At 67.3% G+C, this 56692-nt stretch carries 55 protein-coding genes (1 of these 55 cut by a window edge); 28 read left to right on the forward strand and 27 right to left on the reverse strand.

The features are described 5' to 3' along the window. Window positions 1-971, forward strand: a 971-nt coding sequence (locus AC07Y4_RS04630; RefSeq protein WP_495274227.1) for a DUF2827 family protein, incomplete at its 5' end; no start/stop codon positions are given. A 30-nt stretch (window positions 972-1001) separates the two neighbouring features. Further along, window positions 1002-1862: a hypothetical protein gene (locus AC07Y4_RS04635; protein WP_495274228.1), complete on the forward strand. Its 861-nt coding sequence runs from the start codon at window positions 1002-1004 to the stop codon at window positions 1860-1862. Between the two features lie 87 nt (window positions 1863-1949). On the opposite strand, the gene AC07Y4_RS04640 is transcribed toward AC07Y4_RS04635, so the two are convergent. The 5 genes from AC07Y4_RS04640 to AC07Y4_RS04660 form a co-directional block, all read right to left on the reverse strand. Beyond that, window positions 1950-4535, reverse strand: coding sequence for a bifunctional aconitate hydratase 2/2-methylisocitrate dehydratase (locus AC07Y4_RS04640; protein ID WP_495274229.1), 2586 nt, complete (start codon window positions 4533-4535; stop codon window positions 1950-1952). 93 nt (window positions 4536-4628) lie between these two features. After that, window positions 4629-5186: a hypothetical protein gene (locus tag AC07Y4_RS04645; RefSeq protein WP_062479718.1), complete on the reverse strand. Its 558-nt coding sequence runs from the start codon at window positions 5184-5186 to the stop codon at window positions 4629-4631. Between the two features lie 23 nt (window positions 5187-5209). After that, window positions 5210-6226, reverse strand: a complete 1017-nt coding sequence (locus AC07Y4_RS04650) for an HpcH/HpaI aldolase/citrate lyase family protein (RefSeq protein WP_495274230.1) — start codon at window positions 6224-6226, stop codon at window positions 5210-5212. Beyond that, window positions 6223-7011 (reverse strand): trans-aconitate 2-methyltransferase, encoded by a 789-nt coding sequence (gene tam / locus AC07Y4_RS04655; protein WP_354342791.1) that lies wholly within the window; start codon window positions 7009-7011, stop codon window positions 6223-6225. The genes AC07Y4_RS04650 and tam overlap by 4 nt, the downstream gene beginning before the upstream one ends. Window positions 7012-7026: 15 nt before the next feature. Next, a complete protein-coding gene (locus AC07Y4_RS04660) occupies window positions 7027-8013 on the reverse strand; it encodes a malate dehydrogenase (RefSeq protein WP_042578072.1) in 987 nt (328 codons plus the stop codon). Between the two features lie 182 nt (window positions 8014-8195). On the opposite strand from AC07Y4_RS04660, the gene AC07Y4_RS04665 reads away from it, so the two are divergent. From AC07Y4_RS04665 to accD, 18 genes are all read left to right on the forward strand, one after another. Beyond that, window positions 8196-8954, forward strand: a complete 759-nt coding sequence (locus tag AC07Y4_RS04665) for a GntR family transcriptional regulator (protein ID WP_495274231.1) — start codon at window positions 8196-8198, stop codon at window positions 8952-8954. A gap of 234 nt (window positions 8955-9188) precedes the next feature. Further along, window positions 9189-9635, forward strand: coding sequence for a succinate dehydrogenase, cytochrome b556 subunit (gene sdhC, locus AC07Y4_RS04670; protein WP_159273217.1), 447 nt, complete (start codon window positions 9189-9191; stop codon window positions 9633-9635). 13 nt (window positions 9636-9648) lie between these two features. Continuing rightward, the gene (sdhD, locus tag AC07Y4_RS04675) at window positions 9649-10014 is read left to right on the forward strand and encodes a succinate dehydrogenase, hydrophobic membrane anchor protein (RefSeq protein ID WP_062479708.1); all 366 of its coding nucleotides are present in this window, start codon (window positions 9649-9651) and stop codon (window positions 10012-10014) included. A gap of 6 nt (window positions 10015-10020) precedes the next feature. Further along, on the forward strand, window positions 10021-11829 hold the full coding sequence (gene sdhA / locus AC07Y4_RS04680) for a succinate dehydrogenase flavoprotein subunit (RefSeq protein ID WP_056572028.1): 1809 nt from the start codon (window positions 10021-10023) through the stop codon (window positions 11827-11829). 22 nt (window positions 11830-11851) lie between these two features. Then, window positions 11852-12553, forward strand: coding sequence for a succinate dehydrogenase iron-sulfur subunit (locus AC07Y4_RS04685; protein WP_062479706.1), 702 nt, complete (start codon window positions 11852-11854; stop codon window positions 12551-12553). A gap of 20 nt (window positions 12554-12573) precedes the next feature. Further along, window positions 12574-12888, forward strand: coding sequence for an FAD assembly factor SdhE (locus tag AC07Y4_RS04690; RefSeq protein WP_099795593.1), 315 nt, complete (start codon window positions 12574-12576; stop codon window positions 12886-12888). A gap of 24 nt (window positions 12889-12912) precedes the next feature. Then, a complete protein-coding gene (gltA, locus tag AC07Y4_RS04695) occupies window positions 12913-14223 on the forward strand; it encodes a citrate synthase (RefSeq protein ID WP_062479703.1) in 1311 nt (436 codons plus the stop codon). Window positions 14224-14403: 180 nt separating this feature from the next. Then, the gene (locus tag AC07Y4_RS04700; protein WP_495274232.1) at window positions 14404-15357 is read left to right on the forward strand and encodes a LysR substrate-binding domain-containing protein; all 954 of its coding nucleotides are present in this window, start codon (window positions 14404-14406) and stop codon (window positions 15355-15357) included. 46 nt (window positions 15358-15403) lie between these two features. Next, the gene (gene leuC, locus AC07Y4_RS04705; RefSeq protein ID WP_495274233.1) at window positions 15404-16825 is read left to right on the forward strand and encodes a 3-isopropylmalate dehydratase large subunit; all 1422 of its coding nucleotides are present in this window, start codon (window positions 15404-15406) and stop codon (window positions 16823-16825) included. 14 nt (window positions 16826-16839) lie between these two features. Next, the gene (gene leuD, locus AC07Y4_RS04710; protein WP_062479700.1) at window positions 16840-17490 is read left to right on the forward strand and encodes a 3-isopropylmalate dehydratase small subunit; all 651 of its coding nucleotides are present in this window, start codon (window positions 16840-16842) and stop codon (window positions 17488-17490) included. Window positions 17491-17533: 43 nt separating this feature from the next. After that, window positions 17534-18622: a 3-isopropylmalate dehydrogenase gene (leuB, locus tag AC07Y4_RS04715; RefSeq protein ID WP_101493320.1), complete on the forward strand. Its 1089-nt coding sequence runs from the start codon at window positions 17534-17536 to the stop codon at window positions 18620-18622. A gap of 90 nt (window positions 18623-18712) precedes the next feature. Beyond that, window positions 18713-19858 carry an aspartate-semialdehyde dehydrogenase gene (gene asd, locus AC07Y4_RS04720; protein WP_070062265.1) on the forward strand — a complete coding sequence of 382 codons (1146 nt, stop codon included), beginning with the start codon at window positions 18713-18715 and terminating at the stop codon, window positions 19856-19858. Window positions 19859-20025: 167 nt separating this feature from the next. Continuing rightward, the gene (locus tag AC07Y4_RS04725; protein ID WP_495274234.1) at window positions 20026-22821 is read left to right on the forward strand and encodes a FimV/HubP family polar landmark protein; all 2796 of its coding nucleotides are present in this window, start codon (window positions 20026-20028) and stop codon (window positions 22819-22821) included. A 31-nt stretch (window positions 22822-22852) separates the two neighbouring features. Continuing rightward, on the forward strand, window positions 22853-23677 hold the full coding sequence (truA, locus tag AC07Y4_RS04730) for a tRNA pseudouridine(38-40) synthase TruA (RefSeq protein ID WP_495274235.1): 825 nt from the start codon (window positions 22853-22855) through the stop codon (window positions 23675-23677). Then, window positions 23674-24417, forward strand: a complete 744-nt coding sequence (locus tag AC07Y4_RS04735; protein ID WP_495274236.1) for a phosphoribosylanthranilate isomerase — start codon at window positions 23674-23676, stop codon at window positions 24415-24417. Before truA ends, AC07Y4_RS04735 begins: the two co-directional genes overlap by 4 nt. Before the next feature lie 47 nt (window positions 24418-24464). Continuing rightward, the gene (gene trpB, locus AC07Y4_RS04740) at window positions 24465-25751 is read left to right on the forward strand and encodes a tryptophan synthase subunit beta (RefSeq protein ID WP_495274237.1); all 1287 of its coding nucleotides are present in this window, start codon (window positions 24465-24467) and stop codon (window positions 25749-25751) included. Then, entirely contained in the window at window positions 25751-26596 is an 846-nt protein-coding gene (trpA, locus tag AC07Y4_RS04745) for a tryptophan synthase subunit alpha (protein WP_159275647.1), read from the forward strand. Before trpB ends, trpA begins: the two co-directional genes overlap by 1 nt. 24 nt (window positions 26597-26620) lie before the next feature. Next, window positions 26621-27493 (forward strand): acetyl-CoA carboxylase, carboxyltransferase subunit beta, encoded by an 873-nt coding sequence (accD, locus tag AC07Y4_RS04750; RefSeq protein WP_056572057.1) that lies wholly within the window; start codon window positions 26621-26623, stop codon window positions 27491-27493. 78 nt (window positions 27494-27571) lie between these two features. Here the strand turns inward: accD and AC07Y4_RS04755 are convergent, their stop codons facing one another. Next, entirely contained in the window at window positions 27572-28132 is a 561-nt protein-coding gene (locus AC07Y4_RS04755) for a YggT family protein (RefSeq protein ID WP_056572059.1), read from the reverse strand. A gap of 90 nt (window positions 28133-28222) precedes the next feature. Between AC07Y4_RS04755 and AC07Y4_RS04760 the strand changes: the two genes are divergently transcribed. The 5 genes from AC07Y4_RS04760 to AC07Y4_RS04780 all read left to right on the forward strand — a co-directional run bounded on the left by AC07Y4_RS04760 (window position 28223) and on the right by AC07Y4_RS04780 (window position 33734). Next, window positions 28223-29188, forward strand: coding sequence for a glycosyltransferase family 2 protein (locus AC07Y4_RS04760; RefSeq protein WP_495274238.1), 966 nt, complete (start codon window positions 28223-28225; stop codon window positions 29186-29188). Window positions 29189-29217: 29 nt separating this feature from the next. After that, a complete protein-coding gene (locus AC07Y4_RS04765; protein ID WP_495274239.1) occupies window positions 29218-29841 on the forward strand; it encodes an LON peptidase substrate-binding domain-containing protein in 624 nt (207 codons plus the stop codon). Between the two features lie 17 nt (window positions 29842-29858). Next, window positions 29859-31229 (forward strand): hypothetical protein, encoded by a 1371-nt coding sequence (locus tag AC07Y4_RS04770; RefSeq protein ID WP_495274240.1) that lies wholly within the window; start codon window positions 29859-29861, stop codon window positions 31227-31229. Between the two features lie 145 nt (window positions 31230-31374). Continuing rightward, on the forward strand, window positions 31375-32916 hold the full coding sequence (gene lysS / locus AC07Y4_RS04775; protein ID WP_495274241.1) for a lysine--tRNA ligase: 1542 nt from the start codon (window positions 31375-31377) through the stop codon (window positions 32914-32916). A gap of 23 nt (window positions 32917-32939) precedes the next feature. After that, complete coding sequence (locus tag AC07Y4_RS04780) at window positions 32940-33734, forward strand: class I SAM-dependent methyltransferase (RefSeq protein ID WP_495274242.1); 795 nt, start codon at window positions 32940-32942, stop codon at window positions 33732-33734. A gap of 21 nt (window positions 33735-33755) precedes the next feature. Here the strand turns inward: AC07Y4_RS04780 and AC07Y4_RS04785 are convergent, their stop codons facing one another. After that, window positions 33756-35090, reverse strand: coding sequence for a galactosyl transferase GMA12/MNN10 family protein (locus AC07Y4_RS04785; protein ID WP_495274243.1), 1335 nt, complete (start codon window positions 35088-35090; stop codon window positions 33756-33758). A 94-nt stretch (window positions 35091-35184) separates the two neighbouring features. Between AC07Y4_RS04785 and AC07Y4_RS04790 the strand changes: the two genes are divergently transcribed. The 3 genes from AC07Y4_RS04790 to AC07Y4_RS04800 are packed head-to-tail and all read left to right on the forward strand — an operon-like array spanning window position 35185 to window position 38942. Continuing rightward, a complete protein-coding gene (locus AC07Y4_RS04790; RefSeq protein WP_495274244.1) occupies window positions 35185-36450 on the forward strand; it encodes an Hsp70 family protein in 1266 nt (421 codons plus the stop codon). 7 nt (window positions 36451-36457) lie between these two features. Beyond that, the gene (locus AC07Y4_RS04795) at window positions 36458-37018 is read left to right on the forward strand and encodes a YgjP-like metallopeptidase domain-containing protein (RefSeq protein WP_495274245.1); all 561 of its coding nucleotides are present in this window, start codon (window positions 36458-36460) and stop codon (window positions 37016-37018) included. Between the two features lie 19 nt (window positions 37019-37037). Then, window positions 37038-38942, forward strand: a complete 1905-nt coding sequence (locus AC07Y4_RS04800) for a glycosyltransferase family A protein (RefSeq protein ID WP_495274246.1) — start codon at window positions 37038-37040, stop codon at window positions 38940-38942. On the opposite strand, the gene nagZ is transcribed toward AC07Y4_RS04800, so the two are convergent. The 20 genes from nagZ to AC07Y4_RS04900 all read right to left on the reverse strand — a co-directional run. After that, entirely contained in the window at window positions 38912-40009 is a 1098-nt protein-coding gene (gene nagZ / locus AC07Y4_RS04805; protein ID WP_495274247.1) for a beta-N-acetylhexosaminidase, read from the reverse strand. The genes AC07Y4_RS04800 and nagZ overlap by 31 nt on opposite strands. 43 nt (window positions 40010-40052) lie before the next feature. Beyond that, window positions 40053-40445, reverse strand: a complete 393-nt coding sequence (gene acpS, locus AC07Y4_RS04810) for a holo-ACP synthase (protein ID WP_056572075.1) — start codon at window positions 40443-40445, stop codon at window positions 40053-40055. Continuing rightward, window positions 40442-41215, reverse strand: a complete 774-nt coding sequence (locus tag AC07Y4_RS04815; protein WP_495274248.1) for a pyridoxine 5'-phosphate synthase — start codon at window positions 41213-41215, stop codon at window positions 40442-40444. Before AC07Y4_RS04815 ends, acpS begins: the two co-directional genes overlap by 4 nt. Before the next feature lie 26 nt (window positions 41216-41241). Further along, window positions 41242-42117, reverse strand: coding sequence for a DUF7164 domain-containing protein (locus AC07Y4_RS04820; protein ID WP_495274249.1), 876 nt, complete (start codon window positions 42115-42117; stop codon window positions 41242-41244). Window positions 42118-42161: 44 nt separating this feature from the next. Further along, window positions 42162-42935 carry a DNA repair protein RecO gene (recO, locus tag AC07Y4_RS04825; protein WP_062475523.1) on the reverse strand — a complete coding sequence of 258 codons (774 nt, stop codon included), beginning with the start codon at window positions 42933-42935 and terminating at the stop codon, window positions 42162-42164. 1 nt (window position 42936) lies between these two features. After that, a complete protein-coding gene (era, locus tag AC07Y4_RS04830) occupies window positions 42937-43902 on the reverse strand; it encodes a GTPase Era (protein WP_139702430.1) in 966 nt (321 codons plus the stop codon). A gap of 7 nt (window positions 43903-43909) precedes the next feature. Next, window positions 43910-44596, reverse strand: a complete 687-nt coding sequence (gene rnc, locus AC07Y4_RS04835) for a ribonuclease III (RefSeq protein WP_056572447.1) — start codon at window positions 44594-44596, stop codon at window positions 43910-43912. A gap of 20 nt (window positions 44597-44616) precedes the next feature. Then, a complete protein-coding gene (locus tag AC07Y4_RS04840; RefSeq protein ID WP_062475531.1) occupies window positions 44617-44988 on the reverse strand; it encodes a DUF4845 domain-containing protein in 372 nt (123 codons plus the stop codon). A 41-nt stretch (window positions 44989-45029) separates the two neighbouring features. After that, window positions 45030-45995: a signal peptidase I gene (lepB, locus tag AC07Y4_RS04845; protein ID WP_062475534.1), complete on the reverse strand. Its 966-nt coding sequence runs from the start codon at window positions 45993-45995 to the stop codon at window positions 45030-45032. An 11-nt stretch (window positions 45996-46006) separates the two neighbouring features. Next, entirely contained in the window at window positions 46007-47818 is a 1812-nt protein-coding gene (gene lepA / locus AC07Y4_RS04850) for a translation elongation factor 4 (RefSeq protein WP_139702429.1), read from the reverse strand. A 522-nt stretch (window positions 47819-48340) separates the two neighbouring features. Continuing rightward, a complete protein-coding gene (locus AC07Y4_RS04855; RefSeq protein WP_062475536.1) occupies window positions 48341-49819 on the reverse strand; it encodes a DegQ family serine endoprotease in 1479 nt (492 codons plus the stop codon). 108 nt (window positions 49820-49927) lie between these two features. Then, window positions 49928-50995 (reverse strand): MucB/RseB C-terminal domain-containing protein, encoded by a 1068-nt coding sequence (locus tag AC07Y4_RS04860; protein ID WP_495274250.1) that lies wholly within the window; start codon window positions 50993-50995, stop codon window positions 49928-49930. A gap of 38 nt (window positions 50996-51033) precedes the next feature. Continuing rightward, a complete protein-coding gene (locus AC07Y4_RS04865; RefSeq protein WP_495274251.1) occupies window positions 51034-51708 on the reverse strand; it encodes a sigma-E factor negative regulatory protein in 675 nt (224 codons plus the stop codon). Between the two features lie 17 nt (window positions 51709-51725). Beyond that, window positions 51726-52400, reverse strand: a complete 675-nt coding sequence (gene rpoE, locus AC07Y4_RS04870; RefSeq protein WP_235926394.1) for an RNA polymerase sigma factor RpoE — start codon at window positions 52398-52400, stop codon at window positions 51726-51728. A 9-nt stretch (window positions 52401-52409) separates the two neighbouring features. After that, window positions 52410-52892, reverse strand: a complete 483-nt coding sequence (locus tag AC07Y4_RS04875) for a hypothetical protein (protein WP_492738943.1) — start codon at window positions 52890-52892, stop codon at window positions 52410-52412. A gap of 13 nt (window positions 52893-52905) precedes the next feature. Further along, window positions 52906-54150 carry a beta-ketoacyl-ACP synthase II gene (gene fabF, locus AC07Y4_RS04880; protein WP_062475546.1) on the reverse strand — a complete coding sequence of 415 codons (1245 nt, stop codon included), beginning with the start codon at window positions 54148-54150 and terminating at the stop codon, window positions 52906-52908. Window positions 54151-54246: 96 nt separating this feature from the next. Continuing rightward, on the reverse strand, window positions 54247-54486 hold the full coding sequence (acpP, locus tag AC07Y4_RS04885; RefSeq protein WP_007830471.1) for an acyl carrier protein: 240 nt from the start codon (window positions 54484-54486) through the stop codon (window positions 54247-54249). A gap of 100 nt (window positions 54487-54586) precedes the next feature. Further along, complete coding sequence (gene fabG / locus AC07Y4_RS04890) at window positions 54587-55330, reverse strand: 3-oxoacyl-ACP reductase FabG (protein WP_062475549.1); 744 nt, start codon at window positions 55328-55330, stop codon at window positions 54587-54589. Between the two features lie 32 nt (window positions 55331-55362). Beyond that, the gene (gene fabD, locus AC07Y4_RS04895) at window positions 55363-56316 is read right to left on the reverse strand and encodes an ACP S-malonyltransferase (RefSeq protein WP_495274252.1); all 954 of its coding nucleotides are present in this window, start codon (window positions 56314-56316) and stop codon (window positions 55363-55365) included. Between the two features lie 51 nt (window positions 56317-56367). Next, window positions 56368-56692, reverse strand: partial view of a beta-ketoacyl-ACP synthase III gene (locus tag AC07Y4_RS04900; RefSeq protein ID WP_070062242.1) — the end only. Its footprint extends 653 nt past the window's final position; the window shows 325 of its 978 coding nt (coding positions 654-978); its start codon lies off the right edge, out of view; it ends in the stop codon at window positions 56368-56370.

Below are 56692 nucleotides of genomic sequence, written 5' to 3' on the forward strand. Positions count from 1 at the left end.
CCATCACCCCCGCCCTGCCCTGGGACCAGGCCCGCTGGCCGACCGTGACTTTCGAAGCGGCCAAGGACAGCGTGGATGTGCTGATCGAGCTGGGCGGCCAGATCGACGGCGACCAGACCGACCACCTCAAGCGCCGCGGCGCGCGGCTGGTGTCGTACTGCTGCGGCTTCGAGTACGTGCACGCGATGGAGTCGATGCTGTTCGGCAAGCCGCTGTGGGGCCGCAACCTGTTCATCAACCAGCGCTACGACGACATCTGGATGGTTCCGCAGGTGGCCCACATCAGCCAGCCGTACTTCGAGGTGCTGCGTCGCGCCGAGGCGCGCGCCGTGCCCTTCGTCTGGAGCCCGGTGTTCCTGCAAGAGCGCGCCCGCGCCCTACCCGACGGCGGCGCGTACCAGCCACGCAGCGGGCCGCGGCGGCTCAGCGTGATGGAGCCGAACATCAACGTGGTGAAGTTCTGCGTCTACCCCATCCTGATCGCCGAGCTGGCCTACCGCGCCCGCCCCGACGCGATCGGGCTGCTGCAGGTCACGAACGTGGAGCGCATGGCCAAGGACAGCATGGAGTTCATCACGCTGATGAACCAGCTCGACCTGGTGCGCCAGCACAAGGCGGTCTTCCTGGGCCGGCACGAGACCCCGGTGTTCCTGGCGCAGAACACCGACATCGTGGTCTCCCACCAGTGGGAGAACCCGCTCAACTATTTCTACCTCGAGACCTGCTGGCAGGGCTATCCGCTGGTGCACAACGCCCACCTGTGCGCGGACCTGGGCTACTACTACGCAGAAAACGACGTGGCCGCGGGCAGCGCCCGCGTGCTCGACGCCATCGACGGGCACGACGCGCAGGCCCAGGCCTACCGCGACCGGCAGCGCGCGCTCATCGGGCGCTACCTGCCCGGCGACGCAGTGGCCACGCAAACCTACGACACCCTGCTGCAGGGCCTGATGCAGCGCCCTGCCCGCTAGCCAGACCCGCGCCCCACGGAGCCCCCTCGCATGCTCGATCCGTCCGAACTCCGGAACTTCTACCCCGTGATCGTGACGCCGAGCCACGACGGCAAGTTCTTCCAGAACTACGTGGCGTCGCTGCTGAACTTCACCGTGAGCGCCGAACGCGCCGGCATGAAGGTGCAGGTGCTGATGCACCAGGGCGAGAGCCTGGTCACGCGTGCGCGCAACAACTGCGTGGCCCAGTTCCTGGCCAACACCGAGTGGACTCACCTGTTCTGGATCGACGCGGACATCGGCTTCTCGGCCGAGGCTGCGTTCCGCCTGCTGCTGTCGGGCTACGACATCGCCGCCGGCGTCTACCCGCTCAAGCGCGAAGACTGGCCAGCCGGCGGCGTGGCGGCCGGCACCACGCAGCTGCAGTTCGAGGCCGCGTTCACGCGCTACACGGTCAATGCCAAGGCCGCGGAAGGCGCGTCGCAGATCGAGCTCGAGGTGCAGCCCGACGGCTTCATGAAGATGACCGAGGCGCCCACGGGCTTCATGGCGATCCGGCGCGGCGTGTTCGAGCGGCTCATGACCGCCTACCCCGAGCTGCAGTACGTGCCCGACAGCATCGGCGAAGCCGACCGCGGGCTGCACTACCGCTTCTTCGACGTGATGGTCGACCCGGTCACGCGGCGCTACCTGTCGGAAGACTACGGCTTCTGCCGGCTGTGGTCGGGGCTGGGCGAGTCGATCTACATTGACGCCAATTCGAACCTGACCCACCAGGGCGCCAAGCTGTACCGCGGCGATTTCGCCCATTCGCTGCAGGCCTCGCTGCCCTACGCGGTGGGCGGCCCCGCCGGCATGGCGATGGTGCTGAAGGGCCAGGAGCACCTGAAGCCGAATCCGCCGCCGGGCTGACACCGGCAGCGAACGCCCACGAAAAAGCCCCGCCGAAGCGGGGCTTTTTCATGAGGCTGGCGAATCGCTCGCCGGCTGCAACGACCCTCAGGCCGTGACCGTATCCGCCACGCCCTTGTAGTCTTCGATCTTGTCGAAGTTCAGGTACTGGTAGATCTGTGCGCTGGACGCATCGATCACGCCCGTGGCGGCCATGTACTCCTCGCGGGTCGGGATGCGGCCCAGGCGCGAGCAGATGGCAGCCAGTTCGGCCGAGCCCAGGTACACGTTGGTGTTCTTGCCCAGGCGGTTCGGGAAGTTGCGGGTGCTGGTCGACATCACCGTCGCGCCTTCGCGCACCTGTGCCTGGTTGCCCATGCACAGCGAGCAGCCCGGCATTTCGGTGCGCGCGCCGGCGTTGCCGAACACACCGTAGTGGCCTTCCTCGGTGAGCTGCTGCGCGTCCATCTTGGTCGGCGGTGCGATCCACAGCTTGACCGGGATGTCGCGCTTGCCTTCGAGCAGCTTCGACGCGGCGCGGAAGTGGCCGATGTTGGTCATGCACGAGCCGATGAACACTTCGTCGATGGTGGCACCGGCCACGTCGCTCAGCGTCTTCACGTCGTCCGGGTCGTTCGGGCAGGCCACGATGGGTTCGTGGATCTCGGCCAGGTCGATCTCGATGACGGCGGCGTACTCGGCGTCGGCATCGCCCTTGAGCAGCTGCGGGTCCTTGAGCCAGGCTTCCTGCGCGGCGATGCGGCGTGCCAGCGTGCGGGCGTCGGCGTAGCCTTCGGCAATCATCCACTTCATCAGCGTGATGTTGCTGTTGATGTACTCCTGGATCGGCTCCTTGTTCAGGTGCACCGTGCAGCCGGCGGCCGAGCGTTCGGCCGAGGCGTCGCTCAGTTCGAAGGCTTGTTCCACCTTCAGGTCGGGCAGGCCTTCGATTTCGAGGATGCGGCCCGAGAAGATGTTCTTCTTGCCTTGCTTGGCCACGGTCAGCAGGCCGCTCTTGATGGCGTACAGCGGAATGGCGTTGACCAGGTCACGCAGCGTGACGCCGGGCTGCATCTTGCCCTTGAAGCGCACGAGCACCGATTCGGGCATGTCCAGCGGCATCACGCCGGTGGCGGCCGCGAAGGCCACGAGGCCGGAGCCCGCGGGGAAGCTGATGCCGATGGGGAAACGGGTGTGGCTGTCGCCGCCCGTGCCCACGGTGTCGGGCGTCAGCAGGCGGTTGAGCCAGCTGTGGATCACGCCGTCGCCCGGACGCAGCGACACGCCGCCGCGGTTGGCCATGAACTCGGGCAGTTCGTGGTGCATCTTGACGTCGACCTTCTTGGGGTACGCCGCCGTGTGGCAGAACGATTGCATGACGAGGTCGGCCGAGAAGCCCAGGCAGGCCAGGTCCTTCAGCTCGTCGCGGGTCATCGGGCCGGTGGTGTCCTGCGAGCCGACCGAGGTCATCTTGGGTTCGCAGTACGTGCCCGGGCGCACGCCCTGGCCTTCGGGCAGGCCGCAGGCGCGGCCGACCATCTTCTGTGCGAGCGAGAAACCCTTCTTGGTGTCGACCGGGCTTTGCGGCAGGCGGAACAGCGTCGAGACGGGCAGGCCCAGCGCCTCGCGCGCCTTGGCCGTGAGGCCACGGCCGATGATCAGCGGAATGCGGCCGCCGGCGCGCACTTCGTCGAACAGCACGTCGCTCTTGACCTGGAATTCGGCGATGACGTGGCCGTCCTTCAGGGCCTTGCCTTCGTAGGGGCGCAGCTCGACCACGTCGCCCATGTTCATCTGCGTCACGTCGAGCTCGATGGGCAGTGCGCCCGAGTCTTCCATCGTGTTGTAGAAGATGGGAGCGATCTTGCCGCCGAGGCAGACGCCGCCGAAACGCTTGTTCGGCACGAAGGGAATGTCTTCGCCGGTGAACCACAGCACCGAGTTGGTGGCGCTCTTGCGCGACGAACCGGTGCCGACCACGTCGCCGGCGTAGGCCACGAGGTGGCCGCGGGCGCGCAGGTCTTCGATGAACTTCACCGGGCCGCGCTTGCCGTCTTCTTCAGGAACGATGCCGGGGCGGGCGTTCTTGTGCATCGCCAGGGCGTGCATCGGAATGTCGGGACGCGTGGTGGCGTCGGGTGCGGGCGACAGGTCGTCGGTGTTGATTTCACCGGCCACCTTGAAGATGCTGACGGTGATGCTCTGCGGCACTTCCGGGCGGCTGGTGAACCACTCGGCATCGGCCCAGCTTTGCAGCACGCCCTTGGCGTGGGCGTTGCCCTTGTCGGCCTTTTCCTTGACGTCGTGGAACTGGTCGAACATCAGCAGGGTCTTCTTCAGGCCTTCGGCTGCCACGGCGCCGACTTCGGCGTCGTCCAGCAGGTCGATCATGGGGCTGATGTTGTAGCCGCCGAGCATGGTGCCGAGCAGTTCAGTGGCGCGAGCGCGCGTGATGAACGCGTTCTTCTCGGTGCCGTGGGCCACGGCCGCGAGGTAGCTCGCCTTGACCTTGGCGGCGTCGTCGACGCCGGCGGGCACACGGTAGGTGAGCAGGTCCAGCAGGAAGGCGCCGTCCTTGGCGTTCGCGCTCTTCAGGAGCTCGATCGCTTCGGCGGTCTGCTTCGCGCTCAGGGGCAGCGGCGGGATACCGAGCGCGGCGCGTTCGGCAACATGATCAACGTAGGCTTGCAACATCTTCTTTTCTCCGGAAACTAGGCTATCGGGCGTGCGCTGCGGTCTCAAGCGGCCAAGCAAGAGCCGCGCCGCACCCCGGGTTCGGTGCTCTTCTTACTTCTTGGCTGCGTCGGCACCTTCGAAAAGGGCCTTCGGCGGGTTCTTCTTCATCTCGTCGGCAAAGGCGACCTGGGCGGCGGTCTGGCATTCGTCGGCAATGCGCAGGCCGGCCTTCTGGTTCATCAGCATCGACTTGTTGCCCAGCTGGAGCCACATGGCGCCGGCACGCGGGTCTTCGAGGCGGATGGCGCCGGTGCGGCTTTCGACCGGGTGCATGCGGTACTTCAGGCCCTTGGTGGTCACGGTGAAGAAGCCGGGCTTCTTCTCGTCGGGCGTGACGGTCACGTCGGCGCCGAGTTCGCACTGGGCCTTGCCGATGGACACACGCTGCGCCACGGCCAGGTCGGACTCGGACAGCACGATGTTGGTGTCGTCGGCGATCGGCGTGACCTCTTCGACAGCCTTGGCCGCCTTGCGGGTGACCTGGCGCTTCGGCGGGGTCTTCTTGGCTTCGGCCTTGGCCGCGGCCGGCTTGGTGGCGGTGGCGTTCTGGGCCACGGCGGCGAAAGGCAGGGCCAGCGCAACGGCGGCGATCAGTGCAATTTTCTTCATGAGCGGGGTTCCTTCAGGCTGATTCAGTGGGTTTCAGGAGACCGCGATGCAAACCAGGCTTTCGCCTCGGAGGGCAACGCGCGCCCTGTTGCGTGGGCGCGCGTCAGGACCTGCCAGAAGTGGCGGTAGCTCGCGCGGTCGTGCAATGTGCCATCAATTTGTGTCGGTGCCCAATCCGCGTCTGCGGCTTTTGTAATGATTTTTGTGGCAATTTGAATCTGCGCCTCGTCGGGCGCGAAGGCCTCGAGGATCGGCCGGATCTGGTTCGGGTGGATGCTCCACATGCGCGTGTAGCCGAATTCGGTGGCCGCCTTGCGGGCCGCGAGGCGCATCGCCTCGGTGTCGTTGAACTCGGTGACCACGCAGTGCGACGGCACCTTGCCGTAGGCATGCGCCGCCGAGGCCAGTGCCAGCTTGGCGCGCACGACCAGCGGGTGGCTGAACTGCCCCGCCGCACCCATGCCGTCGGCGGGAATGGCGCCGGCATGCGCCGACACGAAATCCATGAGGCCGAAGCTCAGCGACTGCACGCGCGGATGCGCGGCAATTTCGAAGGCGTTGTGCACCGCCAGGGGCGACTCGATGAGCACGTGCAGCGGCAACTCGGCGGCGTCGGCGGCATCGAGCGCGGCAACAGCCTGACACACATCAGCCACGGATTCGACCTTGGGCACCATGAGGTGGCTCAGCCGCTGGCCGGCACGTCCGGCGATGGTGACCACGTCGCCGGCAAAGGCCGGGTGGTCGACCGGGTGCACGCGCACGCCCACGCGCATGCCGGGCTGGGCAGCCAGCGCGAGCTCGGTGACGAGCGCGGCATGCTCCGCCTCGCCGCCGACCGGGGCGCCGTCTTCGCAGTCGAGGGTGACGTCGAACACGCAGGCACCGAACTCCTGCGCCATCTCGGCCTGGAGCGCGAGGCTCTTCTTCATGCGGGCTTCGACGCCGCTGTAGTGGTCGCACACCGGCAGGGTCACGGCGCCGGCCTGTGCGCCGAGCAGCACGTCCGCGGGATGGGCAGCGGCGGTCTTCGTCGTCATGCGTCTTTTTTCTTGTGCGCCACGATGAACATGCGCGGGAAGGCGAGCAGGCGCTTGCCGTCGGTGCGCACCGGGTAGGCCTCGTCCACCCGGCGTTCGTATTCGGCGAGGTAGCTCGCCTGCAGGTCGGGCGGCAGGCGGTCGACGAAAGGCTTCAGCCCAGTGCTACGCACCCATTCGACGATGGCCGCGGCGTTGGCCATCGGGTGCTGGTAGATGGTGTGCCAGACATCGACATGGGCCGCACGCGCGGCCAGCAGGTCGTAGTAGCCGCCGAGCGGCAGCAGCAAGGTGCGCAGCTTGTCGGCGTCGCCGATGGGCTCGGCCCAGGGCGCTTCGGCCGCCACCGCCCGCATCAGGCGGTGCGTGGGCTCCTGGCGGTTGTCAGGCATCTGGACGGCGAGCACGCCGCCCGGGGCCAGCGCGTCGAACAGGCGGGGGATCAGCGTCTCGTGATCCGGCACCCATTGCAGGGACGCGTTGGCATAAATGAGATCGGGCGCTTCTGTTTCACGCGGCGCCCAGGTCGCGATGTCGCTCAACTCGAAGCGCGCCGCCGGCAGGCGCTCGCGCGCGCTGACCAGCATGGCTTCGGAGTTGTCGGTACCCGTGACCTGCGCCTTCGGGAACCGATGTGCCAGCAGCTCGGTGGAATTGCCCGGTCCGCATCCGAGGTCGACCACGCGGGCGGCCTCGGCAAGCGGGACCCGCGCCAGGAGTTCCTGTGCGGGCCGGGTGCGCTCGTCCTCGTAGCGACGGTAGAGCGCGGGGTTCCAGTCGAGCATGCGGGCGGGCTTGCTTTACAGCAGGTGGGCGACGCCGGCGCGTTCGCCTTCGAGCTCTTCGAGCGTCTTGTTGATGCGTTCCTGGCTGAATGCATCGATCTCGAGGCCTTCGACCAGCTTGTACTCACCGTTTTCGCAGGTGACCGGGAAGCCGAACATCACGTCCTTCGGAATGCCGTACTGGCCGTCCGACGGGATGCCCATCGTGACCCACTTGCCGTTGGTGCCCAGGGCCCAGTCGCGCATGTGGTCGATGGCGGCGTTGGCGGCCGAGGCAGCCGACGACAGGCCGCGCGCTTCGATGATGGCCGCGCCGCGCTTGCCGACGGTCGGCAGGAAGGTGTTGGCGTTCCATTCCTGGTCGTTGATCATCTTGGCGACGCTTTCGCCGTTGATGGTCGCAAAGCGGTAGTCGGCGTACATCGTGGGCGAGTGGTTGCCCCAGACGGTGAGCTTTTCGATGTCGGCCACGGCCTTGCCGGTCTTGGCGGCGATCTGGCTGGCAGCGCGGTTGTGGTCCAGGCGCAGCATGGCGGTGAAGTTCTTGCGCGGCAGGTCGGGTGCCGACTTCATGGCGATGTAGGCGTTGGTGTTGGCGGGGTTGCCGACGACCAGCACCTTCACGTTGCGCGAGGCGACGGCGTTCAGCGCCTTGCCCTGTGCCGTGAAGATGGCGCCGTTGACGGCCAGCAGTTCGGCACGTTCCATGCCGGGGCCGCGGGGGCGCGAACCGACCAGCAGGGCGTAGTCGGCGTCCTTGAAGGCGGTCATCGGGTCGCCGTGGGCTTCCATGCCGGCCAGCAGCGGGAAGGCGCAGTCGTCGAGCTCCATCATCACGCCCTTGAGCGCCTTCTGGGCCTTCTCGTCGGGGATTTCGAGCAGTTGCAGGATGACCGGCTGGTCTTTGCCGAGCATTTCGCCGGAAGCGATACGGAACAACAGGGCGTAACCGATTTGACCGGCGGCACCGGTAACGGCAACGCGGACAGGCTTTTTGCTCATGGGAAGACTCCAGAAGGTGGTGAAACGGGTTAGCGCTCTCGTGGGGCGCCGCGGTCCAGCGGGGGGGAAGCTTTCCCGCGGCGCGGGACCGGGCCGCATTTTAAGCCGATTCGACAAAGGCCGTCTTATGTCTTATATAAGATATCCTCTGGGGGTCCGCCACGGCGCACCCCACCGCTGCCATGAACACGCCCTCCACCCTCGACGAGCCCACGACGCCGTCCTTCAGTCCGCTCTACCAGCAGATCAAGACCCTGATCCTGCAGAGCCTGCAGGCCGGCGAGTGGAAGCCGGGCGAGCCCATCCCCAGCGAGATGGACCTGGCCGTGCGTTACCGCGTGAGCCAGGGCACGGTGCGCAAGGCGATCGACGAGCTGTCGGCCGAAAACCTGGTGGTGCGCCGCCAGGGTAAGGGCACCTTCGTGGCCACGCATGCCGAGCAGCATGTGCAGTACCGTTTTCTCAAGCTGGTGCCCGACGCCGGCAGCCCGAGCGCCGAAGGTCCGGCCGAGCGCACCATCGTCGACTGCAAGCGCCTGCGCGCCTCGGCCGACGTGGCGCGCGCGCTGAGCCTGCGCACCGGCGACGCCGTGCTGCAGGTGCGCCGCGTGCTCGCCTATGGCGGCGTGCCGACCATCCTCGAAGACCTCTGGCTGCCCGGCGCGCCCTTCAAGGGCCTCACGGCCGACCGGCTGCGCGCCTGGCCGGGCCCGATGTACGCGATGTTCGAAACCGAGTTCGGCGTGCGCATGGTGCGCGCCGAAGAAAAGATCCGCGCCGTGCTGCCCGATGCCGAACAGGCGCAGCTGCTCGACGTGCCGCTGCAGATGCCGCTCTTGAGCGTGGAGCGCGTGGCGCACACGTACCACGACATGCCGATGGAACTGCGCCGCGGCCTGTACCGCACCGACACCCACCACTACCGCAACCAGCTGGGCTGATCCGATGGCGCCGAAGAACCTCGCCCGCGCGGGCACAAACGCGCACACTCAGCCCGCGCAACGCAACCTCAATCCCCGAGCATCCGACTGCCGCAGTGCGTTGACTCCTGCGCGTCCGATGCGCGATGGTGCATTGCAATAGAATTTTGCGTTGTTTGCATTCCGCAGAAGAAACAAAAGCGTTCGCTCTCAGAACAAGCCAACAAGTCACAAAGCCACGAAAGCCATCTCCCTATGACAGAGCTTGCAACTCCCCCCCGGCCGCCGCGTCGCGAATTCCGGAACATCAACGCCTTCACCGATCTCACGACCTACCGGCTGCCGCCGGCCGGCATCGTGTCGATCCTGCACCGCGTGAGCGGTGTGCTGATGTTCCTGCTGATGCCCTTCATCATCTGGATGTTCGACACCTCGCTGTCATCTGACTATTCGTTCGCGAAATTCAAGTCTGCTTTCAACATCGGCGTCGGCTTCGCTCCGGGATGGTTCTTCAAGCTCGTCGCACTGGCGCTCATCTGGGCCTACCTGCACCACTTCATCGCCGGCCTGCGTCACCTCTGGATGGACGTGAGCCACTCCGCCGTGACGAAGGAATTCGGTCACAGCTCGGCCATCTTCACGCTGGCTGCGAGCATCATCCTCACGCTGGTGCTTGGCGCCAAGCTGTTCGGCCTGTACTGAGAAGGAGCCACCCATGTCTGTGAATTACGGCTCCAAGCGCATCGTCGTCGGCGCGCACTACGGTCTGCGCGACTGGCTCAGCCAACGCATCACCGGCGCCCTGATGGCGCTGTTCACGATCATCCTGCTCGCGCAGCTGATCTTCTCGCGCGGCCCCATCGGTTACGACCTGTGGGCCGGCATCTTCGCCGCACAGTGGATGAAGGTCCTGACCTTCTCCGTGATCGTTGCCCTGCTCTATCACGTGTGGGTCGGCATGCGCGACGTGTGGATGGACTACGTCCAGCCTGTCGCCATCCGTCTCGTGCTGCAAGTTTTCACCATCGTCTGGCTTGTCGGTTGTGCGGGTTGGGCCATTCAAGTGCTTTGGAAGATCTGACCCACCATGACCTACACAAAAGAAAACATCACCAAGCGCAAGTTCGACGTCGTGATCGTCGGTGCCGGCGGCTCCGGCATGCGCGCCTCGCTGCAACTCGCCCGTGCCGGCCTCAACGTGGCCGTGCTCTCCAAGGTGTTCCCGACCCGTTCGCACACCGTCGCTGCCCAGGGCGGCGTGGGCGCCTCGCTCGGCAACATGAGCGAGGACAACTGGCACTACCACTTCTACGACACGATCAAGGGTTCCGACTGGCTCGGCGACCAGGACGCGATCGAGTTCATGTGCCGTGAAGCCCCGAAGGTCGTGTACGAGCTCGAGCACTTCGGCATGCCCTTCGACCGCAACCCCGACGGCACCATCTACCAGCGTCCGTTCGGCGGCCACACGGCCAACTACGGCGAGAAGGCCGTGCAGCGCGCCTGCGCCGCGGCCGACCGCACCGGCCACGCGATGCTGCACACGCTCTACCAGAAGAACGTGGAAGCCCGCACCCAGTTCTTCGTCGAATGGATGGCGCTCGACCTCATCCGTGACGACGAAGGCGACGTGGTCGGCGTCACGGCCCTCGAAATGGAAACCGGCGACCTGCACATCCTGCAGGCCAAGACCGTGCTGCTGGCCACCGGCGGCGCAGGCCGCATCTTCGGTGCGTCCACCAACGCGTTCATCAACACCGGCGACGGCCTGGGCATGGCCGCACGTTCGGGCATCCCGCTGCAGGACATGGAGTTCTGGCAGTTCCACCCCACCGGCGTGGCCGGCGCGGGCGTGCTGCTGACCGAAGGCTGCCGCGGCGAAGGCGCGATCCTGCTGAACAGCAACGGCGAACGCTTCATGGAGCGCTACGCGCCCACCCTGAAGGACCTGGCACCGCGCGACTTCGTCTCGCGCTCGATGGACCAGGAAATCAAGGAAGGCCGTGGCTGTGGTCCCAACAAGGACTACATCCACATGAAGCTGGACCACCTGGGCGCCGACACCATCCACAAGCGGCTGCCGTCGGTCTACGAGATCGGCATCAACTTCGCCAACGTCGACGTCACCAAGGAACCGATTCCCGTGGTGCCCACCATCCACTACCAGATGGGCGGCATCCCGACGAACATCAACGGCCAGGTCGTCATCCAGAAGGGTGAAGACAACAGCGCCGTGGTGAACGGCCTCTACGCCGTGGGCGAATGCTCCTGCGTGAGCGTGCACGGCGCCAACCGCCTGGGCACCAACTCGCTGCTCGACCTCTTGGTGTTCGGCCGCGCGGCCGGCAACCACATCGTCGAGTTCAACGACAAGCTCAAGGAACACAAGGAACTGCCCAAGGATGCGGCCGACCGCACCCTGCAGCGCCTGAACGAACTCGAAGCCTCCACCGGCGGCGAGTACGCCCAGGACGTGGCCGGCGAGATCCGCGCCGTCATGCAGCAGCATGCCGCCGTGTTCCGCAAGCAGGCCTCGATGGACGAAGGCGTGGTCAAGATCGCCGCCGTGCGCGAGCGCGTCAAGTCGATCGGCCTGAAGGACAAGTCCAAGGTGTTCAACACCGCCCGCATCGAAGCGCTGGAAGTCGACAACCTGATCGAAGTGGCGCAAGCCACCATGGTCTCGGCCGCCGCCCGCAAGGAATGCCGCGGCGCCCACACGGTGGAAGACTACGAGCGTCCCGCGGACGACCCGGTCGCACCGCTGGGCCGCGACGACGCCAACTGGATGAAGCACACGCTCTGGTACAGCGCGGACAACCGCCTCTCGTACAAGCCCGTCAAGCTGCAGCCGCTGACGGTGGCATCCGTGCCGCCCAAGGTCCGCACGTTCTAAGAATATTTACAAGGTCCATACGATGAAGCGCACATTCCAGATCTACCGCTACGACCCGGACAAGGACGCCAAGCCCTACATGCAGACGGTCGAGGTCGAACTCGACGGCCACGAACGCATGCTGCTGGACGCCCTGATGAAGCTCAAGGCGCAGGATCCCACGCTGTCGTTCCGCCGCTCGTGCCGCGAAGGCGTCTGCGGCTCCGACGCGATGAACATCAACGGCAAGAACGGTCTGGCCTGCCTGACCAACATGAACACGCTCAAGGGCACCGTCGTGCTCAAGCCGCTGCCGGGCCTGCCCGTCATCCGCGACCTGATCGTCGACATGACCCAGTTCTTCAAGCAATACAACTCGATCAAGCCGTACCTGCAGAACGACACCGTGCCGCCCGAGAAGGAGCGCCTGCAGTCGCCCGAAGAGCGTGAAGAGCTCGACGGCCTGTACGAGTGCATCCTGTGCGCGAGCTGCTCCACGAGCTGCCCGAGCTTCTGGTGGAACCCCGACAAGTTCGTCGGCCCGGCCGGCCTGCTGCAGGCCTACCGCTTCATCGCCGACAGCCGCGACGAAGCCACCGCCGAGCGCCTGGACAACCTGGAAGACCCGTACCGCCTGTTCCGCTGCCACACGATCATGAACTGCGTGGACGTGTGCCCGAAGAGCCTGAACCCGACCAAGGCCATCGGCAAGATCAAGGAACTGATGGTGCGTCGCGCCATCTGACCTTTTTTCAAGACACCACCATGCAAACCGCCGACGAACTCCAGCAGCCGCTCAGCGAACGTGCGCTGAGCAAACTGAAATGGCGTTGCCGGCGCGGCCTGCTTGAGAACGACCTGTTCATCGCCCGCTTCTTCGAGCGGCACGAATCCCACATGACCAACGGTCAAGCGGGAGCGATGGAGACATTGATGGACCTGTCGGACAACGACCTCCTGGACCTTTTGCTGCGCAGAAAGGAGCCCGAGCCCGAATGGGCCGGCGCCGAGGTGGTCGCATTGCTGCATCTGATGCGTACCGATGGCGCGCAGCGTCCCGCAATCTCTCCTTCGTCCTGAATCCTCCTCTGAAAGTAAACCGAAATGAAAGCATCCGATACCAAGGCCACGCTGTCGTTCAGCAATGGCGGCGACAACGTCGAACTGCCGATCTACAAGGGCACCATCGGCCCTGACGTGATCGACATCCGCAAGCTGTATGCACAGACCGGCATGTTCACGTACGACCCGGGCTTCATGTCGACCGCCGCCTGCCAGTCGGCCATCACCTACATCGACGGCGACAAGGGCGAGCTGCTGTACCGCGGCTACCCCATCGAGCAGCTCGCGACCAACTGCGACTTCATGGAGACCTGCCACCTGCTGCTGTACGGCGAGCTGCCGGACGCAGGCAAGAAGGCCAGCTTCACCAAGCTCGTGACGAACCACACGATGGTCAACGAGCAGATGCAGTTCTTCCTGCGCGGCTTCCGCCGTGATGCCCACCCGATGGCCATCATGACCGGCCTCGTGGGCGCCCTGTCGGCCTTCTATCACGACAGCACGGACATCAACAATCCCGAGCACCGCGAGATCGCCGCGATCCGCCTGATCGCGAAGATGCCCACGCTCGTGGCCATGGCCTACAAGTACACCGTCGGCCAGCCGTACATGTACCCGAAGAACGAACTGAGCTATGCAGGCAACTTCCTGCACATGATGTTCGCCACGCCGTGCGAAGAGTACAAGGTGAACCCGGTGCTCGAGCGCGCGCTCGACCGCATCTTCATCCTGCACGCAGACCACGAGCAGAACGCCTCGACCTCGACGGTGCGCCTGTGCGGCTCGTCGGGCACGAACCCCTTCGCGGCCATCGCGGCTGGTGTGGCGTGCCTCTGGGGCCCGGCCCACGGCGGTGCCAACGAAGCGGCGCTGAACATGCTGTACGACATCCAGCGCGAAGGCGGCGTGGAAAAGATCGGCGAGTTCATCAAGAAGGTCAAGGACAAGAACTCGAACGTCAAGCTGATGGGCTTCGGCCATCGCGTGTACAAGAACTACGACCCGCGCGCCAAGCTGATGCAGGAAACCTGCAACGAAGTGCTGACCGAGCTGGGCCTGGAAAACGATCCGCTGTTCAAGCTCGCCAAGGAACTCGAGAAGATCGCCCTGGAAGACGAGTACTTCGTGTCGCGCAAGCTCTACCCGAACGTCGACTTCTACTCGGGCATCGTGCAGCGCGCCATCGGCATCCCGGTGCCGCTGTTCACCGCGATCTTCGCGCTGGCCCGCACCGTCGGCTGGATCGCCCAGCTGAACGAAATGATCGGCGACCCCGAGTACAAGATCGGCCGCCCACGCCAGCTGTTCGAAGGCTCGCCCAAGCGTGACGTGAAGCCGATCTCGGCCCGCTGATCGATCGAGCGCGGAATCTCCGCTCCCTGAAAAAGCTGCCCTCGGGCGGCTTTTTTATTGCCCGTTCGGCATGCCCCTCCTCGCCAGCCGGCAGCGAGGTCATCGCGCATCGCGATGGCAAGGGCTTCAAAACAGGAAGAAAATAGCCAACTCATCGCCAATCGCGATGTCCAAGCCCCCATGAGCACGTCCGAACGCAACTTTGCCCGCCGCATCGACCTCACGTCGTTGCAGCTGTTCGTGGCCGTGTGCGAGCTGGGCAGCATCGGGCGCGCGGCGGAACGCGAGTTCATCGCGGCCTCGGCCGTGAGCAAGCGGTTGTCCGACCTCGAGGCCACGCTGGGCACCGCCCTGCTCTACCGCCATGCGCGCGGCGTCGACCTCACGCCGGCCGGCGAAAGCCTGCTGCACCACGCCCGCTCGGTGCTCTACAGCCTCGAGAAGATGCAGGGCGAGCTCAGCGAATACGCCGACGGCGTGCGCGGCCACGTGCGCGTGCACGCCAACATCTCGGCCATCGTGCAGTTCCTGCCGGAAGACCTGGGCGTGTTCTCGCGCGCGCACGAGGCCATCAAGATCGACCTCGAGGAGCACCTGAGCAGCGAAGTGATCCGCGCGGTGCAGGAAGGCGCGGCCGACCTCGGCGTGTGCCACGTGGCCGGCGGCGCGGGCGAACTGCAGAGCCTTTCCTACCGGCACGACCGCCTCGCACTGATCGTTCCCGAGGGGCACGCGCTGGCCGCGCAGGACGCGATCGACTTCATCGACTCGCTGGCCTTCGACCACGTCGGCCTGCACACCAACAGCTCGATCTACGTGGCGATGCACGAAGCGGCCCTGAGCGCCGGCCGCAGCGTGAAGCTGCGCATCCACGTCACGGGCCTGGACGCCATGTGCCGGATGATCGACAACGGCCTGGGCATCGGCGTGATGCCGCAGCGCGCCTTCGAACTCATGCACAACGGCATCGGCCGCGGCCTCGTGAGCGTGCCGCTCAACGACGCCTGGGCGGCGCGCGAAATCCGGCTGGTGGCGCGCGACTTCTCCACCCTGCCGGTGGCGGCGCGCACGCTGGTGAACCACCTGCACGCAGCGGCCGACTCGGCCGACGCCACCGAACGACTCGCGGCCTAGACCGCGTCGACAGACAATCCATTTCCCCACGAAAGAAGAGACCGACATGGCACGCACGCTCTACGACAAGATCTGGGACGAACACGTCGTCCACACCGAGGAAGACGGCACCGCGATCCTCTACATCGACCGCCACCTGGTGCACGAAGTGACCAGCCCGCAAGCCTTCGAAGGCCTGCGCGAAGCCGGCCGCAAGCTGTGGCGCATCAGCTCGGTGGTGGCCACCGCCGACCACAACACGCCGACCACCGGCTGGGAGCGCGGCTATGAAGGCATTGCCGACCCGACCAGCAAGGAGCAGGTCACCACGCTGGACCACAACATCGCCGAATTCGGCGCCGCCGCGTTCTTCCCGTTCCTGAGCAAGCGCCAGGGCATCGTGCACGTGATCGGCCCGGAAAGCGGCGCGACGCTGCCAGGCATGACGGTGGTCTGCGGCGACTCGCACACCTCCACGCACGGCGCGTTCGGCGCGCTCGCGCACGGCATCGGCACCAGCGAGGTCGAGCACGTGATGGCCACGCAGACACTGCTGGGCAAGAAGGCCAAGAACATGCTCGTGAAGGTCGAAGGCAAGCTGCCTCTGGGCTGCACGGCCAAGGACATCGTGCTGGCCATCATCGGCAAGATCGGCACCGCCGGCGGCACGGGCTACACGATCGAATTCGCCGGCTCGGCCATTCGCGACCTGAGCATGGAAGGCCGCATGACGGTCTGCAACATGGCCATCGAGGCCGGCGCGCGCGCCGGGCTGGTGGCGGTCGACGAGAAGACCATCGCCTACGTGAAGGGCCGCCCGCTCGCGCCCACCGGCGTCGAATGGGACCAGGCCGTGAGCTACTGGCGCACGCTGCAGTCCGACCCCGGCGCGACCTTCGACGCCGTGGTCGAACTCGACGCCACGCAGATCCAGCCGCAGGTCACCTGGGGCACCTCGCCCGAGATGGTGGTCGAGATCAACGGCCGCGTGCCCGATCCCGACAAGGAAAAGGACGCCAGCAAGCGCGGCGCTATCGAGCGCGCGCTGGTCTACATGGGCCTGGAGCCCAACAAGGCCATGAACGACATCTTCATCGACAAGGTGTTCATCGGCTCGTGCACCAACAGCCGCATCGAGGACATGCGCGAAGCCGCCGCCGTGGTGAAGAAGCTCGGCCAGAAGGTCGCGAAGAACGTGAAGCTCGCGATGGTCGTGCCCGGCTCGGGCGTGGTGAAGGAACAGGCCGAGCGCGAAGGGCTCGATGTGATCTTCAAGGCCGCGGGCTTCGAATGGCGCGAGCCCGGCTGCTCGATGTGCCTGGCGATGAACGCCGACCGGCTCGAGCCCGGCGAGCGCTGCGCCTCGACCAGCAACCGCAACTTCGAAGGCCGCCAAGGCGCCGGTGGCCGCACCCACCTCGTGAGCCCGGCGATGGCCGCCGCCGCCGCGGTGCACGGCCACTTCGTCGACGTGCGCACCTTCGCCTGATCTGGAGACATCACATGCAGAAATTCACCGTGCACAAGGGCCTCGTGGCCCCCATGGACCGCGAGAACGTCGACACCGACGCGATCATTCCCAAGCAGTTCCTCAAGTCGATCAAGAAGACCGGCTTCGGCGTGAACCTGTTCGACGAGTGGCGCTACCTGGACGCCGGCTTTCCGGGCCAGGACCCGGCCAGCCGCAAGCCGAACCCCGACTTCGTGCTGAACCAGCCGCGCTACGCCGGCGCCTCGGTGCTGCTGGCGCGCAAGAACTTCGGCTGCGGCTCGTCTCGCGAGCACGCGCCCTGGGCGCTCGACCAGTACGGCTTTCGCGCCATCATTGCGCCGAGCTACGCCGACATCTTCTTCAACAACAGCTTCAAGAACGGCCTGCTGCCGATCGTGCTGCCCGAGTCGCAGGTCTCGCAGCTGTTCGACGAGGCCTTTGCCTTCCCGGGCTACACGCTGACCATCGACCTGGAACGCCAGGTCGTCGTGAAGCCTGATGGCCAGGAGTTCGCGTTCGACGTGCAGGCCTTCCGCAAGTACTGCCTGATCAACGGGCTGGACGACATCGGCCTGACGCTGCGCCACAAGGACAAGATCAAGGCCTTCGAGACCGAGCGCCTGGCGCAGAAGCCCTGGCTCGCGCACACGATGATCTCGTGATCGGCGGCCTTTCCGTTTTCAAGAAAAAACCTCAGACCAACTTATGAAAATCGCAGTTCTCCCGGGTGACGGCATCGGCACCGAAATCGTGGCGGAAGCCGTCAGGGTGCTCGAAGTCCTCGACCTGAAGTTCGAGATGGAATCGGCCCTGGTCGGCGGCGCGGCCTATGAGGCGCACGGCCACCCGCTGCCCGAATCGACGCTGAAGCTCGCGAAGGAATCCGACGCGGTGCTGTTCGGCGCCGTCGGCGACTGGAAGTACGACAAGCTCGACCGCCCGCTGCGTCCCGAGCAGGCCATCCTGGGGCTGCGCAAGAACCTGGGCCTGTTCGCCAACTTCCGCCCCGCCATCTGCTACGAGCAGCTGGTGGACGCCTCGAGCCTGAAGCCCGAGCTGATCGCGGGCCTGGACATCCTCATCATCCGCGAGCTGACCGGCGACATCTACTTCGGCCAGCCGCGCGGGCGCCGCATCGCCACCGACGGCCACTTCCCCGGCGCTGAAGAAGCCTTCGACACGATGCGCTACTCGCGCCCCGAGGTCGAGCGCATCGCCCGCGTCGCCTTCGAGGCGGCCCGCAAGCGCAGCAAGCGCGTGACCAGCGTGGACAAGGCCAACGTGCTGGAGACCTTCCAGTTCTGGAAGGACATCGTGACCGAGGTCGGCAAGGAGTACCCCGACGTCGAACTCGACCACATGTACGTCGACAACGCGGCCATGCAGCTCGTGAAGGCGCCCAAGAAGTTCGACGTGGTCGTCACCGGCAACATGTTCGGCGACATCCTCTCGGACGAGGCCGCGATGCTCACCGGCTCCATCGGCATGCTGCCCTCGGCCTCGCTCAATGCGAGCAACCAGGGCCTGTACGAGCCCAGCCACGGCAGCGCGCCCGACATTGCTGGCAAAGGGGTTGCCAATCCTTTGGCTACAATCCTGTCCGCTGCCATGATGCTCCGCTTCTCCCTCAACCAGCCCGAAGCTGCCGACCGTATCGAGTCGGCGGTCAAGCACGTGCTCGCCTCCGGGCTGCGCACGGGCGACATCTGGTCCGAAGGCACGAAGCGCGTCGGCACCCGCGAAATGGGCGACGCGGTCGTAGCAGCCATCACCAAAAAGACGATTACCGGCTAACCGCAGCCCGCTTCGTCACGCCCTCCCCCGGCCGACGAGTCGGGGGCAAAAAAGACTGATTTTTTCTTTCTTCACTAAGGGCAAACTGAAATGGCGAACGCATCCAAGCAACCTCTGGTCGGCCTCGTGGGCTGGCGCGGCATGGTCGGCTCGGTCCTCATGGACCGCATGCAGGCCGAAGGCGACTTCGGCCTCATCGAGCCGGTCTTCTTCTCGACCTCGAACGCGGGCGGCAAGGCCCCGGCGATGGCCAAGAACGAAACCGCGCTGAAGGATGCGAACGACATCGAGGCACTGAAGAAGTGCGACATCGTCATCACCTGCCAGGGCGGCGACTACACCAGCGAGGTCTTCCCCAAGCTGCGCGCCGCCGGCTGGAACGGCCACTGGATCGACGCGGCCTCCACGCTGCGCATGAACGATGACGCGATCATCGTGCTCGACCCCGTCAACCTGCCCGTGATCCAGAACGCGCTCGCCAAGGGCGGCAAGAACTGGGTCGGCGGCAACTGCACCGTCAGCTGCATGCTCATGGGCGTGGGCGCCCTCTACAAGGCCGGCCTGGTCGAGTGGATGACCAGCATGACCTACCAGGCAGCCTCGGGCGGCGGCGCGCAGCACATGCGCGAGCTGCTGACCCAGTTCGGCACCCTGAACGCCGAAGTGCGCGCGCTGCTCGACGACCCGAAGTCGGCCATCCTCGAGATCGACCGCAAGGTGCTGCACAAGCAGCAGAACCTGAGCGCCTCCGAAATCGCCAACTTCGGCGCCCCGCTGGGCGGCTCGCTGATTCCCTGGATCGACAAGGACCTGGGCGACGGCATGTCCAAGGAAGAGTGGAAGGGCGGCGCCGAAACGAACAAGATCCTCGGCCAGGGCGCGGGCTTCGGCACCGCCGCCACGCCGGTGGACGGCTTCTGCGTGCGCATCGGCGCCATGCGCTGCCACAGCCAGGCCCTGACCTTCAAGCTCAAGAAGGACGTGCCGGTGGCCGACATCGAAGCGATGATCGCCGCCGACAACCCCTGGGCCAAGGTCGTGCCGAACACGCGCGAAGCCACCGTGAAGGACCTGACGCCGGTGGCCGTGACGGGCACCATGGACATCCCGGTCGGCCGCATCCGCAAGCTGGCGATGGGCCCCGAGTACGTCGGCGCCTTCACCATCGGCGACCAGCTGCTGTGGGGCGCGGCCGAACCGCTGCGCCGCATGCTGCGCATCCTGCTCGAAGCCTGATGCGGGCAGCTCAGGGCCTTGAAATACAAAAATGTTGCCGAAAGGCAACACAGGATGTCATCGGAAGTATGCGCGCACTGGGTAGATCAGGCGCATTGCCTTGTCAGTGCATGTTGATGATGCTAACGTCCTCTTACAAATTCAGGGCCTGAGCCGCCCCTATCAGCATGACAAGACATCTGTTGCCCGCGGCCCGCCCTTCGGCCGCCCGCCCCGCCCTGCCGTCGAATGGCTGGCGCCTTTCCATCCTGGGTGCCGCTGCGGCCCTGACGCTGGGACTGGCCAGCGCCGACGCCAGCGCCTTCGCGCTGGGACCGCTGCGGGTGCAGTCGGCACTGGGCGAACCGCTGCGCGCCGAGATCGATGTCACTGAAATGGCCGCCAACGAGGCGGAAGGCCTGAAGATCAACATCGCCACGGCCGAAGCCTTCAAGAACGCAGGCATCCCGTACAACGCGGCCCTCGGCGACGTGAAAGCCACGCTGCAGCGCCGCGCCGGTGGCCAGTACGTGGTGCGCCTGGCCGGCAACCGCCCGCTCAACGACCCCTTCATCGACCTGCTGCTCGAAGCCAACGGCGCCTCGGGCCGCATCGTGCGCGACTACACCGTGCTGCTCGATCCGCCGGCCACGCGCCAGGCGGCAGCCGCACCGGTGACGCCCGTCGCACCGCAGATCGCCACGCCGGTCGAGCGCCCCGCGCCCGCCCCGCGCGTGCGCCGCGAGCCCGCGCCTGCAGTGGCTGCAACGCCCGCACCCGCTGCGGCTGCACCGGCCCCTGCGGCCGCGCCAGCTCCTGCGCCGGCACGTGCCGCCGTCGCCGCGCCCAGCGGCGGCAGTGGCGAGCAAGTCACGGTGCGCCGCGGCGACACCGCCGGCAAGATCGCCTCGGCCCACAAGCCCGCCGATGTCTCGCTCGACCAGATGCTGGTCGCGCTGCTGAACGCCAACCCCGACGCCTTCGTCGGCGGCAACGTCAACCGGATGAAGGCCGGTGCCGTGCTCGACCTGCCGAACGCCGCCGCAGCGAGCGCCGTGCCAGCCGCCGACGCGCGCCGCACGATCACCGCGCAAAGCCGCGACTTCGGCAGCTACCGCCAGCGCCTCGCCGAAAACGCCCCGACCACCAACGTGGCCGCCGCGAGCCGCCAGGCCTCGGGCAAGCTGCAGGCCAGCGTGGAAGACCGCAATGCCGCCGCCAGCGCACCCGACAAGCTCACGGTGTCGCAAGGCAACGCCGCCGCGCGCGCCGCCGATGAAAAGGTCGCGCAGGCCCGCCAGGCGCAGGACAGCAGCAACCGCGTCGCCGAACTCACGAAAAACATCAACGAGCTGAACAAGCTCAAGGCCGGCACCGGCTCGTCCGCTCCGGCCGCCGCGCCTGCAGCGCCGGCCACCACGCCCGGCATCGCCGTTCCCGCGCCGCTGGCCGGTGCCACGACGCCGACGCCAGCGGTCGCGGCCGCTCCTGCACCCGCCGCGGCCCCCGCCGCCGCAGCCACCGCACCGGCAACGCCGGCGCCGGCAGCCGCACCAACCGCTCCCGCTGCAACGGCCCCCGTCGCCGCGGCCTCCGCTGCAGCACCCGCCGCAGCCGCCGCACCGTCGGCCACCGACGCAGCCGCCCTGCCCGTGGCAGCCGCAGCCAGCGCTGCAGCCGCCGCCGCGCCCATCGTCGCTCCCAAGCCTGTGGTCAAGGCCGCACCGCCGCCTCCCCCGCCGGAACGCAGCTTCCTCGAGGAGCTGCTCGACAACCCGCTGATGCTCGCGGGCGCCGCGCTGATCGCGCTGCTGGTCGGCTTCCTGCTGTACCGCGTGCTGGGCCGCCGCCGCGAAGAAATGAGCGAAAGCGTGTTCCTCGAGAGCCGTATTCCCAAGGACTCGTTCTTCGGCGCCAGCGGCGGCGAATCGGTCGACACCAAGAACCGCGGCGATTCCACCGTGTCGTCGCTGTCGTATTCGCCGAGCCAGCTCGACGCGGGCGATGTCGATCCGGTCGCCGAGGCCGACGTCTACCTCGCCTACGGCCGCGACCTGCAGGCCGAGGAAATCCTGCGTGAAGCGCTGCGCCTGAACCCGGACCGCACCGCCATCCACCTCAAGCTGCTCGAAATCCACGCCAAGCGCCGCGACGTGCGCGCCTTCGACGGCCTGGCCACCGAAGTGCACAAGCTGACCAACGGCGCGGGCTCCGAATGGAACCGCGTGGTCGACATGGGCAAGGACCTCGACCCGGGCAACCCGCTGTACGAATCGGGCACGGGCACCGCGCGAGGCGCCAGCCAGGCCGAAACCGCCGCATTCGCCGGCGCACTGGCAGCCGCGGCCAAGCCCGCTGTCGCAGCCGCAGCAGCCGTCGTGGCACCGCCGCCTCCGGCCGCACCGCCCGTGGCGTCGGCCCCGCCGGCCTTCATGCCCTCGGTCGCACCGCTGGACTTCGACCTCGACCTGACCCAGCCGCCCGCACCGGCACCTGCTCCGGTGGGTGCCAGCCTGCCGAAGTCGGTCTACGCACCGACGGCCGCACCGGCCCCGCTGAGCAACGGCCACGCCGCGGCGCCGGTCGACCTTGAAAACGACTTCGACACGGCCCCCGGCGCGTTGACGGCCCACACGCGCCCCTCGTCGCTGAACGACGCAGAGCACAACACCCGCCCGGCCATGCTGCGCGACACGCTGCCTGCCGACTCCGGCTTCATCGAGTTCGACATGAGCGCCCTCGCCGGCCTGCCGGCCCGCTCCGCCGTCGCCGAAGCACCGCGCTCCGCGGCCGTGGCCACCTCGCCGTCCGCCCTGGACGACGACGGTGACGACAACCCGCACGCCGTGAAACTCTCGCTGGCCCGCGAACTGCAGGCCATCGGCGACGTCGAAGGCGCCCGCTCGCTGGTCGAGGAAGTCGAAGCCGAAAGCGCCGGCGACCTCAAGTCGCAAGCCAAGCAGCTGCTCGCCGAACTGCGCTGAGCCGGTTGCCGACTGCCCTTCTGATCGCTTCGTGAGGCTGGCACTCGGCATCCGCTACAACGGCCAGGCATACGAGGGCTGGCAGAGCCAGCGCTCGGGCCGCACGGTGCAGGACAAGCTCGAAGCCGCCCTCGCGAAGTTCGCCGGCCTGCCCGCCGGCAGCCGGGTCAGCACGCTGTGCGCCGGCCGCACCGACGCCGGTGTGCACGGGCTGATGCAGGTGGTGCACTTCGACACCGACGTCGAACGCGATCCGTTCTCCTGGATGCGCGGCACCAACCGCTACCTGCCCAACGACATCGCGGTGCAGTGGGCGCACCCGGTGCCCGACGAATTCCATTGCCGCGCCAGTGCCCTGGCGCGTCGCTACGTCTACGTGCTCTCGCAGTCGCCCGTGCGGCCCAGCCTCGATGCGGGCCGGGTCGGCTGGTCGATGTACCCGCTCGACGGCGATGCGATGCGCGCCGCGGCGGCCCTGCTGGTCGGCCGGCACGATTTCAGCTCGTTCCGCGCTTCGGCCTGCCAGGCCCTCTCGCCGGTCAAGGACCTGCGGCGCCTCGAGATCACCCGCGTGGGCGATGGCGAACGCTGCCGCTGGCATTTCGAGTTCGAGGCCGACGCCTTCCTGCACCACATGATCCGCAACCTGATGGGCAGCCTGGTGCGCATCGGCCGCGGCGACGAGCGGCCCGAATGGATCACCGAGGTGCTCGAGGCGCGCAGCCGCAAGGTGGCCGCGCCCACCTTCTCCGCCGATGGCCTGTACTTTCTCGGCCCGTTGTACGACGCCAAGTGGGGTCTGCCGGCCGAGGCCACGTTCCAGGGCGAGCGGGCTTCGTATGATGGCCCGCCATGACATCCCCTGCTCCTCTCGCCCCACGCACGCGCATCAAGATCTGTGGCCTCACGCGTGAGGCCGATGTGGACGCGGCGGTCGAGGCCGGTGCCGACGCGATCGGTTTCGTGCTCTACCCGAAGAGCCCGCGCGCCGTGAGCGTCGAGCGCGCCGCCGAACTGGCCTCGCGCCTGCCGCCCTTCATCACGCCCGTGCTGCTGTTCGTGAACGCGGACACTCCCGAAGTCCTGGCCTCCCTGGCCCGCGTGAAAGGCGCCATCGCCCAGTTCCACGGGGAAGAAACGCCCGAACAGTGCGAGGAAGCCACCGGCCCGGGACGCTTTCGTTACATGCGCGCCGCCCGGATTCCGCTGGGGGCTGCCGGGGCCGGCTTCGACCTCGTAAAATACGCGTCCGATTACTCCCGCGCCCAGGCCATCCTGCTCGACGCCCATGTCGAAGGTTATGGCGGAGGCGGCAAGGCTTTCGATTGGTCACTTCTTCCACCCGCCGTCGACGCTCACCTCGTCTTGAGTGGTGGGCTCACACATGCAAACGTGAGCGATGGCATTCACAGCCTGCGGACGCGCTGCAAGACGCTGTCCGTTGATGTGAGCTCGGGCGTTGAAATCGACGGTCCCGGGCACAAGGGCCTCAAGGACGCCGGAAAGATCCGGGCATTCGTCGCCGCCGTGAGAGCCGCAGATGCGGCGAACACTGTCAAAGCCTCGGCCGCCGACGCTTCGTCCTTCTCCAGTTAGCCGCCGCACCCGATCGCATTCGGGCTGCGGCCCATCGATCGAGAACCATGCAAAGCCAATTCCAGGACTACCAGCAACCCGACGCCAGCGGCCACTTCGGCCCCTACGGCGGCACCTTCGCGAGCGAAACGCTCACCCACGCGATCAACGAACTGCGCGACGCGTATGCGAAGTTCAAGGACGACCCGGCCTTCCTGGCCGAGTTCCACTACGAGCTGAAGCACTTCGTCGGCCGCCCCTCGCCGATCTACCATGCCGCGCGCACCAGCCGCGAAATGGGCGGCGCGCAGATCTACCTGAAGCGCGAAGACCTCAACCACACCGGCGCCCACAAGATCAACAACGTGATCGGCCAGGCGATGCTCGCGCGCCGCATGGGCAAGCCCCGCGTGATCGCCGAGACCGGTGCCGGCCAGCACGGCGTGGCCACGGCCACCATCTGCGCGCGCTACGGCCTCGAATGCGTGGTCTACATGGGCAGCCAGGACGTGAAGCGCCAAAGCCCCAACGTCTACCGCATGAACCTGCTGGGCGCGACCGTCGTGCCCGTCGAATCCGGCAGCAAGACGCTGAAGGACGCGCTCAATGAGGCCATGCGCGACTGGGTCACCAACGTCGAGAACACCTTCTACATCATCGGCACGGTGGCGGGCCCGCACCCCTACCCGACGATGGTGCGCGACTTCCAGAGCGTGATCGGCACCGAGTGCATCGAACAGATGCCCGCCATGCTGGCGGCCGACGGCATCACCGGTGAAGCCGAGGGCAAGCAGCCCGACGTGGTGGTCGCCTGCGTGGGTGGCGGCAGCAATGCGATCGGCATCTTCCACCCCTACATCCCGTTCGCGGGCACGCGCCTCATCGGCGTGGAGGCGGCCGGTGAAGGCCTGGACAGCGGCAAGCACGCCGCCTCGATCCTGCGCGGCAGCCCCGGCGTGCTGCACGGCAACCGCACCTACCTGCTGCAGAACGACGACGGCCAGATCACCGAGACGCACAGCGTCAGCGCCGGCCTCGACTACCCGGGCGTGGGCCCCGAGCACGCCTACCTGGCCGACATCGGCCGCGCCGAGTACGTCGGCATCACCGACGTCGAGGCGCTCGAAGCCTTCCACTACCTGTGCCGCACGGAGGGCATCATTCCCGCGCTCGAATCCAGCCACGCCATGGCCTACGCCCTGAAGCTCGCCAAGACCATGCGCCCCGACCAGTCCATCCTCGTGAACCTCTCGGGCCGCGGCGACAAGGACATCGGCACCGTCGCCGACCTGTCGGGTGTCGATTTCTACGACCGCCCCTCGATGCGCGGTCTGAGCGTGAAGGGAGGCAAGTGATGAGCCGCATTGCTGCCAAGTTCCAGGCCCTGCAAACGCAAGGCCGTCGCGCGCTGATCCCTTACGTCACCGCCGGTTTCCCCTTCGCCGACATCACGCCCGAGCTCATGCACGGCATGGTCGAGGCGGGTGCCGACGTGATCGAGCTGGGCGTGCCCTTCTCCGACCCGATGGCCGACGGCCCCGTGATCCAGAAGGCCGGCGAGGCCGCGCTGGCGCTGGGCGTCGGCATGAAGCAGGTGCTCGCCATGGTGGCCGCCTTTCGCGCCAAAGACACGACCACGCCGGTCGTGCTCATGGGCTACGCCAACCCGGTCGAGCGCTACGACCTCGTGCACGGCAAGAAGGCCTTCATCCGCGACGCGGCCGCGGCCGGCGTCGATGGCCTGCTGGTCGTCGACTACCCGCCCGAGGAGTGCGAGGACTTCGCCGCCGACCTGAAAGCCGCCGGCATCGACCTGATCTTCCTGCTGGCCCCCACCAGCACCCCCGAGCGCATGGCGCAGGTGGCGCGCATCGCGAGCGGCTACGTGTACTACGTGTCGCTCAAGGGCGTGACCGGCGCCGGCCATCTCGACACCGAGGCGGTCGGGCGCATGATCCCGCGCATCCGCGAGCACGTGAGCATCCCCGTCGGCGTGGGCTTCGGCATCCGCGATGCGCGCACGGCGCAGGCCATCGGCTCGGCGGCGGACGCCGTGGTCATCGGCACGAAGATCATTCAACTCATCGAAGACCAGCCCCGCGACAACGTGGTGCCCACGGTGCGCGAATTCCTGGCCGGCATCCGGGAGGCGCTCGACGCGCTGCCGGCCGCCACGGCCAAGAACGCGGCTGGTCGATAATCACTGCCCTCACAAGGAGCCCCCATGAGCTGGCTTGAAAAACTGCTACCCGCCAAGATCGCACAAACCGACCCGTCCGAGCGCCGCCAGGTGCCCGAGGGCCTGTGGATCAAATGCCCGGCCTGCGAGACCGTTCTGTACAAGACCGACCTCGAGCACAACCAGAACGTCTGCCCGAGCTGCAGCCACCACCACCGCATCGGCGCCCGCGCCCGGCTCGATGCCTTCCTGGACGCCGAAGGCCGCTACGAAGTCGGTCAGGAAGTGCTGCCGGTCGACGCCCTGAAGTTCAAGGACAGCCGCAAGTACCCCGAGCGCCTGAAAGAAGCGCTGGAGAACACCGGCGAGACCGACGCGCTGGTCGTCATGGGCGGCTCGGTCCACAGCATCAGCGTGGTCGTGGCCTGCTTCGAGTTCGAGTTCATGGGCGGTTCCATGGGCAGCGTGGTCGGCGAGCGCTTCGTGCGCGGCGTCGAGACCGCCATCGAGCAGAAGGTGCCCTTCATCTGCTTCACCGCCACCGGTGGCGCGCGCATGCAGGAAGGCCTGCTCTCGCTGATGCAGATGGCCAAGACCAACGCCGCGCTCACGCGCCTGGCGAAGAAGGGCCTGCCCTACATCAGCGTGCTGACCGACCCGACCATGGGCGGCGTGAGCGCCGGCTTCGCCTTCGTGGGCGACGTGGTGATCGCCGAGCCCAAGGCGCTGATCGGCTTTGCCGGCCCGCGCGTGATCGAATCGACCGTGCGCGTGACGCTGCCCGAAGGCTTCCAGCGCGCCGAGTTCCTGCAGACCAAGGGCGCGATCGACTTCATCAGCGACCGCCGCGAACTGCGCAAGACCATCGCCAGCACGCTGGCCATGCTGCTGCGTCAGCCGGCCGACGCGGTGCTCTGACCGTTTCAGGCCCAGGCCTGTACGCCCGCACGCCGAAAGGCGGTGCGGGCGTTTTGTTGTCTGGGGTACCCCGACGCGTCAGGCGCCGAGCCGGAACGCGAAGACCAGCAGGTTGCCCAGCACGATCGCCACCACCTGCAGCACCACGATGGCGGCCAGCGGCGACAGGTCGACGCCACCGATCAGCGGAATGAAGCGGCGGAAGGGCCGCACCAGCGGCTCGGCCAGACGCGAGATCAGGTCGAGCAGCATCGGCGAGGCGCCGGGAATCCACGACAGCACCGCATACACCACCAGCAGCGCCGTCAGGCCCGACACCGCCAGCTGCAGCAGGCCGACCAGCGACACCAACGGCAGAGCCGTGATCCGCGCCAGGCTGCCGGCCAGCAGCCACAGCACCAGGAACTTGAGCATCACCAGCAGCCAGGCCGCGATCAGGCTCGCGAGGTCCCAGCGCTTCACCGCGGGCACGATGCGCCGCAGCGGCAGCACGATCCAGTCGGTGATGGCGAACACGAAACGCCCCAGCGGATTGCCGAAGGGCACGCGGTGGTACTGCATGTACAGGCGCAGCAGGCAGGCGCCGCCGAGCAGGCCGACGATCACGTCGAGAAGAAACGAGGGTATCTGGTACAACATGTCGGATGGGCAGGGAGGTGCGCACGCGCGCGACTGCTCCGATTCTGGACCACAAGCCTCGCCCCCGGCCACACCGCCCTACGGAACCCCATGCCTTTGCTCAGCGTCGTGCTCCCCACCTTCAACAGCGGCGAGTTCCTCATCGAGACGCTGCAGTCGCTGCAAGCACAGACCTTCACCGACTTCGAGCTGCTGGTCATGGACGACGCCAGCACCGACGGCACCTGGGAGCGCCTGGCGGCCTTCGACGACCCGCGCATCCGGCGGCACCGCAACGCCTGCAACGTCGGCCTGCCGGCCAACATGAACCTCGCGATGGCGATGGCCCGGGGCACCTACTTGGCGCGCGTCGACCACGACGACTGCGCCACGCCGGAGCGCTTCGCCAAGCAGGTCGCGTTCCTGCAAAGCAACCCGTCGGTCACCGTCGTCGGCAGCCAGCTCGAGCACTTCCAGGACCAGGCCGGCGTCACCGGCCTGCCGCTGGACGACGCGACGATCAAGGCCCGCATGGTGGAGGGCTACGACTACCTCGCGAACCAGAGCACGACCGGGCGCCTGGACTTCTACCGCGCGCACGGGCTGCAGTTCGACCCCAACCTCTACGCCGTCGACGACCTCGGGTTCTGGGTCGACTGCATGCTGCACGGCGCGCGCTTCGCGAACCTGCCCGAGCCGCTGACGCGCTACCGCATCCACCCGGGCATGACCTCCCGCACCTTGCCGCGCGACCGGCTCTACGCCTCGAAAGACCGCATCTACCGGCGCCTGCTGCCGCTGGTCTTCCCGCGCCTGCGGGGCCGCGAGTGCGAACAGCTGCTCACGCTGTACCGCAACCCCGGCGACATGCCCCAGACGCTGGCCCACCTGGTCGACCTGCATCGCGCGGCGCACAGCGCCCTGTCCGAGGTCGACACGCGCTGGGGCCAGAGCGCCGGCGAGTGCCAGCAGTCGATCCTGAACCTGCTCAATCACGCGCGCCACGCGTTCCAGACACAGGGGATACTGCGGCCCGAACACGCGACCGTCCTCAACCTGATCCTTCAACCCAGCTGACCGCGGCGACTGGCCCGGCCCTTTTCAACGTGCGCATTCCTCTCTTTCCGCTCGGTACGGTCCTGTTTCCCGGCGGCCTGCTGCCGCTGCGTGTCTTCGAGGTCCGCTACCTCGACATGGTCGGCAAGTGCCGCAAGGCCGGCACCCCGTTCGGCGTCGTCAGCCTGACGAGCGGCGCCGAGGTGCGCAAGGCCGGCGCCGAAGCCGAAAGCTTTGCCGCCGTCGGCACGCTCGCCGACATCCGCACCTTCGACGCGCTGCAAAGCGGCCTGCTGCAGATCGAATGCGTCGGCACGCAGCGCTTTCGCGTGCGCAGCAGCGAGCTGCAGAAGCACGGCCTGTGGATCGCCGAGGTCGACGCCGTCGCCGACGATGTCGACCTCGAAATTCCCGACGACCTGCGCCACACCGCCACCGCGCTGCGCCGCCTGATCGACACCCTCGAAGAGCGCCGCCACGCACAGGGCGACACGGTGCGCCTGCCGATCGGCGCGCCCTATCGCCTCGACGACTGCGGGTGGGTGGCCAACCGCTGGTGCGAGCTGGTGCCGATGCAGGTCGAGCTGAAGCAGCGGCTGATGGAACTCGACAGCCCGCTGATGCGGCTGGAGCTGGTGAGCGACCTGCTGGCGCGCACCGGCATCACCGACTAGACACGGCCCGCCGCGAGATGAGCCCGGCGCCGGTCCGCTTCCACTCGATCCTGCTGCGCGCGGGCGCGGAGGCCTTCGCAGACAACCACCGCGCCTACTGCGCCCGCTGGGGCTACGCGCACCGCCTGCACGCCATCGGCACGCCGCACAACAGCGCGCGCACGCTGCTGGTCTACAAGTACAGCGTGGTGAGCGCCGCGCTTGCCGATGCGCCCGACGGCACGCTGCTGGTCTTCGCGGACGACGACGCGGCCTTTCTCGCGCCCCTGCCGGCCCCCGCCGTGATCGGCGACGCGCCCTACTGGATCGCCGAGAACGAGCACCACCACCGCCCCGAAGGCAGCTGCTTCATGCTGCGCGCGGGCCCCGAGGCGACGGCCCTGGTCGCGTCCGTGCTCGAGCGCCTGCGCATCGCGCCCGACGCAGGCACCGACCGCTGGGCGCACCGGGAGCTCGAAGGCTTGGCGGCCCATCCGCACCACCAGCTCATCGACGGCCGGCACTACCCCAACCTGCTGTTCGCGCGCTTCGGCCACTACCTGCCCGAGGTCTCGGCCTTCGTGCTCTCGTTCAACCCCGCGGTCCACATCGATGTCCAGGACATGCGGGTGCGGAGCCTCTTCGTCGCGCACCTGAACGCGGTGCTGGCACGCGACGGCCAGCTCTACGACGACCTGCCGCCGACCCCCACGGGCCAGCCGGACTACGACGTGCGCAACCCCGGCCGCCCCGTCGCCTTGCTGACCAGCTACACGCCCAACATCGCCGGCTATGCCACGCTGTCGGAGCGCAACATCGCCGCGTACGCCGACCACCACGGCCACACCCACCACGTCTACCGCGACCTGCCCGCCGACCTGCGGGGCCGCGTGGCCGGCAACTGGATCAAGCCCCGGCTGCTGCTCAAGCACCTGGCCGAACACGAACAGGTCGCGTGGGTCGACGCCGACATCCTCATCCACGACCGTGCACGGACGCTGGCCTCCCTGCTGCGCGGCCGGCCGGTGGCGCTGGCGCGCGACGTGTCGGGCTACGAATTCAACAGCGGCTTCATGGTGTTCTCGAACACGCCGGCCTGCATCGCCTACCTGCAGCGCGTGCAGGCGCTCATCGACGCCGTGCAGGACAAGCGCGGCGTCTACGCCTCGGGCGGCGACCAGGCCTTCTTCGTCGCCGCCTGGGCCGAGGCCGGCGGCGACGCGGCCATGCCGCGTTCCGACGGCGTGTCCTTCAATTCGCACCCCGCGCTGTACGACGGCGACAGCTTCATGCTGCACTACATGGGCTACCCGGATCGCCTGCGCACGCTGGTGATGCAGCACGACGCCCAACGGATCGCGCACCGCCACGCCGGCACGCCAGACGCCGCGACACCGCCGAACGGCTGAAAACGCTGAGGGTCAAGCTCTACTTTTGATAGCAACTCTCACAGAACTGACGGGCGCTTCAGGCCGATTCCGCTCAAGGCCGATGGGCTAAAATGCACGGCCCGCGCACACCCTCCTCTTCTTGCTGCGCCCCCACACGCCTCCCATGTCCGACGAACAACTGCCCTCCTCTTCTCCCACGTCCACGGCCGACGACAACCAGCTCATCGTCGAACGCCGCGAAAAGCTCAAGCTGCTGCGCACGGCGCAGACCGAAGGCAAGGGGGTCGCGTTCCCGAACGACTTCAAGCCCGGCCACCGCGCCGCGGCGCTGGTCGAGCAGCACGGCGGCACCGAGCCGGAAGCCCTGGAAGCACAGGCCGTCGCCGTCAGCGTGGCCGGCCGCATGATGCTCAAGCGCGTGATGGGCAAGGCCAGCTTCGCGACCGTGCAGGACGCCACCGGCCGCATCCAGCTGTACGTGACGCGCGACGCCATCGGCGAAGAGGCGTATGCCGACTTCAAGCGCTGGGACCTCGGCGACATCCTCGGTGCCGAAGGCTCGCTCATGAAGACCAAGACCGGCGAACTGTCGATCAAGGTCAGCCGCCTGCGCCTGCTCACCAAGAGCCTGCGTCCGCTGCCTGACAAGTTCCACGGCATGTCCGACCAGGAGCAGAAGTACCGCCAGCGCTATGTCGACCTGATCACCGACGAGTCGGCCCGCGTGCGCTTCACCGCGCGCAGCAAGGCCGTGAGCGCGCTGCGCGAGTTCATGGTGGCCAACGACTTCCTCGAGGTCGAGACGCCCATGCTGCACCCCATTCCGGGCGGCGCGAATGCCAAGCCCTTCAAGACACACCACAACGCACTCGACCAGGAAATGTTCCTGCGCATCGCGCCCGAGCTGTACCTCAAGCGCCTGATCGTCGGCGGCTTCGAGCGCGTGTTCGAGATCAACCGGAGCTACCGCAACGAGGGCATCTCGGTGCGGCACAACCCCGAGTTCACGATGATGGAGTTCTACGCGGCCTACTGGAACTACCGCGACCTGATGGACTTCACCGAGACGCTGATCCGCACCATCGCCGACAAGGCCGTGGGCACGCAGCAGCTCACCTACGGCGGCAAGGCCGTCGACCTGACGCAGCCCTTCGAGCGCCTGACGATCCGCGAAGCGATCCTCAAGCACACCGATGCCGGTGATGGCGTGGACGACACCGCCTGGCTCATCAACGCCCTGCGCAAGCTCGGCCTGAGCGAAGAAAAGGACAAGCTCTCGCAGCGCAGCCTCGCCAGCCTGCAGGTGATGTACTTCGAGGAGACCGTCGAAGAGAAGCTCTGGCAGCCGACCTTCATCATGGAGCACCCGACCGAGATCTCGCCGCTGGCACGCGCCAACGACGAGCGCCCCGAGGTCACCGAGCGTTTCGAGCTGTACATCACCGGCCGCGAATTCGGCAACGGCTTCAGCGAGCTGAACGACGCCGAAGACCAGGCCGCGCGCTTCAACGCGCAGGTGGCCGCCAAGGACAGCGGCGACGACGAAGCCATGTTCTACGACCACGACTTCGTACGCGCCCTCGAATACGGCATGCCGCCCACCGGCGGCTGCGGCATCGGCATCGACCGCCTGATGATGCTGCTGACCGATTCGCCGAGCATCCGCGACGTGATCCTGTTCCCGGCGCTGCGCCGGGAAGGCTGACCCACCCGACGGGGACGCTGTCCGTGACCGACTTTCTCTGGCAAGACCGCGACAAGAAGGAATACGTCTACCCGTTCAACCCCAGGCCCGAGTGCCTGGACATGATCCAGCGTCCTCCCACGGTCGCCCTCGACATCGGGTGCGGCTCCGGTGGCGTGGGCCACGAACTGCGCCGGCGCCACCCCGGCTGCGAGCTCTGGGGCTGCGAGTTCAACGCCTCGGCGGCGCAGGTGGCACGCGCGCATTTCGACAAGGTCGTCGAACAGGACGTGGAAACCGTCGACTTCGCCGCGATGGGGCTCACGCGCCCCTTCGACCTCGTGTGCCTGTTCGACGTGCTCGAGCACCTCGTCAATCCGTGGCAGCTGCTCAGCGGCCTGAAGCGCATCGTCGCGCCGGATGCGCAAATATTGGTCAGCCTGCCGAACGCGTCCAACCTGCCGATGCTGTACGACGCCATGCGCGGGCATTGGCACTACACCCACTGGGGCCTGCTCGACTTCACGCACCTGCGCTTCTTCACGGACTTCGACGCGCGCAAGATGTTCTACCAGACGGGCTTTCGCGTGATCGACCACCGGCTCGACTACCTCGGCGAAGGCCGCGGCATCTACGAGCGCCACCAGGCAGAGCCCTTCCCCCTGGTGCTGACGCTGGGCGGGCTCTCGCTGCAGGTCGCATCGGCCGACGACCTGGCGCGGCTGTGCGCCGATCGCAACCTCTACCTGCTCAGCCCGCACCACGGCGACTTCCGCGACGACAGCGAGCGCGAGATGGCGTCGAACAGCTACCCGACGACCTACACCTTCGGCGGCTGAAGCGCGGCGCGTGCCGCCCGCTCAGCCCAGGCGCTTGGAGCGCGCGTCAACGTCCGCCATGTACACCGACCGGTAGGGCTCCCCGAGCCCCACGAAGTGCACCAGCAGGCTGTCGTCGCCTGCCAGGTGTGGCGGCGTGTTGATGCTCAGCAGGTCAGTCACGACCGCGTCACCGATCAGGCCGTGCTCGCCCAGCACCACGTTCGTGTAGTACTGGTCGCCCTGGCTGGCGTACACGGTCGATTTGTCGTCGACGCCGGTGATGCGCTCCCACAATTGCGTGAGCAGTTCGAGGTTGCGCTCGGTGTGGCGGAACCCCATCACGCCCGAGTTGACGTCCCACGCGCCGATGTCCTTGGCGAACAGCAGGTCGCAACCTTCGAGCAGCGGCTCGATGCGTTGGGCCTGGTTGACGAACAGGGTGTCGGCGTCGATCCAAACCACCCACTGGTGCTGCGCGAGATGCCGCTTCACAAGCCAGCTCTTCACCCAGGCGCCGCTGATCGACGGATCGAGTTCGCCCGGGATGGCGCGGTAGACGTGGTAGCCGTACCCGTGCCGCTCGCAGTAGCGCCGCACGTTGTGCTCCGACACGCGCGCGTAGTCGTTGATGTGGTGCGTGTAGAGCGTGACGAAGGCGATGGGCGCCTGCGGGTTGACGCATGAATAGGCGTCTTCCGAGATCGCCGGGTAGGCCGGCGGTGGCAGCACGGGCTCGCCGTCGGTCAACGCCGCATTCACCCGGCGCACCAGCAGGCGCTGCAGGTTCGCGTCGTGCAGCAGCTCATCCAGCACGCGACCTTCGGCATCCAGCTCCACCAGGGGCGCCAGGTGCACCACGAAGATGCGGGCGGTGAACCAGTTCGCGATGCGCCACGAGACGTTCACGTAGCAGTCGCCGATGAGCCCGTTGCACGGCAGCATGCCGGCCGGACGCAGCAACGCCGCGGCGTCGAGGCGGGGCGTGACGCGCGCGACGACCTGGCTCGCCGCCCGGATGAGCGCATGCAGCAGCGCGCGGTTGGCCGCCGTGTTGCGCAGGATCATCAGGTTGCACAGCGGCAGGCCCTTGGGTCCGTCGACCACGAGCAGGTCGCGGCCTTCCAGGAGCGTTTCGACAGCCACCGGGTGGAACACCACCGAATCGCCGTCGAGAAAGAGCAGCCAGTCGCCTTCGTCGAGCCCGCGCAGGCGGCGCAGCATCTCGGCGTACTTCGCGCAGTCGCGCAGCGCGGGATGCCCCGCGCGCTCGCTCTCCACCCAGGCATGGGGGTAGCCGAAACGGCGGCAGTAGTGGCTGTGGTTGCGCAGCACCGGCTCGTCGAGCCGGTCGAAGAAGGTCAGGCACAGCGGCATCGACGGCGTCCGGGTGGGGTGGTCATTGGGGCGCAGTCTATCGCGCGCTCCGGCCGACCCTCTACACTCTTGGGCCCTCCGATTTCCTGCTTGAATGAATCCCCTACGCACCCCGGCCATCGGCATCGATTTCGGCACTTCGAATTCCGCGGTTTCCTTTGCCCCCCCCGGCGAGGCCGCGCGCCTGCTGCCCATCGAGGGCAGCGCCACCACGCTGCCGACCGCCCTCTTCTTCAACGCCGAGGACCGCAGCACGCACTTCGGCCGCGACGCCATCGCGCTGTACCTGTCCGGCGTCGAAGGCCGGCTCATGCGCTCGCTCAAGAGCCTGCTCGGCAGCCCGCTGATGCAGGAAAAAACCGCCGTCTACGACGGGCTGGTCAGCTTCGAGGACATCATCGCGCGCTTCCTGCACGAGCTGGTGACGCGCGCCGAACGCGAGCTGGGCCAGCGCCCCGAGCGCGTGGTCATCGGCCGCCCGGTGCATTTCGTCGATGACGACGCCAAGCGCGACCAGCGCGCCGAGGAAAGCATGCGCCACGCCGCGCGCGCCGCCGGCCTGCGCGACGTGTCCTTCCAGTACGAGCCCATTGCCGCGGCCTTCGACTACGAGCAGCGCGTCACGCGCGAATCGCTGATCCTGATCGTGGACATCGGCGGCGGCACCTCCGACTTCACCGTGGTGCGCTTGGGCCCCGAGCGCATGGCGCGCCCCGACCGCGCCGACGACGTGCTGGCCACCAGCGGCGTGCACATCGGCGGCACCGACTTCGACCAGCGCCTGAACCTGGAGCGCGTGATGCCGCTGCTCGGCCTGCGCCACCTCGGCCCGAGCGGGCGCGAGGTGCCCAGCAAGGTGTTCTTCGAGCTGTCGTCCTGGCACCTGATCAACTGGCTCTACGCCCCGAAGGCCGTGCGCCAGGCGCGCGAGCTGCGCACCAGCTACAGCGACCGCCAGCTGCACGACCGCCTGATGACGGTGCTCGAGGAGCGCCACGGCCACCGCATCGCCAGCGAGGTCGAGCAGGCCAAGATCAACGGCTCGGTCAGCGACGCCGAGGTGCAGATCGACCTGTCGTGCATCGAGGCGGGGCTGGCCTCGGCGCTGACGCCGGCCGACATGGCGCAGCAGCTCGCGGCACCGCTGGAGAACGTGGTGGCCTGCGCCCACGCCTGCGTGAAGCGCGCCGGCCTGCGCAGCGGCGACCTCGACGCCATCTACCTCACCGGCGGCTCGTCGGCCCTGCGCCCGTTCCAGCGGGCGCTGCGCGCGAGTTTCGCCGGCGTGCCGCTCATCGAGGGCGACCTGCTCGGTGGCGTGGCGGCGGGGCTCGCCTATTCGGCACGCACGGCGGGGTGAGCCACCGATGAAGTACCTGTCCGCGTACCCGCCCGCGCTGCTGGCGCAGGTGAGCGAGCTGATGGCGGCCGACAAGCTCGGCGCCCTGCTGCGCGGACGCTACGCCGGCCTGCACGACATCCGCACCGACCGCGCGCTGTACGACTACGCCTGCGAGCTCAAGGGCGAGTACATGCGCAAGGCCGAGCCGCTGGCCAAGGCCGTGTTCGACAACAAGCTGCATGTGGTGCGCCATGCGCTGGGCACCCACACCACCATCGCGCGCGTGCAGGGCAGCAAGCTCAAGACCAAGCGCGAGATCCGCGTGGCCAGCCTGTTCAAGACCGTGCCGCTCGAATGGCTGCGCATGATCGTCGTGCACGAGCTGGCCCACACGCGCGAGAAGAACCACGACAAGCCCTTCTACGCGCTGTGCACGCACATGGAGCCCGAGTACCACCGCTTCGAGTTCGAGCTGCGCCTGTACCTGACGCACCTGGAGGCGGGCGGCGCGCCGCTGTGGCCCGCGGCCGTGGGCGCGCCCGCCCCGGGGGGGCCGGGGGCGGGGGGCGCGCGGGCCGCGGACTGACCCGGTACAGTCGTCGCCCATGACCCTGCCACGGCTGCACTTCACGTCACTGTCCGAAGACGCGGTCTGCGGCGACATCGTGCGGACCTACCGCCTGGCGGCCGAGCGGCTGGGCTACCCGACGAGCTACACGCCGGCGAACATCGACCCCGGCGCGATCAACATCCTGTTCTTCTTCTGGAATTTCCCCTGGCAGAGCCTCGAGCCGTTCCACCCGAATTGCATCGTCGTCAACTTCGAGCCGATGGTCGAAGGCACGCATGCCTGGAACGACCGTTACCTCGACCTGCTCCCGCGCTGCTACCTGTGGGAGTACAGCAAGACCAACTTCCATCGCCACCGCGAGCTCGGCTACCAGAACGCCGACTACGTGCCGCTGGGCTGGGAGCCCGACGCGGCCCGCATCCTGCCGTTGTCGGAAGTCCTGCCCGAGGAGGAGCGCGACATCGACGTCTGCTTCTTCGGTTCGTTCACGCAGCGCCGGATCGACGTGCTGGAAGCGCTGATGGCGCGCGGCCTGCGCGTCGAGATGACGCGCGGCGGGTTCTGGACTCAGGCCGAGCGCGAAGACCGCATGCGCCGCGCCAAGGTCATGCTGAACCTGCACAACTGGGAAGAATCCCGCGTGGTCGAGACGCCGCGGCTGTCGATCCTGCTGCGCCATCGCAAGGCCGTGGTCTGCGAGCTCTACCCCGGCAGCGAGATCGACCCCGCCTTCCGCGATGCGGTGGTGGGCGTGCCCTACGACCAGCTGGTCGACACCGTGGTCGCGCTGGTCGCCGATGCGCCGCGCCGCGCGCAGCTCGAACGCGACGGGCTCGACACGCTCGAGCGGGCCTTCGCGCCGCCGGACATCGGCCCCGCGCTCGAACGCTACTTCGCCTGGCGCGCCCAGCAGCCCGACCGCGTGCCGCCCGTGGCGATGCCGCGCGTGACGGTCTGCCTCACCGTCAGCGTGGTGCCCGACGGCAGCCGCGACGACTGGCTGCACGACTTGCGCGACTGGGCCGCACAGGCCGACGTGGCGCTGGAACTGGTCGTGGTGGCGGCAGGCCTGCCCGCAGTGGCCGAAAGCGAGGCGCGCGCCATCGCCCCCGACCTGCGCTGGATCGCGCTGCCCATGGCCTGCGACCGCGCCACCCTGCGCAACCTTGCGCTCGCACAAGCCACCGGCGAGCACGTCGTCTTCGCCGATGCGGGCGACCGCGCCCTGCCCGGCCGCCTGCAGCGGCAGGCCGCACTGCTCGCCGCCTGCCCGGACCTGGACATCGTCGGCTGCTGGAGCGAGACGCCCGCCGGACCGCTGAAGTACGCCCAGCGGCACGATGAAATCGTGGCCGAAGCGCTGGGCCCCGAGCCGCTGCGACTGTCGGCCTGCCTGGTGCGCCGCCGCTTCCTGGAACGCACCGGCGTGCGCCACGACCCCGAGTTCGCTGTGCACGATGCACTGCAGATGCTGTGCCGCTGCATCGTGGCCGGTGCGCGCTTCGCGGTCATTCCCGAGCTGCTGCACCGTGCGGCACCCGTCGCGCCGCCGGCCGACCTCGCGCACGCCGCGTCGCTCGCCATGCGCGCGCGACGCGCGCTGCTGCGCCATCTGCTGCCACGCAGCCGCGTGGAAGACATCGACCTCATCGCCCAGCTCTACGCGCACCTGTGGCCGCCGCAGCGCGACTTCGCCGAACAGCTGCTGCGCACCGTGGCGCAGGCCTGCGCGGCGCTTGCGCCCACCGTCACGCCGCGGATCGACGCTGAAATGCTGGCACGCGCGCTGCGCACCGAAACCCTGCGGCTGCTGCAGGTGTTCTTCCAGGCCGGCCTGGCCGACAAGCCCTGGCTGGAATCGCTGTTCGAGACGCCCGAGGTGGCCGCGTTGCTCGGCCCCGCGGCGAATCAGCTGCCGGTGCGGCCCTTCCGCGACTGAGCGCCGGCCAGCAGGCGTTGCGCCTGCACGTAGCGCGTCGAGGCCGTGAGCGCCTGCCAACCCAGCGCTTCACCGCCCGACAACAGCGACCGGCGCCGCGCCTCGCTGGCCGCATCGCCCTGCCAGCGACCGTCGGCCGCCGCGGCGGTGAAGCCGTCGAGCATCTCGTCCAGCGGCCGGCCTTCGCCGATGCTCTGGTTGCACAGCAGCGCCAGGTCGCAACCCGCCGCAAGGGCCGCTAGCACGGCGTCGGTGTAGCTCAGCAACTGGCCGTCGATGTAGCGCCCGGCTTCCATGCTCAGGTCGTCGCTGAACACCGCGCCGTCGAACGCAAAGCGCTGGCGCAGGATGTCCTTCAGCCATTTTTCAGAGAAGCCCGCCGGCCGCTTGTCGACCTTCGGGTAGATCACGTGCGCTGGCATGACGGCCGCGAGCGTGCCCGCCAGCCAGTCGTAGGGCCGTGCGTCGTCGGCCAGGATGGCCTTCAGGCTGCGCTGGTCGACCGGGATCTCGACGTGCGAATCGGCCTGCACGAAACCATGCCCCGGAAAGTGCTTGCCGCAGTTGCGCATGCCCATCTGCAGCATGCCGTGCATCACGCTCTTGGCGAGCAGCGCGACCACGCGCGGGTCGCGGTGGAAGCTGCGGTCGCCGATCACGCTGCTGCCGCCGTAGTCCAGATCGAGCACCGGCGCGAAGCTGAAGTCGACACCGCAGGCGCGCAGCTCGCCGGCCAGCACCTGCCCGGCGGCGGTGGCGACCTGCGTAGCGCGCAGGGCATCGTGCATCCACAGCTCGCCCAGGCTGCGCATCGAGGGCAGCCGCGTGAAGCCGTCGGTGCGAAAGCGCTGCACCCGACCGCCTTCGTGGTCGACGCAGATCAGCAGGTCGGGCCGGATCGCCTTGATCTCGGCGTTCAGCGCGGTCACCTGCGCGCGGTCCTGCCAGTTGCGGGTGAAGTGGATCACGCCGCCCACATGCGGGTTCGCGAGGCGCCGGCGGTCGGCGGCGGTGAGTTCGGTGCCGGCCACATCGATGAGGAGCGGCGCGTGGTTCAGGTCGGTCATGTCTCGGTGTCTGTCGGTCGGTCGGCGTGGCCGCCGGGAGTCTTCAGGCCTTTTCCACCACCACGAAGCTGGCGGCGTACTCGGTTTCGTCGGTGACGGTCACGTGCGCCGTCAGGCCCTGCGCCTCGAACCAGTCTTTCAGCTCGCCGTGCAGCACGATCACCGGCTTGCCGCTGCGCAGGTTGGCGATCTCGCACAGGCGCCAGCTCATCGGCATGCGCATGCCCAAGCCGATGGCCTTGCTGAAGGCCTCCTTGGCGGAAAAACGCGTGGCCAGATAACTCAGGCCGCGCTTGGGCCAGCGTGCGGCGCGGGCCTGCCAGATGGCGAACTCGGCGTCGCTCAGCACCCGGCGGGCGAAGCGCTCGCCCTGGCGCTCGAAGGTGGCCGCGATGCGGCGCACGTCGCAGATGTCGGTCCCGATGCCGTAGATCATGCGGCGTCGGCGATGCAGCGCAGGTAGTCGCGCGTGGTCGCGGCGTACCCGAGTTCGAGCGCATCGGCGACGAAGGCATGGCCGATCGACACCTCGTGCACGCCGCGCACGGCACGCAGGAACGGCGTGAGGTTGTCGCGGCTCAGGTCGTGGCCGGCGTTGACGCCCAGGCCCGCCGCGTGGGCGGCCTGCGCCGCGGCCACGTAGCGCGCGAGCACTGCGGCTTCCTGCGGCGTGCCGCGCGAGGCGGCGTAGCCCTCTGTGTAGAGCTCGACGCGGTCGGCGCCCACGGCCTTGACGGCGGCCATCATCTCGGGGATCGGGTCCATGAACAGGCTCACGCGCACGCCCAGTGCCTTGGCTTCGGCGATCAACGGGCGCAGGCGCTCGGCGTCTTCCGGGAAGCTCCAGCCGTGGTCGCTGGTCGACTGGGTCTCGCTGTCGGGCACGAAGGTGGCCTGGTGCGGCTTGAGCTCGCGCACGAAGTCCATCAGGTTGTGGAAGGGGTTGCCTTCGATGTTGAACTCGATGCCCGGCCAGTCCTTGGCGAGCAGTTCCGACAGGTCGCTCACGTCGTGCGCGCGGATGTGGCGCGCGTCAGGCCGCGGGTGCACGGTGATGCCCTGCGCGCCCGCCGCCAGGCAGGCCTGGGCAGCGCCCACCACGCTGGGGATGCCGAGGTGGCGCGTGTTGCGCACCAGGGCGACCTTGTTGAGGTTGATCGACAGGGCCGTGGTGGTGCGAGGGAGGGAGGACGAGGTATCGCTCATGGACGCAATCGCTTTCTTCTCTTCGTTCATTCGCCGCCCGCGCCGGCCCGAAGGTCGTCGGTGGGGGTGACGGCAAGCCAGTGACAGTAGCCGCCGAGCGTCGTCCTGTCGATGTCGCCGGGCGCCATGTGGTCGTAGGCGCCGGCACGGAAATGGTGCTTGGACCAGTACTGGTCGGTGTGCCAGCCGTGGATGTGCAGCACGTCGCCGCCCAGCCTGCGGTCGGTGTACGGCAGGTGGTCGAGCAGGCCCAGTGAGCAGCGCTGCGGGTAGGTGCGCCGCAGTGCCAGCTCGCCGGCGTACATGGTGAGCACGTTCTTGCACCAGCCGGGCCACTCGCCCTGGAAGTCGCGAAACTCTTCGTCGAGCAGCTTGTGGCAGTAGTCCAGCTGGGCCTGCACGAAGTTGCCCACGAACTCGGTCGGCCCGAGCACCGAGGCGCCCACGTTGTGCAGCCCCGAATGCGGAAAGCCCCAGCGCGCGCTGCATTCGGACAGCTTGCGGCGCACCTCTTCCTGGTACGCGTAGGCGCCGAAGCCGAAGCACAGCCCGGTCGGCTCGAAGCTGGCCAGCGCCGGCGTGACGAAGGTGTCGCAGTCGGTCTTGAGGATCGCGTCGTAGCTGCGGCACACGGCGAGCACCGCCGGGTCGCACAGGTTCGCGATCGAATTGATGTAGCCGTAGCCCGCCCACTCGGCGTGCTGGTCGGCGTAGGGCAGGCCCGGAATCACGACGATCCGGTCGTCGGTGGGCAGCCGGGCGATCACGTTCGGGTGGCACACCGCGATCAGCTCCCCGCCGCGCGCGAAGACGCCGGAGACGATCATGCTCCGGTACAGCCAGTGGAACTCGTCGACGATTTCTTTCTTGTCGTCGACGTAGACGAGGACACCCAGACGCATGGCTTCGGTTCTCAGGTTGGCGTTTCGATCGATCATGCGCCGGGCTAGAGCGCTTGCAGATCTCTCATCATTTGCCGCGTGCGCAGCGTGGTCACGCCGCAATGGTAGTTGAGCAAGGCCCGCAGCTGATTGCGCAGGGCACTGTTGCTGCCGGCGTTCATCGTCGCGACCTCGCGCAGGGTGGCGGTGAACGGCGTGCGGTCGTCGAGCACGCTCTGCAACACCTGCCAGTCGGCGCCGGCCAGCGCGGCCTCGTCCTTGGCCGCCTGGCGCAGGCCGGCTTCGGGCACGAGGGTGTAGCGCGTGCGGGCCGCCAGCGGCTCCAGGGTGAGCGTCTGCACGTCGAGCGAGGGCAGCAGGCCGACCGAACGCAGCAGCAGCAACTCGAAGGCACGCAGCGCGGCGGCCTGCGTCGCGGCCTGGGCGCCCGCATGGTCGCCGGCCAGCACCTGCACCACGCCGGCGTAGGCGTCGAACAGCGCCTCGTGCGCGTCGTCGCGCGCCAGCAGGCGCAGCAGCAGTTCGTTGACGTAGTAGCCCGAGAGCAGCGCCTCGCCGGTCGGCATGACGTGGCCGCCCATCCATTCGGCGCCTTTCAGCGTGCGGATCTCGGCGTCGCCGCCGTAGTTCAGCTGCAGCGGCTGCAGCGGCAGCAGCACGGGACGGAAATTGGAACTCGGCCGCTTCGCCCCCTTGGCCACGAGCGCGATGCGTCCGTGGTGGCGGGTGAAAACCTCGAGGATCAGGCTCGACTCGCTCCAGTCGTAGCGATGGAGCACGTAAGCCGGTTCATGCGAAACGCGATGAGCGGCGGCCACTTCATTCGTAGCCGAAGGAACGGACGCGCGCTTCGTCGTCAGCCCAGCCGGAGCGCACCTTCACCCACAGCTCGAGGAACACCTTGGCGTCGGCCAGCTTCTCGAGCTCGACGCGGGTTTCCATGCCGATGCGCTTGATGCGCTCGCCCTTGTCGCCGATCACCATGGCCTTGTGGCCGTCGCGCTCGACCACGATGGTGGCGGCAATGCGCAGCAGGCGCTTCTGGCCCTTCTTCTGGGGCGGCTCTTCCTCGAACTTGTCGATGATGACGGTCGAGGTGTAGGGCAGCTCGTCGCCCGTGAGGCGGAAGAGCTTTTCGCGCACCAGCTCGCCGGCGAGGAATTTCTCGCTGCGGTCGGTGAGCTCGTCTTCGTCGTAGAACCAGGGCTGCTCGGGCAGGTATTTCTCGCAGATGCCGAACAGGCGCTCGACGTCCTTCGAATTCTTGGCCGACATCGGCACGAACTCCGCGAAGCTGTGCTTGGCCTGCATGGTCTGCAGCCAGGGCGCGATGTCGCCGCGGCGGTGCACGTTGTCCAGCTTGTTGGCCAGCAGCACCGTGGGGATGCCCTTGCCCAGCAGCTTGAGCACGCGCTCGTCGGCCGGCGTGAAGCTGCCGGCCTCGACCACGAACAGGATCAGGTCGACGTCGCCGACCGCGCCCTGCACGGTCTTGTTGAGCGACTTGTTCAGCGCGTTGGCATGCAGGGTCTGAAAACCCGGCGTATCGACGAACACGAACTGCGTGGCGCCCAGCGTGCGCATGCCGGTGATGCGGTGGCGGGTGGTCTGCGCCTTGCGCGAGGTGATGCTGATCTTCTGGCCGACCAGCGCATTGAGCAGCGTCGATTTGCCCACATTGGGCTTGCCGACGATGGCGATCAGGCCGCAGTGCTGCGGCCCGGTGGCAGGCGTGTCGCCTGCGGTGTCTTCGGGTCCCGCTGCGGGATTGGTTACATCGTTCATTCTGATTTCACGCGGCGCCGCGTGCCTTGAGCCGGATCAACATGGCGGCCGCGGCAGCTTGCTCGCCGGCGCGGCGCGAGCCGCCGATGCCGCGCTCGCGAAGGCCCAGCTCGGGCACCTCGCACTCGACATCGAAGGTCTGCTTGTGCGCTGCACCCAGCGTCGCTGCCACGCGGTACACCGGCAGCTTCATTTTGTGGCCCTGCAGCCATTCCTGCAATTCGGTCTTCGGGTCTTTCGCGGCGGCTTCCATGCGCGGATTGATCTCGACCGCCTCGTAGAGCCGGTGCACCAGCGCCTGCGCGGCGGCAAAGCCGGCGTCCAAGTAGACCGCGCCGATCAGCGCTTCGAGCGCGTCGGCCAGGATGGAGGGCCGGTTCGGGCCGCCCGATCGGGCTTCGCCTTCGCCCAGGCGCAACAGCGGCGACAGCGCCAGCCCCAGCGCGAGCCGGTGCAGCGTGTCCTGCTTGACCAGGTTGGCCCGCACGCGCGACAGGTCGCCCTCGGGCAGTTCCGAGAGACGGATGTACAGCAGGTGTGAGACGGCCAGGTTCAGCACCGAGTCGCCGAGAAACTCGAGGCGCTCGTTGTGGTCGGCCGAGAAACTGCGGTGCGTGAGCGCGAGCTGGAGCAGGCGCGGGTCCGAGAACGTGTACTGAAGGCGCGCCTGCAGCGCGACGAGGCTGCCGTCCACCTTCTTGTTCGACACCGCGGTCAGCGGGACGCGCCCTTGTATTTGAGCGTCAGGTAGGCCGGCCCGAACAGGGGGATCTCGCGCTCGTACGCATACGACACGACGACCTTGTCGCCCACCTTCTTGATCTCGAGGTCCCGGCCGCTGACCGACTTGAAGTCGTCGATGGCCTGGGCGCGGTCGAAGATCGCGCGGATCTCGGGCACCGTGGCGCCTTCCTTGGCCTTGTTGGCGGCCTTGTCGATGGCCTGCCATTCGATCAGCGTCGGAATGACCTGCGCGACGACAACGCCCACGCAGCCCAGCACCGCCGCGACGAACACCAGGCCGATGAACGAGATGCCGCGCTGGTGCGCGGCACTGCCACGGACGGACCGACTGTTGGTTCTCATGCCCTCTTACCCCTCGAACAGTAACGTTGACTGTTGATTAATTATTGAAACGGACCGATGCGACCGAGATCGCCGAAGTTCATCCAGACGAAGAAGGCCCTGCCCACGATGTTCTTGTCCGGTACGAATCCCCAGAAACGGGAATCGGCCGAATTATCGCGGTTGTCGCCCATCATGAAGTAGTTGCCTTCGGGCACCTTGCACACCACGCCCTCGACCGAGTAGCGGCAGTTCTCGCGGAACGGGAAGTCGCTGGCACCCGGCACAAAGGCGGGGGCGTTCTCGTCGTTGAGGATCTTGTGCTGCTTGCCGCCGAGGTCTTCGTCGAACTGCTTCAGGATGCGCATCGACTCGCCATCGAGGTAGTCGGCGATCGGGGCCTTGCCCACCGGCTGGCCGTTGATCGTGAGCTTCTTGTTCAGGTAGGCCACCTCGTCGCCCGGAATGCCGACCACGCGCTTGATGTAGTCCATGCTGGGCTTGGGCGGGTAGCGGAACACCACCACGTCGCCGCGCGCCAGCGGCGTGCCGTCGGTGAGCTTGGTGTTGACGACCGGCAGGCGCAGGCCGTAGGTGAACTTGTTGACCAGGATCAGGTCGCCGGTCAGCAGCGTGGGCATCATCGAGCCCGAGGGAATCTTGAAGGGCTCGTACAGGAACGAGCGCAGCAGGAACACCACCAGGATCACGGGGAACAGGCCCGCCGTCCAGTCGAGCCACCAGGGCTGCATCAGCAGGCGTTCGCTGGCCTTGGCGTCGGTGGTGTCGACCTGGGTGATGCCCTGCCCCGCCAGCCGCGTGTTGCGTTCGGCGATGGAGCTCTCGAGCGTGGCGGCGGCGCGTTCGCGCTGCGGCAGGAAGTAGAAGCGCTCGGCCAGCCAGTAGACCCCGGTGACCACCGTGGCCACGAACAGCAGCAGCGCGAAGTTGCCTTCGAGCGCGCCGAAATACCAGGCGCCGACGTAGCTGGCGAACGCCGCGAGAACCAGGGTGGTGAGGTATGCCATGTTCGTGGTGATCAGTCTTCGACTTGCAGAATCGCGAGGAAGGCCTCTTGCGGGACTTCGACGGAACCGATCTGCTTCATTCTTTTCTTGCCCGCCTTCTGCTTCTCGAGCAGCTTCTTCTTGCGGGAGATGTCGCCGCCGTAGCACTTGGCGAGCACGTTCTTGCGAAGTGCCTTGATTGTCTCACGCGCAATGATCGTGACCCCGATGGCCGCCTGGATCGCCACGTCGTACATCTGGCGCGAAATGATCTCGCGCATCTTCGACACCACCGCCCGGCCGCGGTACTGCGACTGGCTGCGGTGCACGATGATCGACAGCGCATCGACCTTGTCGCCGTTGAGCAGGATGTCGACCTTCACCACGTCGGAGGCGCGGTACTCCTTGAACTCGTAGTCCATGGAGGCGTAGCCGCGGCTCACCGACTTCAGCTTGTCGAAGAAGTCGAGCACGATTTCGCCGAGCGGCATCTCGTAGGTCAGCATGACCTGGCGGCCGTGGTAGGCCATGTTCAGCTGCACGCCACGCTTCTGGTTGGCCAGCGTCATGACGGAGCCGACGTATTCCTGCGGCATGTACAGGTGCACGGTGACGATGGGCTCGCGGATTTCCGCCATCTTGCCAACGTCGGGCATCTTGGACGGGTTCTCCACCATGATGACTTCGCCGTCGTTGCGCACCACCTGGTAGACCACGCTGGGCGCGGTCGTGATCAGGTCCTGGTCGAACTCGCGCTCCAGGCGCTCCTGCACGATCTCCATGTGCAGCAGGCCCAGGAAGCCGCAGCGGAAGCCGAAGCCCAGCGCCTGGCTCACTTCGGGTTCGTAGCGCAGCGACGAATCGTTGAGCTTGAGCTTCTCGAGCGCGTCGCGCAGCGAGTCGTACTCGCTGGCTTCGGTCGGGTACAGGCCCGCGAACACCTGCGGCTGGATTTCCTTGAAGCCGGGCAGCGCCTCGGTGGCCGTGGCGGCGGCGCCGCCGGTACCGGGACGGATCAGCGTGACCGTGTCGCCGACCTTGGCCGCCTGCAGCTCCTTGATGCCCGCGATGATGTAGCCCACCTCGCCGGCTTCGAGCGACGCGCGCGACTCGTTGGCGGGCGTGAAGACGCCAATGCTGTCGGCGTTGTACATCGCGCCCGAGGCCATCATCTTGATGCGCTCGCCCTTCACGAGGCGACCGTCGACCACGCGCACCAGCATCACGACGCCGACGTACGGGTCGAACCAGCTGTCGATGATCATCGCGCGCAGCGGGCCGTCGGGATTGCCGCGCGGTGCGGGCATGCGCGCGACGATGGTCTCGAGGATGTCGTCGATGCCGACACCGGTTTTTGCGGAGCACGGAATCGCGTCGGTCGCGTCGATGCCGATCACGTCTTCGATTTCAGTGCGCGCGTTGTCAAGGTCTGCATTCGGCAGATCGATCTTGTTGAGCACCGGGATCACTTCGACACCGAGGTCGAGCGCGGTGTAGCAGTTGGCCACCGTCTGCGCTTCGACGCCTTGCGATGCGTCGACGACGAGCAATGCGCCTTCGCATGCCGACAGCGAGCGGCTCACTTCGTACGAGAAGTCGACGTGGCCCGGCGTGTCGATCAGATTGAGGTTGTAGACCTGTCCATCGCGTGCCTTGTAGTGCAGCGCGGCGGTCTGCGCCTTGATGGTTATCCCACGCTCTTTTTCGATGTCCATCGAGTCGAGCACCTGCGCTTCCATCTCGCGTTCCGCGAGGCCGCCGCAACGTTGGATCAAACGGTCTGCGAGCGTCGACTTGCCATGATCGATGTGCGCAATGATCGAAAAATTTCTGATGTGATTCATCAACGGGAACGCTTAAGTACTTGAATTGGCTCGGGCGCCGAGGGGCGGGGCCAAGAAAAAAGGGCGCGTCTTCTGGAGACGCGCCCTGAACCAACAAGCAATGGCAACTGCAGTAGTTGGAACTTCATTGTAGGCAAAAAGGGAAGCACGTACATCCGGGAACAGGGTCCAAAGGGCTCGTTGCAGGTCCACAACATCAAAGATACTCACAACTTATCAACAGGATCGGTGGAGCAGTAGCTGAACAACTTGTGGGCGATCTGTGGAGCACCGGTGGACGGCTGTGTGACATCTCGCATCGTGAAGGCCATCGCCCTCTTTATGCGCTGACTGGCCGCCAGGAGCTGTCTATTCTACCGAAATTCGTCCTTAGCCCTTTTATAAGTTAGTGATCGCAAACAAATCTTGGCATTTTCGAGGCCCAGGATTTTTTTAGAGGCCGGCGCCGAAGCGTCGTAAACACCTCGAAAAAATGGCCCCAAACCCGACTGCCGGGTGGGGCCACTTGACGCCGCCGCCGTATCAGCGTGCGGGTCGGATCAGGGCGTACTGCGCCCAGTCGCCCCGGCGGTAGAGCACGCTGAGCGACTTGGCCTTGTCCGCCTTGGCGACCGCCGCCTCGAATTCGCGGGCATTCGCCACCTCGAGATTGCCCACCGCGAGGATGACGTCACCCTCGCGCAGGCCGGCCCGCGCCGCAGCGTCGTTGGCGGCATCGACCTTCACGCCGCCCTTCAGCTTGAGCTCTTTCTTCTGCGCATCGCTGAGGTCGCTGACCGCGAGGCCGAGCGACTTGAGGGCCGCGGAAGCAGACGGCTTCGCAGCCGGCTCGTCGCGGTCGGTCGCGCGCTTGGCGGGCTTGTCGGGCTCGATCTCGGCGATGGTCACGCTGAGGTCGCGCGAGCTGCCGCGACGGAACACGGTGAGCGTGCTCTTGGTGCCCGGCTTGGTGTTGCCCACGAGACGCGGCAGGTCGCTCGGCTTCTCGATCGCCTTGCCGTCGAACTTGGTGATGACGTCACCCGGCTCCACGCCGGCCTTCTCGCCCGGCGAACCGGCTTCGACACCGCGCACCAGCGCGCCCTGCGCCTTGCCCAGGCCGATGGCTTCAGCCACGTCCTTGGTGACCTGATCGATCTGCACGCCGATGCGCCCACGCGAGACGCGCCCCGAGGTGCGCAGCTGCTCGCTGACGCGGATCGCCTCGTCGATCGGGATCGAGAACGAGATGCCCATGAAGCCGCCCGAACGCGAATAGATCTGGCTGTTGATGCCCACCACTTCGCCGCGCATGTTGATCAGCGGGCCGCCCGAGTTGCCGGGGTTGATGGCCACGTCGGTCTGGATGAACGGCAGGTACTCGCCCGTGTCGCGCTGCTTGGCGCTCACGATGCCGGCCGTGACGGTGTTCTCCAGGCCGAAGGGCGAGCCGATCGCCATCACCCACTCGCCCACGCGCAGCTTGGAGATGTCGCCCACCTTCACCGCGGGCAGGCCCGTGGCTTCGATCTTCACCACGGCCACGTCGGTGCGCTTGTCGGCGCCGATGATCTTGGCCTTGAACTCGCGCTTGTCGGGCAGCGTGACCAGCACCTCGGAGGCGTCTTCCACCACGTGTGCGTTGGTCATGACGTAGCCGTCGCCCGTCAGGATGAAGCCCGAGCCCACGCCGCGCGGACGCTCTTCCTCCTGCTGCGGACGGTTCGGACGCGGCCCCTGGCGCGGGGTGCCCGGCAGCGGCTGGCCGAAGAAGCGGCGGAAGAACTCCTGCATCTCCTCGTCCATCTCGCCGTTGCCGCCGCCGCGTTGCGCGACCTTCTCGACGGTGCGGATGTTGACCACGGACGGACCGACCTGGTCGACCAGGTCGGTGAAGTCAGGCAGCGTGCGCGTCTGCGCATGCACCGACTCGACCGGCAGGAAAGTGGCGCCGGCCGTCAGTGCCAGCGCAAAGGCCAGCAGGCCGGAACGAAGCTTGTGTCCCTCGACTTTGAACATCATCGGTTGTCTTTCAAAAAGAACAGAGCTGCAAATAACGACAGAGGCTATGAGTACCCGGCGCCGGCTTGGTTCAGCCCGAACGCCTGCACGGCGTCAGCCTATCGCCCGTCAGCGCGTGCGCGCGAGGCTCTGGGCAAAGGCATTGAGCGTCTGCTGCGGCACCTCGCCAACCGCGGTCAGCCACCAGTCGCTGGCCGGTGCGGGCAGTCGCCGGCGGATCGCGTTGGTGGCACCGATGGTCAGCACGCCATCGCCTGGCGTGCGCGCGGGATCGTAGCGTTCGATGAAGAGCGAGACCGTTGCCAGGCCGTCGGAGAAGGTCCACTGGACGGTGGTCGCCTCGGACTTGGGCGGCTTGCCGTCGCCGGCGGGCAGCGCGGGGCGTCGGAAGAAGCTTCGGGGCTTGAATCCGGCCACGGGTGTGCGCAGCATCCAGCCTTCGTCCTGCGCGGTGCTGCGCTCGAGTTCGAGCTTCTCGATGCGGTAGCCGCTCGTGTTGGCCATCATCTGCGCGAGCGCCTGCGCCTTCACGGGCGCATCGAGCTGCAGCTCGGAGAATGCCGACTGCTCGACCACGCGGGTGTCGCTGTCGACGGTCTGGAGCTTCACCACGAGGCCGGAGCGGCGTTCGCTCCAGATGCGGTAGCCGAAGCGCAGGCCGTCGCGCGGCACCAGCTGCACCACGTCGGCATCGAAGCCCGCGACGCGGTCCTTGCCGATGGCGCGCACGTCGTAGTAGTCGCCCACCGACGAATCGGGCTTGTCGGGCAGGTTGGGGAAGAGGTCGAGGTTCTCGCGCTTCTCGACCTTCACGACCTTCGCCTCGGGCAGGAAGGTCATCACGTTGCGGTTGCGCCGGAATGTCGAGCGCGGCGGGCCCGACAGCGCTTCGATGCGCTCCAGCTGGTGATCGCCGTCGCGCACATGCCAGATGCGCGCGCTCGACAGGTCGCCGCCCGGCGCCGACACCACGAAGGTGCCCACGTAGCTGCGCTGCCGTGCGCCCGCATGCATGCGCTGCAGCCATTCGGTCACGCCCATGGCCGGCGGTTCGTCGGTCTGCGCCGAGGGCACGCTCTTCGTGTTCGCCGCACCGTAGCGGGTCTGCGCGGTGGCCATCTGCCCCAGGCAAAGAACAGCAAACGCGAGCACCAGGGTGCGTGCGGAAATCGGCATGTGAACAACGGTCATTGCAGGCGGCGACGGTCGCGCAATCAGCGCGTGGGGCCCTCGAAGGTGGCGTTGCGCAGGAAACCGGACGGCATTTGCGATGCACCACCAGCCTGCTGGTGGGCTTCGAGCAGCTGATCAAGGCGCGGATCGCGCAGCATGACCTGCGGATTGCCGCTGCCGACCAGCACGCGGGTCGGCGTCAGGGCGCCGTTGCCGGGCGCCGCGCTGCCACCGGCAGCGGCCGCCAGGACCGAATTCGCCACGGGCGGCTGCACCGCGGCCAGTTGGGCACCGCCGTTCGGCACCGCAGCGCCGTTGCCGACCAGCGTCCAGCTGATGGCCGCCACGGCCATCAGCGACGCGGCGCCGGCCACCAGCTTCCAGCGGAACACCGGCTCGTTGGCCGCCTCGACGCGTTGCCGCACGGGCATCGCGGCCGGCACGGCGGCCAGCTGCGCCACGGCCGCGGGCGGAGCGATCACGACCGGCTCCTGCGCCAGCCGCTGCTGGAAGCGCGCCAGGAAGGCCGAGGTGTCGCTGCAGCGCGAATGCGCCGACGAGCGCAGCACATCGCCCACCACGTGGTAGGCGTGCCAGGCGTCGCGCGAGTCGTCCTCGGCGCAGACGGATTCGATCGCACGCGCGAACGCCTCGCCCTGCAAATGGCCGTCCGCCAGTGCGGACACCTGTTCCCGAACCGTCATCGTCTGATTCATGTCATTCACCTGCTGATCTACCAACGCTTGCCGGACTGGTTGTCCAGCAGCGGCTTGACCCTGGCCGAAATGGCCTCACGCGCCCGGAAAATACGCGAGCGCACCGTGCCGATCGGACAATCCATGACCTCGGCAATCTCTTCGTAACTCATCCCCTCGATCTCGCGCAGCGTGACCGCCTGGCGCAACTCGGTGGGGAGCGCTTCCATGGCAGCCTCGACGGCACTGGCGATTTCATTCGCCGCCATGACCGATTCGGGGGTTTCATCGCTGGTTGGTTCGTTTCCAGGACGGTAAGTTTCATCTTCGTCGTCCGAGGACGAACGCAGTGCGCTTTCGGAGACGGTCGGATCGCGCTTCATGTCCACCAGCGCCTTCTTGGCGGTGTTCACGGCGATCCGGTACAGCCAGGTGTAGAACTGGGCCTCGCCGCGAAACTGGTGCAGCGCGCGGTAAGCGCGGATGAAGGTTTCCTGGGCGATGTCCTCGATCAGGTCGACATCGCGCACCATGCGCCCGATCAGCCGTTCGATGCGGCGCTGGTACTTGATGACCAGCAGCTCGAACGCCTTCTGGTCGCCCGCGACGGTGCGCTGGACCAACTGGAAATCGACCTCACCCGGGCGCGGCGCCTGCGCCGCCTCATCGGGCAGCGCGGACTCCGGAGGCACGGGAGGCAAAGAAGTGGTCATCGAAACGGGTCAGGGCGCGTCGGCCGGAGCGGTCGCGCGCCAGGGGTCGCCGGCCACCTCGGCGACCGGGGGCCGCGCGTAGACCGCACGGCGCACGTCGCGCCAGCGCTCGGGCATGGCCCGCTGCTCGAGCCAGACCCAGCGGGCCGCGCGGCCGGGTTCGGCCAGGCGGACCAGCAACAGCGACTGGAAATCGAGCGCCACCACGGCGCGCGCGGCGAGCACGCCGCGCGTCGGATCGGCACCGGTCAGCGACCAATGCGATCCATCGAAATGCAGCGTCGCCGCACCGTCGCGCCGCAGGCCGAAACCTGCCGCGACACCGGAAAAGACGACGCTGAGAAGCAGCAGCAACTGGCGCCAGCCATTGCTATCGAACAGATAGCAGGCCGCGCCCGCGCAGCAGACGCCCAGGGTCCAAAGGGCCAGAAGAATCCGGGTCGCGCCGCGGGTGCGCCCCACCGGATAGGTCACCGACGGTGCGCTGTGCATGGGAGAGCGACGCTCAAGCGCGCTTGAACACCAGCGTGCCGTTGGTGCCGCCGAAGCCGAAGTTGTTCTTGACCGCGACATCGATCTTCAGATCGCGCGCCTCGTTGGCGCAGTAGTCGAGATCGCACTCCGGATCCTGGTTGAAGATGTTGATCGTCGGCGGGCTCTTCTGGTGATGCAGCGCGAGCACCGTGAACACCGATTCGATGCCGCCCGCGCCGCCCAGCAGGTGGCCGGTCATGGACTTGGTCGAATTGACGACGAGCTTCTTCGCGTGATCGCCGAAAGCCAGCTTGACCGCGTTGGTCTCGTTGAGGTCACCGATCAGCGTCGAAGTGCCGTGCGCGTTCAGGTACTGGACCTCGTCGGCGTTGACACCCGCATTGGCCAGTGCCATCGCCATCGAACGGCGCGGGCCGTCGACGTCGGGAGCGGTCATGTGGTACGCGTCGCCGGTCATGCCGAAGCCAGAGACCTCGGCGTAGATCTTGGCGCCGCGCGCCTTGGCGTGTTCGTACTCCTCGAGCACCAGCACGCCAGCGCCCTCGCCCAGCACGAAGCCGTCGCGGTCCTTGTCCCACGGGCGCGAGGCTGTGGCGGGATCGTCGTTGCGGGTGCTCAGCGCGCGAGGCGCGGTGAAGCCGCCGATGCCGAGCGGAGAAATGGTCGATTCAGCGCCGCCCGCGATCATGACGTCGGCATCGCCGTACTCGATCATGCGCGCCGACGTGCCGATGGCATGCAGGCCGGTGGTGCAGGCGGTCACGACGGCGATGTTCGGGCCCTTGAAACCGTACTTGATCGAGACATGGCCCGAGATCATGTTGATGATCGACGCCGGCACGAAGAACGGCGAAATGCGGCGCGGGCCGCGGCTCGCGTACTCGCCGTGCGTCTGTTCGATCATCGGCAGACCGCCGATGCCCGAGCCGATGTTGCAGCCGATGCGCACGGCCTTTTCATAGGACAGCGCTTCGCCGGTCGGCAGTCCGCTGTCCTGCACCGCCTGGATGGCGGCGGCGAGTCCCAGATGAATGAAGCGGTCCATGTGACGCGCTTCTTTCTCCGAGATGTATTGGGTGATGTCGAAACCCTTGACCTCACCGGCGAACTTGCAGGCGAAGGCGCTTGCATCGAACGCGGTGATGTTCGCAATTCCCGACTTCCCGGCCAACAGGTTGGTCCAGGATTCGGTTGCGGTGTTTCCGACAGGAGCGATGCAACCGAGTCCGGTCACGACGACGCGGCGTTTGGTCATGCCGGCAAACCTTTCTGGAAGCGCTGAGCAGCTGCCGAGCGGCGCGGGCGGTTGAAAAAAGAGCCGCCGGCCGTCGTTGCAGTGTCAGCTGGCCGATCAGGCCTTTTGATTCTTGGTGGCGTAGTCGACGGCGTTCTGCACCGTCGTGATCTTCTCTGCGTCTTCGTCCGGGATCTCGATGCCGAACTCGTCTTCGAGTGCCATCACGAGTTCGACCGTGTCGAGCGAGTCAGCGCCGAGGTCGGCCACGAAAGCCTTTTCGTTCGTCACTTGGGACTCTTCCACGCCGAGCTGCTCGGCGATGATTTTCTTGACACGTGCTTCGATATCGCTCATTTGATTCCCTCTAAGGGTTGTAGGTAACTGGTGGATTTTAGCCGGGCGGCCCGTGGCATTTGCCCCGCGCTCCGGTACGGAAAAAGATTGCGCCTTTCGGCTACATGTGCATGCCGCCGTTGACGTGCAGCTCCTGCCCCGTCACGTACGAGGCCTGCGGCGATGCGAGGTAGGCCACCGCATGCGCGATGTCGGCCGGCTTGCCCAGGTGGCCCAGCGGGATCTGCGAGAGCAGCGCCTGTTGCTGGGCTTCCGGCAGGCTGGCCGTCATGTCGGTTTCGATGAAGCCCGGCGCGACGCAGTTGACCGTGATGTTGCGGCTGCCGAGTTCGCGGGCCAGCGCACGGGTCATGCCCGACACGCCGGCCTTGGCGGCCGCGTAGTTGGCCTGCCCGGCATTGCCGGATGCGCCCACCACGCTCGTGATGCTGATGATGCGGCCATAGCGCTGCTTCATCATCGGGCGGATCACCGCGCGCGAGAGGCGGAACACGGCCTTGAGGTTGGTGTCGAGCACCGCATCCCAGTCGTCGTCCTTCATGCGCATGGCAAGCGTGTCGCGCGTGATGCCGGCGTTGTTGACCAGCACGTGGATCGCGCCGTAAGCCTGCACGATCTCGTCGATCAGGGCTTCGACGGCAGCACCGTCGTTCACGTCGAGCGCACGGCCGCGGCCGTCGAACGCGCTCAGCGCCTGGGTGATCTTGGCAGCGCCGTCGTCGGTGGTGCCGGTGCCCACGACCTTGAGGCCGCGCTGCGCGAGTTCGAGCGCAATGGCAGCGCCGATGCCGCGCGTTGCGCCGGTGACCAGGGCGACCTGGCCTTCGAATTTGGGAGTGCTCATAAAAGAGAAAAAGTATCGGGGCCTGGCGGCGTTCAGCCGGCGAGCGATTGTCGGACGTCCGCGAGGGTGGCCGGGTCGTACACCGACGCGGCTTCCAGTTCGGGGGCGATGCGCTTCACCATGCCGGCCAGCACCTTGCCGGGACCGCACTCGATGATGGCGGTTGCACCGCGCAGTTTCAAGGCCTGAACGCTCTCGACCCAGCGCACCGGACCGGCGGCCTGGCGCACCAGGGCGTCGCGGATGCGATCGGCATCGGTCTCGACGGCCACGTCGATGTTGTTGAGCACCGGAATCTGCGGCGCGGCCAGCGCCACGCTCGCGAGCTTCTCGCGCAGGGCTTCGGCCGCAGGCTTCATCAGGCTCGAATGGAACGGCGCCGACACCGGCAGCGGCAATGCGCGCTTGGCGCCGTTGGCCTTCAGCAGCTCGCAGGCCTTGTCGACCGCAGCCTTGCTGCCTGCGATCACGGTCTGCATCGGATCGTTGAAATTCACGGCCTCGACCACCTCGGCGCTGCCGGGGCCGAACGTGGCGGTGGCTTCGGCGCAGCCGGCGACCACCTTGTCGGACGCCATGCCGAGGATCGCCGCCATCGCGCCGACGCCGACCGGCACGGCCTGCTGCATGGCCTGCGCACGGAAACGCACCAGCGGCGCAGCCTGCGAGAGCGTGAGCACGCCCGAAGCCACCAGCGCCGAATACTCGCCCAGCGAATGGCCCGCCACGACGGACGGCGTGGCGCCGCCTTCGGCCAGCCAGGCACGCCAGGCAGCCACGCCAGCCACCAGCATCACGGGCTGCGTGTTCGTGGTGAGCGCCAGCTCTTCCTTGGGACCGTTCTTGATCAGCGCGCCGATGTCTTCGCCCAGCGCTTCGGAGGCTTCGCGCAGGGTCTCGACCACGGCCGGGTGATCGCCCCAGGCGTCGAGCATGCCGACCGCCTGCGAGCCCTGACCCGGAAAGACAAAAGCAAAGGATTTCATTGTTGTTTCTTCGTCACCGCGCCGACGCCCGCTTCGGGGCGTCGCGACGCACTACAGATTCAATAGCACCGCGCCCCAGGTGAAGCCACCGCCCACGCCTTCCAGCATGAGGGTCTCACCCTTCTTCACCTTGCCCGAGCGCACGGCCTCGTCGAGCGCCAGCGGGATCGAGGCGGCCGAGGTGTTGCCGTGCTCGTGCACCGTGACGACCAGCTTCTCGCGCGGCAGCTTCAGCTTCTTGGCCGTGCCTTCCATGATGCGGATGTTGGCCTGGTGCGGGATCAGCCAGTCGATGTCGGCCTCGGTCTTGCCCGCCTTGGCGAGCGTGGCGCGCGCGGCGTCTTCGAGCACGCGCACCGCCAGCTTGAAGACGGCC

Source organism: Variovorax sp. GW460-12-1-14-LB1 (assembly GCF_059423605.1).

Bases quoted from the DNA above. Each gene is read 5' to 3' on its own strand.
- AC07Y4_RS04855 (WP_062475536.1), bottom strand. From the start codon at position 49,819: ATGATGTTCAAAGTCGAGGGACACAAGCTTCGTTCCGGCCTGCTGGCC.
- lepB (WP_062475534.1), bottom strand. From the start codon at position 45,995: ATGGCATACCTCACCACCCTGGTTCTCGCGGCGTTCGCCAGCTACGTC.
- AC07Y4_RS04650 (WP_495274230.1), bottom strand. From the start codon at position 6,226: ATGACGACGAAGACCGCCGCTGCCCATCCCGCGGACGTGCTGCTCGGC.
- AC07Y4_RS04860 (WP_495274250.1), bottom strand. From the start codon at position 50,995: ATGCCGATTTCCGCACGCACCCTGGTGCTCGCGTTTGCTGTTCTTTGC.
- AC07Y4_RS04840 (WP_062475531.1), bottom strand. From the start codon at position 44,988: ATGAGAACCAACAGTCGGTCCGTCCGTGGCAGTGCCGCGCACCAGCGC.
- AC07Y4_RS04795 (WP_495274245.1), top strand. From the start codon at position 36,458: ATGAAGTACCTGTCCGCGTACCCGCCCGCGCTGCTGGCGCAGGTGAGC.
- leuC (WP_495274233.1), top strand. From the start codon at position 15,404: ATGGCACGCACGCTCTACGACAAGATCTGGGACGAACACGTCGTCCAC.
- rpoE (WP_235926394.1), bottom strand. From the start codon at position 52,400: ATGACCACTTCTTTGCCTCCCGTGCCTCCGGAGTCCGCGCTGCCCGAT.
- sdhD (WP_062479708.1), top strand. From the start codon at position 9,649: ATGTCTGTGAATTACGGCTCCAAGCGCATCGTCGTCGGCGCGCACTAC.
- lepA (WP_139702429.1), bottom strand. From the start codon at position 47,818: ATGAATCACATCAGAAATTTTTCGATCATTGCGCACATCGATCATGGC.
- AC07Y4_RS04645 (WP_062479718.1), bottom strand. From the start codon at position 5,186: ATGAAGAAAATTGCACTGATCGCCGCCGTTGCGCTGGCCCTGCCTTTC.
- AC07Y4_RS04660 (WP_042578072.1), bottom strand. From the start codon at position 8,013: ATGAGCAAAAAGCCTGTCCGCGTTGCCGTTACCGGTGCCGCCGGTCAA.
- AC07Y4_RS04865 (WP_495274251.1), bottom strand. From the start codon at position 51,708: ATGAATCAGACGATGACGGTTCGGGAACAGGTGTCCGCACTGGCGGAC.
- fabG (WP_062475549.1), bottom strand. From the start codon at position 55,330: ATGAGCACTCCCAAATTCGAAGGCCAGGTCGCCCTGGTCACCGGCGCA.
- acpP (WP_007830471.1), bottom strand. From the start codon at position 54,486: ATGAGCGATATCGAAGCACGTGTCAAGAAAATCATCGCCGAGCAGCTC.
- trpB (WP_495274237.1), top strand. From the start codon at position 24,465: ATGCAAAGCCAATTCCAGGACTACCAGCAACCCGACGCCAGCGGCCAC.
- trpA (WP_159275647.1), top strand. From the start codon at position 25,751: ATGAGCCGCATTGCTGCCAAGTTCCAGGCCCTGCAAACGCAAGGCCGT.
- AC07Y4_RS04700 (WP_495274232.1), top strand. From the start codon at position 14,404: ATGAGCACGTCCGAACGCAACTTTGCCCGCCGCATCGACCTCACGTCG.
- AC07Y4_RS04755 (WP_056572059.1), bottom strand. From the start codon at position 28,132: ATGTTGTACCAGATACCCTCGTTTCTTCTCGACGTGATCGTCGGCCTG.
- lysS (WP_495274241.1), top strand. From the start codon at position 31,375: ATGTCCGACGAACAACTGCCCTCCTCTTCTCCCACGTCCACGGCCGAC.
- AC07Y4_RS04800 (WP_495274246.1), top strand. From the start codon at position 37,038: ATGACCCTGCCACGGCTGCACTTCACGTCACTGTCCGAAGACGCGGTC.
- AC07Y4_RS04735 (WP_495274236.1), top strand. From the start codon at position 23,674: ATGACATCCCCTGCTCCTCTCGCCCCACGCACGCGCATCAAGATCTGT.
- tam (WP_354342791.1), bottom strand. From the start codon at position 7,011: ATGCTCGACTGGAACCCCGCGCTCTACCGTCGCTACGAGGACGAGCGC.
- leuD (WP_062479700.1), top strand. From the start codon at position 16,840: ATGCAGAAATTCACCGTGCACAAGGGCCTCGTGGCCCCCATGGACCGC.
- era (WP_139702430.1), bottom strand. From the start codon at position 43,902: ATGAACGATGTAACCAATCCCGCAGCGGGACCCGAAGACACCGCAGGC.
- AC07Y4_RS04665 (WP_495274231.1), top strand. From the start codon at position 8,196: ATGAACACGCCCTCCACCCTCGACGAGCCCACGACGCCGTCCTTCAGT.
- AC07Y4_RS04815 (WP_495274248.1), bottom strand. From the start codon at position 41,215: ATGAGCGATACCTCGTCCTCCCTCCCTCGCACCACCACGGCCCTGTCG.
- sdhA (WP_056572028.1), top strand. From the start codon at position 10,021: ATGACCTACACAAAAGAAAACATCACCAAGCGCAAGTTCGACGTCGTG.
- fabD (WP_495274252.1), bottom strand. From the start codon at position 56,316: ATGAAATCCTTTGCTTTTGTCTTTCCGGGTCAGGGCTCGCAGGCGGTC.
- AC07Y4_RS04635 (WP_495274228.1), top strand. From the start codon at position 1,002: ATGCTCGATCCGTCCGAACTCCGGAACTTCTACCCCGTGATCGTGACG.
- gltA (WP_062479703.1), top strand. From the start codon at position 12,913: ATGAAAGCATCCGATACCAAGGCCACGCTGTCGTTCAGCAATGGCGGC.
- sdhC (WP_159273217.1), top strand. From the start codon at position 9,189: ATGACAGAGCTTGCAACTCCCCCCCGGCCGCCGCGTCGCGAATTCCGG.
- AC07Y4_RS04875 (WP_492738943.1), bottom strand. From the start codon at position 52,892: ATGCACAGCGCACCGTCGGTGACCTATCCGGTGGGGCGCACCCGCGGC.
- AC07Y4_RS04685 (WP_062479706.1), top strand. From the start codon at position 11,852: ATGAAGCGCACATTCCAGATCTACCGCTACGACCCGGACAAGGACGCC.
- AC07Y4_RS04640 (WP_495274229.1), bottom strand. From the start codon at position 4,535: ATGTTGCAAGCCTACGTTGATCATGTTGCCGAACGCGCCGCGCTCGGT.
- AC07Y4_RS04790 (WP_495274244.1), top strand. From the start codon at position 35,185: ATGAATCCCCTACGCACCCCGGCCATCGGCATCGATTTCGGCACTTCG.
- AC07Y4_RS04760 (WP_495274238.1), top strand. From the start codon at position 28,223: ATGCCTTTGCTCAGCGTCGTGCTCCCCACCTTCAACAGCGGCGAGTTC.
- leuB (WP_101493320.1), top strand. From the start codon at position 17,534: ATGAAAATCGCAGTTCTCCCGGGTGACGGCATCGGCACCGAAATCGTG.
- AC07Y4_RS04690 (WP_099795593.1), top strand. From the start codon at position 12,574: ATGCAAACCGCCGACGAACTCCAGCAGCCGCTCAGCGAACGTGCGCTG.
- accD (WP_056572057.1), top strand. From the start codon at position 26,621: ATGAGCTGGCTTGAAAAACTGCTACCCGCCAAGATCGCACAAACCGAC.
- AC07Y4_RS04770 (WP_495274240.1), top strand. From the start codon at position 29,859: ATGAGCCCGGCGCCGGTCCGCTTCCACTCGATCCTGCTGCGCGCGGGC.
- AC07Y4_RS04820 (WP_495274249.1), bottom strand. From the start codon at position 42,117: ATGCGTCTGGGTGTCCTCGTCTACGTCGACGACAAGAAAGAAATCGTC.
- AC07Y4_RS04785 (WP_495274243.1), bottom strand. From the start codon at position 35,090: ATGCCGCTGTGCCTGACCTTCTTCGACCGGCTCGACGAGCCGGTGCTG.
- fabF (WP_062475546.1), bottom strand. From the start codon at position 54,150: ATGACCAAACGCCGCGTCGTCGTGACCGGACTCGGTTGCATCGCTCCT.
- asd (WP_070062265.1), top strand. From the start codon at position 18,713: ATGGCGAACGCATCCAAGCAACCTCTGGTCGGCCTCGTGGGCTGGCGC.
- acpS (WP_056572075.1), bottom strand. From the start codon at position 40,445: ATGATCTACGGCATCGGGACCGACATCTGCGACGTGCGCCGCATCGCG.
- nagZ (WP_495274247.1), bottom strand. From the start codon at position 40,009: ATGACCGACCTGAACCACGCGCCGCTCCTCATCGATGTGGCCGGCACC.
- AC07Y4_RS04725 (WP_495274234.1), top strand. From the start codon at position 20,026: ATGACAAGACATCTGTTGCCCGCGGCCCGCCCTTCGGCCGCCCGCCCC.